48 protein-coding genes, 1 tRNA gene and 1 rRNA gene are annotated in these 47,919 nt (G+C 66.7%); 37 read left to right on the top strand and 13 right to left on the bottom strand.

The annotated features are described in order from the left end of the window. Positions 1-212: 212 nt before the first annotated feature. The 7 genes from rrf to recN all read left to right on the top strand — a co-directional run bounded on the left by rrf (position 213) and on the right by recN (position 6,120). Positions 213-326: ribosomal RNA gene (gene rrf, locus AC4ELS_RS11550) — 5S ribosomal RNA — on the top strand. Between the two features lie 180 nt (positions 327-506). Continuing rightward, complete coding sequence (locus AC4ELS_RS11555) at positions 507-1,361, top strand: tetratricopeptide repeat protein (RefSeq protein ID WP_499047470.1); 855 nt, start codon at positions 507-509, stop codon at positions 1,359-1,361. Position 1,362: 1 nt separating this feature from the next. Then, positions 1,363-2,394: an HAD-IIA family hydrolase gene (locus tag AC4ELS_RS11560; protein ID WP_498887942.1), complete on the top strand. Its 1,032-nt coding sequence runs from the start codon at positions 1,363-1,365 to the stop codon at positions 2,392-2,394. A 13-nt stretch (positions 2,395-2,407) separates the two neighbouring features. Further along, positions 2,408-2,614: a hypothetical protein gene (locus AC4ELS_RS11565; RefSeq protein WP_055114689.1), complete on the top strand. Its 207-nt coding sequence runs from the start codon at positions 2,408-2,410 to the stop codon at positions 2,612-2,614. A gap of 6 nt (positions 2,615-2,620) precedes the next feature. Next, positions 2,621-3,430, top strand: coding sequence for a TlyA family RNA methyltransferase (locus tag AC4ELS_RS11570; RefSeq protein ID WP_498887944.1), 810 nt, complete (start codon positions 2,621-2,623; stop codon positions 3,428-3,430). Next, positions 3,427-4,350, top strand: coding sequence for an NAD kinase (locus AC4ELS_RS11575; RefSeq protein ID WP_064885091.1), 924 nt, complete (start codon positions 3,427-3,429; stop codon positions 4,348-4,350). The genes AC4ELS_RS11570 and AC4ELS_RS11575 overlap by 4 nt, the downstream gene beginning before the upstream one ends. A gap of 6 nt (positions 4,351-4,356) precedes the next feature. After that, positions 4,357-6,120 carry a DNA repair protein RecN gene (recN, locus tag AC4ELS_RS11580; protein ID WP_448446986.1) on the top strand — a complete coding sequence of 588 codons (1,764 nt, stop codon included), beginning with the start codon at positions 4,357-4,359 and terminating at the stop codon, positions 6,118-6,120. Here the strand turns inward: recN and AC4ELS_RS11585 are convergent. Together AC4ELS_RS11585 and AC4ELS_RS11590 are read right to left on the bottom strand one after the other, a co-directional pair. Further along, positions 6,117-7,019 carry a pyridoxamine 5'-phosphate oxidase family protein gene (locus tag AC4ELS_RS11585; protein WP_448447246.1) on the bottom strand — a complete coding sequence of 301 codons (903 nt, stop codon included), beginning with the start codon at positions 7,017-7,019 and terminating at the stop codon, positions 6,117-6,119. The two genes, recN and AC4ELS_RS11585, sit on opposite strands and share 4 nt — an antisense overlap. Positions 7,020-7,034: 15 nt before the next feature. Beyond that, a complete protein-coding gene (locus AC4ELS_RS11590; RefSeq protein WP_448446988.1) occupies positions 7,035-7,496 on the bottom strand; it encodes a VOC family protein in 462 nt (153 codons plus the stop codon). Positions 7,497-7,635: 139 nt separating this feature from the next. Between AC4ELS_RS11590 and AC4ELS_RS11595 the strand changes: the two genes are divergently transcribed. The 6 genes from AC4ELS_RS11595 (at position 7,636) to xerD (ending at position 13,860) form a co-directional block, all read left to right on the top strand. Continuing rightward, entirely contained in the window at positions 7,636-8,157 is a 522-nt protein-coding gene (locus AC4ELS_RS11595) for a CGNR zinc finger domain-containing protein (RefSeq protein ID WP_064957692.1), read from the top strand. 100 nt (positions 8,158-8,257) lie between these two features. After that, positions 8,258-9,442: a putative cytokinetic ring protein SteA gene (gene steA / locus AC4ELS_RS11600; protein ID WP_064957693.1), complete on the top strand. Its 1,185-nt coding sequence runs from the start codon at positions 8,258-8,260 to the stop codon at positions 9,440-9,442. 14 nt (positions 9,443-9,456) lie between these two features. Further along, a complete protein-coding gene (locus AC4ELS_RS11605) occupies positions 9,457-10,398 on the top strand; it encodes a copper transporter (RefSeq protein WP_064885082.1) in 942 nt (313 codons plus the stop codon). A gap of 135 nt (positions 10,399-10,533) precedes the next feature. Beyond that, positions 10,534-12,294 carry a CTP synthase gene (gene pyrG / locus AC4ELS_RS11610; RefSeq protein ID WP_499047471.1) on the top strand — a complete coding sequence of 587 codons (1,761 nt, stop codon included), beginning with the start codon at positions 10,534-10,536 and terminating at the stop codon, positions 12,292-12,294. Then, on the top strand, positions 12,287-12,907 hold the full coding sequence (locus AC4ELS_RS11615; protein WP_064957695.1) for an NUDIX domain-containing protein: 621 nt from the start codon (positions 12,287-12,289) through the stop codon (positions 12,905-12,907). Before pyrG ends, AC4ELS_RS11615 begins: the two co-directional genes overlap by 8 nt. Continuing rightward, a complete protein-coding gene (gene xerD / locus AC4ELS_RS11620) occupies positions 12,904-13,860 on the top strand; it encodes a site-specific tyrosine recombinase XerD (protein WP_064885078.1) in 957 nt (318 codons plus the stop codon). The genes AC4ELS_RS11615 and xerD overlap by 4 nt, the downstream gene beginning before the upstream one ends. On the opposite strand, the gene AC4ELS_RS11625 is transcribed toward xerD, so the two are convergent. Continuing rightward, positions 13,857-14,609 (bottom strand): O-methyltransferase, encoded by a 753-nt coding sequence (locus AC4ELS_RS11625; RefSeq protein WP_499047473.1) that lies wholly within the window; start codon positions 14,607-14,609, stop codon positions 13,857-13,859. The two genes, xerD and AC4ELS_RS11625, sit on opposite strands and share 4 nt — an antisense overlap. A 120-nt stretch (positions 14,610-14,729) precedes the next feature. Here AC4ELS_RS11625 and AC4ELS_RS11630 point away from each other — a divergent pair, with 120 nt between their 5' ends. From AC4ELS_RS11630 to AC4ELS_RS11665, 8 genes are all read left to right on the top strand, one after another. After that, complete coding sequence (locus tag AC4ELS_RS11630) at positions 14,730-15,614, top strand: ParA family protein (RefSeq protein ID WP_499047475.1); 885 nt, start codon at positions 14,730-14,732, stop codon at positions 15,612-15,614. Further along, positions 15,611-16,489, top strand: coding sequence for a segregation/condensation protein A (locus AC4ELS_RS11635; protein ID WP_499047477.1), 879 nt, complete (start codon positions 15,611-15,613; stop codon positions 16,487-16,489). Before AC4ELS_RS11630 ends, AC4ELS_RS11635 begins: the two co-directional genes overlap by 4 nt. An 8-nt stretch (positions 16,490-16,497) precedes the next feature. Continuing rightward, positions 16,498-17,235: an SMC-Scp complex subunit ScpB gene (gene scpB, locus AC4ELS_RS11640; RefSeq protein ID WP_254358656.1), complete on the top strand. Its 738-nt coding sequence runs from the start codon at positions 16,498-16,500 to the stop codon at positions 17,233-17,235. Next, positions 17,219-17,977 carry a pseudouridine synthase gene (locus AC4ELS_RS11645; RefSeq protein WP_498887960.1) on the top strand — a complete coding sequence of 253 codons (759 nt, stop codon included), beginning with the start codon at positions 17,219-17,221 and terminating at the stop codon, positions 17,975-17,977. The genes scpB and AC4ELS_RS11645 overlap by 17 nt, the downstream gene beginning before the upstream one ends. Continuing rightward, positions 17,974-18,660, top strand: a complete 687-nt coding sequence (gene cmk, locus AC4ELS_RS11650; protein ID WP_064957706.1) for a (d)CMP kinase — start codon at positions 17,974-17,976, stop codon at positions 18,658-18,660. Before AC4ELS_RS11645 ends, cmk begins: the two co-directional genes overlap by 4 nt. Beyond that, a complete protein-coding gene (gene der, locus AC4ELS_RS11655; protein WP_064957707.1) occupies positions 18,657-20,078 on the top strand; it encodes a ribosome biogenesis GTPase Der in 1,422 nt (473 codons plus the stop codon). Before cmk ends, der begins: the two co-directional genes overlap by 4 nt. Before the next feature lie 38 nt (positions 20,079-20,116). Then, the gene (locus AC4ELS_RS11660) at positions 20,117-20,884 is read left to right on the top strand and encodes a sulfite exporter TauE/SafE family protein (RefSeq protein WP_082940082.1); all 768 of its coding nucleotides are present in this window, start codon (positions 20,117-20,119) and stop codon (positions 20,882-20,884) included. 243 nt (positions 20,885-21,127) lie between these two features. Beyond that, positions 21,128-22,045 (top strand): sulfite exporter TauE/SafE family protein, encoded by a 918-nt coding sequence (locus tag AC4ELS_RS11665; protein ID WP_064885052.1) that lies wholly within the window; start codon positions 21,128-21,130, stop codon positions 22,043-22,045. Here AC4ELS_RS11665 and AC4ELS_RS11670 read toward each other — a convergent pair. Continuing rightward, complete coding sequence (locus AC4ELS_RS11670) at positions 22,042-22,803, bottom strand: FadR/GntR family transcriptional regulator (protein ID WP_499047479.1); 762 nt, start codon at positions 22,801-22,803, stop codon at positions 22,042-22,044. The genes AC4ELS_RS11665 and AC4ELS_RS11670 overlap by 4 nt on opposite strands. Before the next feature lie 99 nt (positions 22,804-22,902). Between AC4ELS_RS11670 and AC4ELS_RS11675 the strand changes: the two genes are divergently transcribed. From AC4ELS_RS11675 to AC4ELS_RS11685, 3 genes are all read left to right on the top strand, one after another. Continuing rightward, positions 22,903-23,793 carry a carbon-nitrogen hydrolase family protein gene (locus AC4ELS_RS11675; RefSeq protein WP_498887965.1) on the top strand — a complete coding sequence of 297 codons (891 nt, stop codon included), beginning with the start codon at positions 22,903-22,905 and terminating at the stop codon, positions 23,791-23,793. An 11-nt stretch (positions 23,794-23,804) separates the two neighbouring features. Next, positions 23,805-25,235, top strand: coding sequence for an APC family permease (locus tag AC4ELS_RS11680; protein WP_499047481.1), 1,431 nt, complete (start codon positions 23,805-23,807; stop codon positions 25,233-25,235). 36 nt (positions 25,236-25,271) lie between these two features. Continuing rightward, a tRNA-Pro gene (locus AC4ELS_RS11685) sits at positions 25,272-25,345 on the top strand. A gap of 71 nt (positions 25,346-25,416) precedes the next feature. Here AC4ELS_RS11685 and AC4ELS_RS11690 read toward each other — a convergent pair. Next, entirely contained in the window at positions 25,417-25,824 is a 408-nt protein-coding gene (locus AC4ELS_RS11690; protein ID WP_498887968.1) for a hypothetical protein, read from the bottom strand. A gap of 200 nt (positions 25,825-26,024) precedes the next feature. Here AC4ELS_RS11690 and AC4ELS_RS11695 point away from each other — a divergent pair, with 200 nt between their 5' ends. Next, a complete protein-coding gene (locus tag AC4ELS_RS11695; protein WP_499047483.1) occupies positions 26,025-27,116 on the top strand; it encodes a hypothetical protein in 1,092 nt (363 codons plus the stop codon). After that, the gene (locus AC4ELS_RS11700) at positions 27,116-27,568 is read left to right on the top strand and encodes a hypothetical protein (RefSeq protein ID WP_499047485.1); all 453 of its coding nucleotides are present in this window, start codon (positions 27,116-27,118) and stop codon (positions 27,566-27,568) included. The genes AC4ELS_RS11695 and AC4ELS_RS11700 overlap by 1 nt, the downstream gene beginning before the upstream one ends. A gap of 70 nt (positions 27,569-27,638) precedes the next feature. Here the strand turns inward: AC4ELS_RS11700 and AC4ELS_RS11705 are convergent, their stop codons facing one another. Continuing rightward, a complete protein-coding gene (locus tag AC4ELS_RS11705; protein ID WP_499047487.1) occupies positions 27,639-28,556 on the bottom strand; it encodes a tetratricopeptide repeat protein in 918 nt (305 codons plus the stop codon). Between the two features lie 547 nt (positions 28,557-29,103). Between AC4ELS_RS11705 and AC4ELS_RS11710 the strand changes: the two genes are divergently transcribed. Next, positions 29,104-29,616, top strand: a complete 513-nt coding sequence (locus AC4ELS_RS11710) for a UCP032817 domain-containing protein (protein WP_498887976.1) — start codon at positions 29,104-29,106, stop codon at positions 29,614-29,616. Positions 29,617-29,626: 10 nt separating this feature from the next. Here the strand turns inward: AC4ELS_RS11710 and AC4ELS_RS11715 are convergent, their stop codons facing one another. Both AC4ELS_RS11715 and AC4ELS_RS11720 read right to left on the bottom strand, forming a co-directional pair. Continuing rightward, complete coding sequence (locus AC4ELS_RS11715; protein ID WP_498887978.1) at positions 29,627-29,983, bottom strand: hypothetical protein; 357 nt, start codon at positions 29,981-29,983, stop codon at positions 29,627-29,629. Beyond that, the gene (locus AC4ELS_RS11720) at positions 29,980-30,720 is read right to left on the bottom strand and encodes a hypothetical protein (RefSeq protein WP_498887980.1); all 741 of its coding nucleotides are present in this window, start codon (positions 30,718-30,720) and stop codon (positions 29,980-29,982) included. The genes AC4ELS_RS11715 and AC4ELS_RS11720 overlap by 4 nt, the downstream gene beginning before the upstream one ends. Positions 30,721-30,903: 183 nt before the next feature. Between AC4ELS_RS11720 and AC4ELS_RS11725 the strand changes: the two genes are divergently transcribed. After that, positions 30,904-31,203: a hypothetical protein gene (locus AC4ELS_RS11725; protein WP_448447019.1), complete on the top strand. Its 300-nt coding sequence runs from the start codon at positions 30,904-30,906 to the stop codon at positions 31,201-31,203. A gap of 121 nt (positions 31,204-31,324) precedes the next feature. Then, entirely contained in the window at positions 31,325-31,801 is a 477-nt protein-coding gene (locus AC4ELS_RS11730) for a hypothetical protein (RefSeq protein ID WP_448447021.1), read from the top strand. Between the two features lie 6 nt (positions 31,802-31,807). On the opposite strand, the gene AC4ELS_RS11735 is transcribed toward AC4ELS_RS11730, so the two are convergent. From AC4ELS_RS11735 to AC4ELS_RS11745, 3 genes are all read right to left on the bottom strand, one after another. Next, positions 31,808-34,687 (bottom strand): MMPL/RND family transporter, encoded by a 2,880-nt coding sequence (locus tag AC4ELS_RS11735; protein ID WP_499047489.1) that lies wholly within the window; start codon positions 34,685-34,687, stop codon positions 31,808-31,810. Further along, on the bottom strand, positions 34,684-35,130 hold the full coding sequence (locus AC4ELS_RS11740) for an MmpS family transport accessory protein (protein WP_110777536.1): 447 nt from the start codon (positions 35,128-35,130) through the stop codon (positions 34,684-34,686). Before AC4ELS_RS11740 ends, AC4ELS_RS11735 begins: the two co-directional genes overlap by 4 nt. 171 nt (positions 35,131-35,301) lie before the next feature. Then, positions 35,302-35,874, bottom strand: coding sequence for a VldE C-terminal domain-containing protein (locus AC4ELS_RS11745; RefSeq protein ID WP_499047491.1), 573 nt, complete (start codon positions 35,872-35,874; stop codon positions 35,302-35,304). Between the two features lie 428 nt (positions 35,875-36,302). Here AC4ELS_RS11745 and AC4ELS_RS11750 point away from each other — a divergent pair, with 428 nt between their 5' ends. The 5 genes from AC4ELS_RS11750 (at position 36,303) to AC4ELS_RS11770 (ending at position 42,373) form a co-directional block, all read left to right on the top strand. Further along, entirely contained in the window at positions 36,303-37,667 is a 1,365-nt protein-coding gene (locus tag AC4ELS_RS11750; protein ID WP_064957724.1) for a flavin monoamine oxidase family protein, read from the top strand. Positions 37,668-37,736: 69 nt separating this feature from the next. After that, on the top strand, positions 37,737-39,044 hold the full coding sequence (locus AC4ELS_RS11755) for a GlnX family signal transduction membrane protein (RefSeq protein ID WP_499047493.1): 1,308 nt from the start codon (positions 37,737-37,739) through the stop codon (positions 39,042-39,044). Continuing rightward, on the top strand, positions 39,044-39,985 hold the full coding sequence (locus AC4ELS_RS11760) for a glutamate ABC transporter substrate-binding protein (RefSeq protein WP_499047495.1): 942 nt from the start codon (positions 39,044-39,046) through the stop codon (positions 39,983-39,985). Before AC4ELS_RS11755 ends, AC4ELS_RS11760 begins: the two co-directional genes overlap by 1 nt. A 1-nt stretch (position 39,986) precedes the next feature. Then, entirely contained in the window at positions 39,987-41,987 is a 2,001-nt protein-coding gene (locus AC4ELS_RS11765) for a serine/threonine-protein kinase (protein ID WP_498887986.1), read from the top strand. Between the two features lie 65 nt (positions 41,988-42,052). Then, positions 42,053-42,373: a DUF732 domain-containing protein gene (locus tag AC4ELS_RS11770; protein ID WP_448447034.1), complete on the top strand. Its 321-nt coding sequence runs from the start codon at positions 42,053-42,055 to the stop codon at positions 42,371-42,373. A gap of 1 nt (position 42,374) precedes the next feature. Here AC4ELS_RS11770 and AC4ELS_RS11775 read toward each other — a convergent pair whose 3' ends face one another. Further along, positions 42,375-43,013, bottom strand: a complete 639-nt coding sequence (locus tag AC4ELS_RS11775) for a TetR/AcrR family transcriptional regulator (RefSeq protein ID WP_055120257.1) — start codon at positions 43,011-43,013, stop codon at positions 42,375-42,377. Between the two features lie 78 nt (positions 43,014-43,091). Between AC4ELS_RS11775 and AC4ELS_RS11780 the strand changes: the two genes are divergently transcribed. After that, the gene (locus AC4ELS_RS11780) at positions 43,092-44,306 is read left to right on the top strand and encodes an oxygenase MpaB family protein (protein ID WP_498887989.1); all 1,215 of its coding nucleotides are present in this window, start codon (positions 43,092-43,094) and stop codon (positions 44,304-44,306) included. Here AC4ELS_RS11780 and AC4ELS_RS11785 read toward each other — a convergent pair. After that, on the bottom strand, positions 44,303-44,950 hold the full coding sequence (locus tag AC4ELS_RS11785; protein ID WP_498887996.1) for a VldE C-terminal domain-containing protein: 648 nt from the start codon (positions 44,948-44,950) through the stop codon (positions 44,303-44,305). The genes AC4ELS_RS11780 and AC4ELS_RS11785 overlap by 4 nt on opposite strands. A gap of 202 nt (positions 44,951-45,152) precedes the next feature. Here AC4ELS_RS11785 and AC4ELS_RS11790 point away from each other — a divergent pair, with 202 nt between their 5' ends. Beyond that, complete coding sequence (locus tag AC4ELS_RS11790) at positions 45,153-46,397, top strand: hypothetical protein (protein WP_498887991.1); 1,245 nt, start codon at positions 45,153-45,155, stop codon at positions 46,395-46,397. 4 nt (positions 46,398-46,401) lie between these two features. Then, positions 46,402-47,700 carry an acyltransferase family protein gene (locus tag AC4ELS_RS11795; protein WP_499047497.1) on the top strand — a complete coding sequence of 433 codons (1,299 nt, stop codon included), beginning with the start codon at positions 46,402-46,404 and terminating at the stop codon, positions 47,698-47,700. Positions 47,701-47,919 lie beyond the last annotated feature (219 nt).

Here is a 47,919-nt window from a genome sequence, read left to right on the forward strand (position 1 = left end):
GGAAGCCCAGTAATGGGTGAAGGGAACTGGCACTAACCGGCCGAAAACTTACAACAACCAACAAACACCAAATGTTTGATGGGTTTCAGTAAGACGCACAACAAGCCTCGCAACCACAATTCATAAACACCCACACACTTGTGTATGGAGTGCGATACCGCACCCCACCACCAAAACACAAAGGTTTACACCCAGAAACGGGTGAATAAAGTTACGGCGGTCCATAGCGGCAGGGAAACGCCCGGTCCCATCCCGAACCCGGAAGCTAAGCCTGCCAGCGCCGATGATACTACCCTCTCGGGTGGAAAAGTAGGACACCGCCGAACACAAATTAAGAATCGCCCCCCACGTTTCACGTGGGGGGCGATTCGCTTTTAATCACCAATTCTCGATATCGAATTCAGTCGATATTCGAGCGATTACTCGCTGCGTCGGCGCTCACATAATTATGTCGGCCGTGGCTGCTGCCAGTATCCTTTGCGGGAAGGGCGGGTAGAAAGGCACACGTGGTCGGAGACAGACAAGGCGACGCAGAGCGGCGCCCGCGGCGTGCATCCAACGACCGCACATCGAGCAACAATTCGGGTCCTCGGCGGCACTACGACCAGCGGGGGCGGGATCAGCGCTCCGGCGCGCCCCGGACTTCCGGACCGGGTCGGGCGCGGGCGGCGCAGCCGACGGCTGATGGTGAACCCAGGACCGACGGCCCACGACTGCCCGCCGATGTCGAGGCCAGGGAACTGGCACCCGATGTCCGTCGGGAACTGGTCACCCTGGACAAGACGACCGCGGATTTCGTCGCCCGCCACCTCGTGATGGCCGGCAAGCTACTCGACGAGGATCCCGATACGGCCTTGGCTCACGCCCGTGCCGCCCGTAACCGGGCCGGCCGGATCGCGGTGGTGCGTGAGGCGGTCGGCATCGCGGCATATCACAGCGGAGACTGGGCCCAGGCGCTCGCCGAGTTGCGTGCGGCCCGGCGGATGGGCAGCAAATCTGCCCTGCTGGCGATGATCGCGGATTGCGAGCGCGGTGTCGGACGGCCCGAGCGGGCACTGGAACTCGCTCGCAGTGACGAGGCCGCCGCACTCACCGGCGAGGATGCCGACGAACTGCGCATCGTCACGGCCGGCGCCCGGTCCGACCTCGGGCAGTTCGAGCAGGCTTTGGCAATCCTGTCTTCTCCGCCGCTGGATCCGACCAATGTGGGACCGACTGCGGCCCGACTGTTTTACGTATACGCCGACACCCTGCTGTCGCTCGGTCGCAACGACGAGGCACTTCAGTGGTTCGTCCATGCCGAGCAGGCCGACATCGAAGGAATCACCGACGCGGAAGACCGGATCACGGAGCTGTCCTGACGTGACCACGCTTGCACGGCAACATGATTGCCTGCTGCTCGACCTCGATGGCACAGTGTTTCGCGGCCATTCGCCCACTGAGGGTGCGCTGGAGAGTTTGGCCGGTCTGGATGCGCGGCTGCTGTATGTCACCAACAATGCGTCACGAGCGCCTGAACAGGTCGCCGCGCATCTGCGGGAACTCGGCTTCGCCGCTGACTCCGATGATGTGGTCACCAGTGCTGAAAGCGCGGCGCACCTGCTGGCTGCCCGTTTGCCGGCGGGCTCGACGGTTCTCGTCGTCGGTACCGATGCCCTTGTCGATCAGGTCAGCAAGGTCGGCCTGCGGCCGGTTCGGACGTTCGACGAGGGCCCGGTCGCTGTGGTGCAGGGGCACTCGCCTACTACCGCATGGCCGGATCTGGCCGAGGCGGCATTGGCTATTCGGGCCGGCGCGTTGTGGGTGGCGGCGAACGTGGACCTGACGTTGCCGTCCGAACGAGGGCTGTTGCCGGGCAACGGCTCGATGGTGGCGGCACTGCGCGTGGCGACCGGTCAGGATCCGTTGGTGGCCGGGAAGCCCCAACCGACCCTGATGAACGACGCCTTGAGTCGTGGGACGTTCGCGGCGCCGCTGGTGGTGGGTGATCGGCTCGACACTGATATCGCCGGTGCCGTCGCGGCCGGGTTGCCGAGTCTCATGGTGCTCACCGGCGTCAGCACTGCGCATGAGGCGGTCCATGCCGTGCCCGCGGAGCGCCCGGGCTACCTGGCCGCCGATCTGCGGGGCCTGCACGCCGCCGCCGACGCACTGCGCATCGGGCCTGACGCGGCCTGGCGGATCGACGTCGACACCGACACGGTCACGGTGCACGCCGCCGATCAGGAACCTGCCGACGACCTGTCGGTGGTGCGGGCCACGGCTCACGCAGTGTGGGGCTCGGATCTGGACCCGGCTGCCGTCACAGTGGTCGCCGGCGACGACACAGCGCGCCAGGCGCTGCAACGTTGGTCGTTGCTGTCGGTGCCGGTCGATCAGCGCGCCATCGACTAGCGTGAGTATCGCTATGAGTACCGATCCCGACGAACTGCGTGCCCAGGTCGCTGCGGTGCTGGCCGGCGTGCCGGATCCCGCGGTGGATCCGTCCGCACTCGAGGCCATGGACATCGATGTGGTGGCGGCCCGGCTCGAGGAGGCTCACGATCTGCTCGTGCAGGCCCTCGAATCCGTCGACAGGGGGCAACCGGGCGGACCGCAGGCGACCGGAAGGTGAGCGTCGGTGGCGCGGCGCGCTCGCGTTGATGCCGAGCTGGTGCGGCGCGGTCTGGCCCGGTCCCGCCAGCAGGCGGCCGAGATGATCGAGGCCGGACGCGTCCGGATCGACGGTATGCCTGCGGCCAAACCGGCCACTGCGGTCGCCCCGGACACCAACATCACCGTGATCGCCACTGCGGAACGGAGCTGGGTCTCGCGCGGCGCACACAAGCTGATCGGTGCGCTCGACGCGTTCGACGTCGCCGTCGACGGCCGGCGTTGCCTCGATGCCGGGGCCTCGACCGGGGGCTTTACCGAGGTCCTGCTCGACCGCGGTGCCGCCGAGGTGGTGGCCGCCGATGTGGGCTACGGACAATTGGCCTGGCCGCTGCGGTCCGATGAGCGGGTGCACGTGCTGGAGCGCACGAATGTGCGGGAGTTGACTCCCGAGGCGATCGGCGGGCCGGTTCAGCTGGTCGTCGCCGACTTGTCGTTCATCTCGCTGGCCACTGTCCTCCCGGCGCTGACGGCCTGCGCGGGCGCCGACGCCGATATCGTTCCGATGGTGAAACCGCAGTTCGAGGTCGGTAAGGATCGGGTGGGCGCCGGCGGTGTGGTATCCGATCCAGAGCTGCGCATCGATGCCGTGTGCACGGTCGCCCGCAGGGCGGCGGCGTTGCAGTGGCATGCTGTCGATGTGACGGCTAGCCCGCTCCCGGGGCCATCGGGCAATGTCGAGTATTTCCTGCACCTGCGTGCCCAGACCGAGCGTCCGCTGGCCGGTGAGGCGCTCGAACATGCAGTTCGGCAGGCGGTCGAGGAGGGGCCGCAATGACGTCTGAACGCACGATCCTGCTGGTGGTGCACACCGGCCGCGACGAGGCGACCGAAGTCGCCCGCCGGGTGGAAAAGGTGCTCGGCGACAACGGCATTGGTTTGAAGGTGCTCTCGGCGGAGGCCGTGGACCGCGGACCACTGCACCTCGCGCCCGATGACATGCGCGCGCTCGGGGTCGACATCGAGGTGGTCGACGCCGAGGAACGCGCAGCCGAAGGTTGCGAGCTGGTGTTGGTCCTCGGCGGCGACGGTACGTTCCTGCGCGCAGCCGAGCTCGCGCGCAATGTCGAGATCCCGGTGCTGGGAGTCAATCTCGGCCGGATCGGGTTCCTGGCCGAAGCTGAAGCGGAGGCCATCGACCACGTGCTCGAGCGCGTGATCGAGCGCGATTACCGCATCGAGGAACGCATGACGCTCGATATCGCGGTGCGGGTGGGCACCGATGTGGTGAACCGCGGGTGGGCGCTGAACGAGGCCAGCCTGGAGAAGGGGCCCCGGCTCGGGGTGCTCGGAGTGGTGTTGGAGGTGGACGGTCGCCCGGTTTCGTCGTTCGGCTGCGACGGAGTGCTGGTGGCGACCCCGACAGGATCCACCGCTTACGCATTCTCGGCAGGCGGGCCGGTGCTGTGGCCGGACCTGGAGGCGATTCTGGTGGTACCCAACAATGCTCACGCACTGTTCGCCCGTCCGATGGTGACGAGTCCGTTGGCCAGCATCGCGATCGAGATCGAGGCGAGCGGCAACGATGCGCTGGTGTTCTGTGACGGTCGCCGCGAAATGATCGTGCCTGCCGGTGGCCGCTTGGAGGTGACGCGCTGCGGCACTCCGCTGAAGTGGGTGCGGCTGGACTCGGCGCCGTTCACCGATCGCCTGGTGCGCAAGTTCCGGTTGCCGGTCACTGGATGGCGGGGGCAGTAGATACCTGTGCTGTCGGAGATTCGTATCGAGTCGTTGGGCGCGATCAGCGCCGCCACCGCGGAGTTCGACCGCGGGTTGACCGTGCTGACCGGGGAGACCGGTACCGGCAAGACGATGGTGGTGACGAGCCTGCACCTGCTCGGTGGGGCACGGGCTGACGCGACCAGGGTGCGTTCGGGATCTGACCGCGCGGTGGTGGAAGGCCGTTTCAGCACAATCGAACTCGGCGAGGATGTCTCCGGTCGGGTCGAGGAGATCCTGGACTCCTCGGGCGCTGAGCGTGATGACGACGGCAGCGTGATCGCGGCCCGGTCGGTCAGCCGGGCCGGGCCATCCCGGGCGTATCTGGGTGGGCGCAGTGTGCCGGCGAAATCCTTGAGCAGCTTCACCGCTCAGGTGCTGACGTTGCACGGTCAGAACGACCAGTTGCGGTTGATGCGGCCCGATGAGCAACGGGCGGCACTCGACCGGTTCGCGGAGGTGGACAAGCCTCTGACCCGCTATCGACGTATCCGCGACGAGTGGCTGGCGGCGCGTCGTGACCTCACCGACCGTCGGCGGCGGGCCCGGGAACTGGCCCAGGAAGCCGACCGGCTCAGCTTCGGTATCCACGAGATCGACGCGGTCGCACCCCAACCCGGCGAGGACGAGGCGATCATCGCCGACATCCGGCGATTGTCGGAACTCGATGCGCTGCGAGAAGCCGCGCACTCCGCTCGCTTCGCGTTGGCCGGTGAGCTCGACGAGCCCACGCCGGAGTCGACCTCGGCCGCCGACGGGGTGGGCCGCGCGCAGGCGGCGCTGGAGTCCACCGATGACTCGGCGTTGCAGGCACTGGCCGTCCGCTTGGCGGAGGCGATGGCAGTGATCGGCGACGTCTCCGGCGAGCTCGGTGACTATCTGTCCGAATTGCCCAGTGATGCCAGCACTTTGGAGACCAAACTGGCGCGGCAGGCAGAGCTGCGCACGCTCACCCGTAAGTACGCTGCCGATGTCGACGGGGTCCTGGAGTGGTCACGCGACGCCGTCGAGCGGTTGGCGCAGCTCGATGTGTCCGAGGAGAGCCTGGCTGCGCTGGACAGCAAGGTTGCCGAGCTCGAGGGTCAACTGGTCGCGGCGGCAGGCGAACTCACCAAAGCCCGTTCCAAGGCGGCCAAGGGGCTGGCCAAGGCGGTGACCGCGGAACTGGCCGGGCTGGCCATGGCCAACGCAGTGTTCACCATCGGGGTGGCGCCGATGCCGGCCCGGGCCGACGACTCTGCGCCGTTGACCATGCCCGACGGCGAGATGCTGCATGCCGGCCACGACGGCGTGGACGCGGTCGAGTTCGGGTTCACCGCACACCGTGGCGCAGATGTGCTGCCGCTGGCCAAGAGTGCCTCCGGCGGTGAGCTGTCCCGCGTGATGCTGGCTCTCGAGGTCGTCCTTTCGGCGTCGACGGCGGGCACCACGATGGTGTTCGACGAGGTCGACGCCGGGGTCGGTGGCCGTGCCGCAGTGCAGATCGGCCGCCGGCTGGCCCGGCTGGCGCGTACCCACCAGGTCATCGTGGTGACCCACCTGCCTCAGGTCGCGGCTTTCGCCGATGCACACCTCCTGGTTGACAGTGGTAACGGTCGGGCCAAGTCCAGCGGTGTGCGCCGCATCGACGACGATGACCGGGTCGCCGAATTGGCCCGGATGCTGGCCGGACTGGGGGAGTCCGACAGCGGGCGGGCCCATGCCAGGGAACTGCTCGAGGCTGCGCAGCAGGAGCGCAGCGCACCCTAGTCCTGATCGACGATCGGGCCAGGATTGGCCGGCGACAGCTCAGCCGAGCTCCACCGCAGGGGACTGACGTGTGTCAGCTCCACCACCTCGTCGATCGTGAAGTCGACCGCGCACTGTGCGCCGGCATCGGGATCGGCTTCATCCCAGTTGATTTCGGCGGTTCCGGTGAGCTGGAGCGTGGATCCGGAGAACCAGTCGATCACCAATATCCCGCACAGCGGGTTCGCGTCGATGTTGCCCAGTGTCATGAACATCGAGTTCCCGCGGTAGTCCGGCCAACGTAGACGGTGGGGCGAGAGCACCTGTAGGAATCCGGGATTGCCGCCGCGGTGTGACGCGTCGGCATTGCCCGCGGCATCCGCCGACCCGATGAAGAAGGCGTCGGCGTGGGTGATGACCGCTTGCTGTGAGGAGGTCAGTGCCCGCCCACGGTGCACGTCGGGCAGTCTCGTCGAGGACCGCACCTCGACGACGTCCCGGCGCGAAATGTACTTCGGGCAGTTCGAATACACCTGATCGGCGTGGATCCGCAGTCCCGTGCCGGTGGGCTCGGCGGAGCCGTTGACTCGCATCCGCCGCCGGGTCTGCGGTTCGATGGCGATCATCCCGATCTGCCGTCCGCCGCGCAGCACATCGCGGATCGGATCGCCCGGCGCGGGCAGCGCTTCGACCAGGACCGTGCGCGGATCGTCGGAGTGGACGAAGCCGGGCGGACCAGCGATCAAGCTGGTCCACACCCGGCCACCGTCGTCGGCCGCGGCGATCACGATCATCGGCTGTTCGGCGAGGAACGCAGCGGCGGTCGCAGGAACTTCGGTGCGGATCATGCGGCCGACGCGGGTGGCGATCGCCTCCTGTCCCATCCGGCGTTGCACCGCCAACTCACCCGAGTGATACATGTTCACCGTCTCGGCTCAGAAGAATCCGCAGGTGGGCGCCGCACCACTGGGTGCGGGAGCGCTCTGCGCCCCGTTGGGTGCGTACACCTCAAGCCGGGTTCCGTCGGGGTCGGTGAAGAAGATGCCGCCGGAAGACGTTCCCTCGCCGTGCGCGACGACGCCGTCGTGCGCGAACTCGGTGCCCAGCGCCTTCAGTGCCGCCTCGACGGTCCGCACTTCGTCGATGCTGGCTGCCTCGAACGAAAGATGGTGCAGGCCTGGTGTTTCCGTGGAGAACCGACCGTTGCTTTGCTGCCAGAGGGTCAGCCGCAGTGTCCCGCCGGTGCCGAGGAAGGCGTACCGGTGCTCGCCCTCGCTGTTGACGGCGAGCGGCTCGAAACCCAACGCGTGTCGGTAGAACGCGACGGAGCGGTCCAAGTCGGTGACGTTGATGCCGACGTGTCCGGCGGCGAGCTGTGGCGGGGTGGTTCCGGGCATGCAGTCCTCCTGGGTAACTAGTGAAAAGACTTACGTAGGTTAGGACTGGAGAAGCCCCGCCGTCAACCATCTAATTTTATTTCGATGGTTAGTTCGGCGGGTGACTCCTGCTGTCGTGGGCGCGTGGTTACCCTCAGGTATGCGTGATCCGCGCCCGCATGTCGGCGAACCCCTTGCGCTGGATCTGCTGAACACCCGATGGATGTCAGCGGATGGGCCGCAGGACCTCCTCGCGGACGTCGACGGGCTCCGTACCTGGTTGCTGGCCAATGGGCTGGACGACCGTTGCGAGGCTGACGAGAAGTCGCGGGTCGCCTTGATTGCGGCCCGGGAGGCGATCCTGCGGGCAGTGCAGGCGGGTTCCGTCGACGAGATCAATGACGTGCTGGAACGGGGCCGGATCCGCCGCACGCTCACGGCGTCGGGCCCCGCCGAGACGGCCGAGGTGCTGCAACCGGAGTGGCTGGCCGGCTGGCTGGCCGCGGCGGACCTGCTGCGGTTGCTGGGTGAGGCCCCCGACCGGATCAAGCAGTGTGCACACCCGCACTGCATTCTCTGGTTCCACGACAGCTCCAAGAACGGCGCACGACGATGGCACTCGATGGCCACGTGCGGGAACCGCGCGAAGGCGGCGCGGCACTATGCGGCGAAGCGGGATTGAGACCGGAGTGCTGTTACTGATGTGACAAAAGCCAACTTGTGGGGCTGGTGTTACGGCGCGCCTCCGCCCCCTGGCCGGCGAAGCCCGACAGAATCGGCGCATGAAGATGTCCACGCTGCTCACTCGCAATGCCAGTACGCGTCCGGGAGTGACCGGCACTGCCCGTGTGGACCGCGACATCGATCGGCTGCTGCGCCGCGTCGGCCCTGGCGACATCGTCGTCCTCGACGCTCAGGATCTGGACCGGATCACCGCCGATGCGCTTGTCGAGGCCCAGATCGCCGGTGTCGTCAACGCCTCGCCGTCCATCTCGGGGCGTTACCCCAACCTCGGGCCGGAGGTGCTCGTCGCCAACGGTGTGGTGCTGATCGACGAGGCGGGGTCGGACGTCTTCAAGAAGATCAAGGACGGGGCGCGGATCCGCCTGAACAACGGCGGCGTCTACTCGGGTGACCGACGGATCGCGGTGGGCACCGAGCGCAACGATCAAGAGATCCACGAGCTCATGCACGACGCCAAGAGCGGTCTCGTGGCGCATCTGGAAGCCTTCGCGGGCAACACCATCGAGTTCATCCGCAGTGAGAGTCCGCTGCTCATCGACGGCATCGGGATCCCGAACATCGACGTCGATCTGCACCGCCGCCACGTGGTGATCGTCGCCGAGGAGCCCGACGCGGCCGAAGACCTCAAGGCGCTCAAGCCCTTCATCAAGGAGTACCAGCCGGTGCTGGTCGGTGTCGGGGCCGGAGCGGACGTGCTGCGCAAGGCCGGCTACCGCCCGGCGCTGATCGTCGGCGACCCGGACAAGATGAGTGTCGAGGTGCTGCGCTGCGGCGCCCAGGTGGTGCTGCCCGCCGACGCCGACGGCCACGCCGCCGGGCTGGAACGCATCCAGGACCTCGGCGTCGGCGCGATGACCTTCCCCGCCGCCGGATCGGCGGCCGACCTCGCGCTGCTGCTGTGCGACCACCACGGTGCGTCGCTCATCGTCACCGCCGGTCACACCGCATCGATCGAGGAGTTCTTCGACCGCTCGCGCCAGCGCAGCAACCCGTCGACGTTCCTGACCCGGCTGAAGGTCGGGGAGAAGCTCGTCGACGCCAAGGCGGTGGCGACCCTCTACCGCAGCCGGGTGTCCGGCGGGGCTATCGCGCTTCTGGTGCTGGCGATGCTGGTGGCCGTGGTGGTCGCTCTGTGGGTGTCGCGCGCCGACGGGGCCGTGCTCGACTGGGTCGTCGACTACTGGAACCGCTTCACCCTCTGGGTGCAGGGTCTGGTCAGCTAGCGGGGCGGTGAGTTGTGATCACGCTACGCGCACACGCCATTTCGCTGGCGGCAGTTTTCCTGGCGTTGGCAATCGGCGTGGCCCTGGGTTCGGGGCTGCTGTCCAACACGGTGCTGTCGGGCCTTCGTGACGACAAGAAGGACCTGCAGCACCAGATCGAGGCTCTCAATGACGGCAAGAATGCGCTGAACGAAAAGCTCAATGCCGCAGGAGAATTCGATGCGCAGATGGCACCCCGAATCGTGCGTGACGCGTTGAAGGACAAGTCGGTGGTGGTGTTCCGTACGCCGGACGCCGCCGACGGTGATGTCGACGCGGTGTCGCGGTTCGTCCGCGACGCCGGCGGCACGGTCACCGGGAAAATCTCACTCACGAGCGAGTTCGTCGAAGCGAACTCGGCCGACAAACTGCTATCGGTGGTCAATTCACCGATCGTGCCGGCCGGCAAGCAGTTGAGCACCGCGGCGGTGGACCAGGGGTCCCAGGCCGGCGACCTGTTGGGCATCACACTGCTGATCGACCGGAACCCGGCCGCGGCGCCCGTCGATGACATGCAGCGCCAGACCGTGCTCACTGCGCTGCGCGACACCGGGTTCCTGACCTATGACGATCCACACATCGGCGCGGCCAATACCGCGCTGATCGTGACCGGAGGAGGGTTGGGGGAGGACGGCGGCAACCGCGGCGCAACCATGGCACGCTTCGCCGCCGGGTTGGCCCCGCACGGCACCGGAACGGTGCTCGCCGGCCGCTCAGGATCGGCATCTGGAACCGGTCCGGTGGCTGTGACCAGGTCCGACGCCGGCCTGGCTGCCACCGTCAGCACCGTGGACGACGCTGATTCCAGTGCCGGTCAGATCACGGCCGTCCTCGCATTGAGCGACCTCGCGGGCGGGGGGAAGCCGGGCCGGTACGGCACCGGGCAGGGCGCGACGTCGGTGACCGTCCCGCAGTAGGCGCGCCCCGGGCGCCGATTTGCCGAGGCGCATCCGGCGCGTCAGCGACGGCTTGTCGGCGTCGGTGTTAAGGTGAGATTCCGTGGGTCGGCAGGCCACAGCAGTTTCTCGATTCCCTGCCAGTCGTCACGGAGGATGCTTTTGCCCGCCTTACGCAAGCACCCGCACACCGCCACCAAACACCTCTTCGTCACCGGTGGTGTGGCGTCATCGCTCGGTAAGGGGTTGACCGCATCGAGCCTCGGTCAGCTGCTGACCGCGCGAGGGTTGCAGGTCACCATGCAGAAGCTCGACCCCTATCTGAACGTCGATCCGGGCACCATGAACCCGTTCCAACACGGTGAGGTGTTCGTCACCGAGGACGGCGCCGAGACCGACCTCGACGTCGGCCATTACGAGCGGTTCCTGGATCGCAACCTTTCCCAGTCGGCCAACGTGACCACCGGTCAGGTGTACTCCACGGTGATCGCCAAGGAACGGCGCGGCGAGTACCTGGGCGACACCGTCCAGGTGATTCCCCACATCACCGACGAGATCAAGAGCCGGATCCTGGCCATGGCCGAGCCCGATTCGTCCGGACAGCGCCCCGACGTGGTGATCACCGAAATCGGCGGCACGGTGGGTGATATCGAGTCGTTGCCGTTCCTGGAGGCCGCCCGCCAGGTGCGCCATGAGGTCGGCAGGGACAACTGCTTCTTCCTCCACGTGTCGCTGGTGCCCTATCTCGCCCCGTCCGGCGAGCTCAAGACCAAGCCGACGCAGCACTCCGTGGCCGCGTTGCGCAGCATCGGTATCACCCCCGATGCCCTGATCCTGCGGTGTGACCGTGACGTCCCCGAACCGCTCAAGAACAAGATCGCGCTCATGTGCGACGTCGACATCGACGGGGTGATCTCCACTCCGGACGCGCCGTCCATCTACGACATCCCCAAGGTGCTGCACCGCGAGGAACTCGACGCGTACGTGGTGCGCCGGCTCAACCTGCCGTTCCGCGATGTGGACTGGTCGGAGTGGGACGACCTGCTGCGGCGGGTGCACGAGCCGCAGGAGACGGTTCGGATCGCCTTGGTGGGCAAGTACATCGACCTGTCCGATGCCTACCTGTCGGTGGCCGAGGCGCTGCGCGCCGGCGGCTTCAAACACCGCGCCAAGGTGGAGATCCGGTGGGTGGCCTCCGATGACTGCGAGACCGACCTCGGCGCGGCGTCCGCGCTGTCCGATGTCGACGGGGTGCTCATCCCGGGCGGTTTCGGCATCCGCGGCATCGAGGGCAAGCTCGGGGCCATCGGGTTCGCCCGCAAGCGCGGCCTGCCGGTGCTGGGACTGTGTCTGGGGCTGCAGTGCATCGTGATCGAGGCGGCGCGGTCGGTCGGTATCACCGGTGCCAACTCCGCCGAGTTCGATCCGAAGACGGCGGACCCGGTGATCTCTACGATGGCCGATCAGGAGGACGCCGTCGCCGGCGAGGCAGACCTGGGCGGCACCATGCGGCTTGGTGCCTATCCCGCCGTTTTGGAAGCGGGATCAATTGTGGCGCAGGCTTATCAGGCCACTGAGGTATCAGAACGGCATCGGCACCGCTACGAGGTCAACAACGCCTACCGGGACCGCATCTCCGAGAGCGGGCTGCGGTTCAGCGGCACCTCGCCCGACGGGCACCTGGTGGAGTTCGTGGAATACGACTCGAAGATCCATCCGTTCCTGGTCGGGACGCAGGCCCACCCCGAGCTCAAGAGCCGGCCGACGCGGCCACACCCGCTGTTCGCGGCATTCATCGGCGCGGCGCTGGATTACAAGGCGGCGGAGCGGTTGCCCGGGATGGACCTTCCCGAACATTTCGCCGAGGACGTCGAGGACGGCGCGAGTCCGGTGGACGAAGCCGCTTCTCTTGGCTGAACACGACTTCGAGACGCTGGCCAGCGAAACCGTCTACGTCGGAAATATTTTCGCGCTGCGCGCGGACGAGGTCAGCATGCCCGGCGGCGGGTCGGCCCGGCGTGAGGTCGTCGAGCACTACGGTGCGGTCGCGGTCGTGGCCCTGGACGAGGACGGCAACGTGGTACTGGTGTACCAGTACCGTCACCCGCTGGGACGTCGGCTCTGGGAACTACCCGCGGGCCTCCTCGACCTCGGTGGGGAGCCTCCCGAGGTGACCGCCGCGCGCGAACTCGAAGAAGAGGTCGGGCTGGCCGCCGCGCACTGGCGGGTGCTGGTGGATCTCGATTCGACGCCGGGGTTCTCCGACGAGAGTGTGCGGATCTATCTGGCCACCGGATTGACCGACGTCGCGCGTCCCGAGGCCGAACACGAGGAAGCCGACATGGTGGTGGAGCGGGTGCCTCTGGCAGAAGCCGTGCGGCGGGTGTTCTCCGGCGACATCGTGAACGGCATCGCGGTGGCAGGCATCCTGGCCGCACACGCGATGCCCGACGCGGAGGCGTTACGGCCGGTCGACGCGGTGTGGACCGACCGGCCGACAGCGTTCAGGCGGCGCAAAGGTCTGTTATGACCACACCGTCGCCCCTCCGATCGGCCCTCGACGACCAGCTGCAGGGCTACCTCGATCACCTGACGATCGAGCGGGGCGTGGCGGCCAACACCTTGAGCTCCTACCGGCGCGACCTGCGTCGCTATGCCGAACACCTGACCCAGCGGGGAATCGCGGATCTTGCGGACGTGGCCGAGGCCGACGTCAGCGACTTCCTGATCGCGCTGCGTCGGGGAGATCCGGAGTCGGGAGTGACCGCGCTGTCGGCGGTTTCGGCTGCGCGGGCAGTGGTCGCGGTTCGCGGACTGCACCGGTTCGCCACGGCCGAAGGCATCACCGCACTCGATGTCGCCCGCGGGGTCAAACCGCCCACGCCGAGTCGTCGGCTGCCCAAGAGCCTCGGCCTCGACGAGGTACTCGCGCTGCTCGAGGCTGCCGGCGGCGAGAGCGAGGCCGACGGACCGCTGACGCTGCGAAACCGGGCGCTGCTGGAACTGCTGTACTCCACCGGCGCCCGCATCTCCGAGGCCGTCGGACTCGACATCGACGACATCGACACGCACGCGCGTTCGGTGCTGTTGCGCGGCAAGGGTGGTAAGCAGCGGCTCGTGCCCATCGGACGCCCGGCTGTCACCGCGCTCGACGCGTACCTGGTGCGGGGGCGTCCGGACCTGGCCCGTCGGGGCCGGGGCACCCCCGGAATCTTCCTCAACGCACGAGGCGGCCGGCTGTCCCGTCAGAGTGCCTGGCAGGTCTTGCAGGATGCCGCGGCGCGCGCCGGCATCGCGTCGGCGGTCTCACCGCACACCCTGCGGCACTCGTTCGCGACGCACTTGCTCGACGGCGGCGCCGACGTACGCGTGGTCCAGGAACTGCTGGGCCACGCCTCGGTGACCACCACGCAGATCTACACGATGGTGACGGTGCATACGCTGCGCGAGGTCTGGGCGGGAGCGCACCCGCGGGCACGTTAGCCGCCCAGGTACTCCGACTCCAGCACCAGATCGGGCAGCAGGGTCTGGTACTCCGCGTGCGTCTTGTGATGTTTCGTGTCCCAGCGGGAACCTTGTTGCTCCTGCATGTAGGCCAGGTACTTCGGGGCGCCGGGCAGCTTCACGTTGTCGGCCACCACGATCGAGCCCCGGTGCAGCCAACCGCGCTCCAGCAGACTCTGCAGATCGGTCAGGTAGGCGTTCTTGTCGTGGTCGAGGAACACGAAATCCAGTCCGCCCGCGTCGAACCCGGCGGCCGCCAACGCATCGAGCGTGCGCCCACCGTCGGCGATGGTCCCGACCACGCACGTGATCCGGTCGGCCACCCCCGCATGTGCCCAGATACGCCGCGCGATGTCGGCGTTGGTGGGGGAGAACTCCACGGAGAACACCTGGGCGGCCGGCGCGGCGCGCGCGATCCGCATCGCCCCGTAGCCGCAATAGGTGCCCAGCTCGAGCGCCAGACGCGGGTCGGCCCGCACGACTGCGGCGTCGAGCAGCGCACCCTTCTCGTCGCCGACGTTGATCAGGAACGACTTCTCGTAGGCGAACTTGTCGATGGTGGCGATGACGTCGTCGAGGTCGCCGGCGCGGGCGTTGGTCACCACGTAATCGGCGGCCGCGGCCTCGCGTCCGTCGCCCCACTGCCCGGTTTTCGAGAAGTGCCTGGCGCCGATTCCCATCCGGATGAACGACCACCGCAACAGCGGCAGCCGCTGTTTGAGACTCATGACGCACACCATATGCGCCTGTTTGCCCGCGGGTCTGCCCGTTCTGGCTGCATGACGACGTTAAACTTGCCGGGATATGTGCGCCGAGACTGCGGGAAACCTGACCAGTAGTGGTGGGGTATGAACGACGACAGCGCACACGACGGCCTCTTCGAGCACAGCTCACCCGAGCTCGGTCTGACCGGGCGGCCACCGCGTGACATTCCCGAACCGCGGCCGCGTTCGACACATGGTCCGGCCAAGGTGATCGCTATGTGCAATCAGAAGGGCGGGGTCGGCAAGACCACCTCGACGATCAACCTGGGTGCCAGCCTGGCCGAGTACGGCCGCCGGGTGCTGCTGGTGGACTTGGACCCGCAGGGCGCATTGTCGGCGGGCCTCGGCGTGCCGCACTACGAACTTGCGAACACGGTGCACAACCTGCTGGTCGAACCACGGGTGTCGATCGACGACGTGGTGATCAAGACCCGGGTCAGCGGCATGGACCTGGTCCCCAGCAATATCGACCTCTCGGCCGCCGAGATCCAGCTGGTCAACGAGGTGGGCCGCGAACAGTCGCTGGCCCGGGCCCTGTATCCGGTGCTGGACCGCTACGACTACGTGCTGATCGACTGCCAGCCCTCGCTGGGCCTGCTCACGGTCAACGGACTGGCGTGCGCCGACGGTGTGATCATCCCCACCGAATGTGAGTACTTCTCGCTGCGCGGGTTGGCGCTGCTGACCGACACCGTGGACAAGGTGCACGACCGGCTCAACCCCAAGCTGTCCATCAGCGGCATCTTGGTCACCCGGTACGACCCGCGCACGGTCAACGCGCGTGAGGTCATGGCCCGCGTGGTGGAGCGGTTCGGCGATCTGGTGTTCGACACCGTGATCACCCGGACCGTGCGCTTCCCGGAGACCAGCGTGGCGGGCGAGCCGATCACCACCTGGGCGCCCAAGTCGGGCGGTGCCGTCGCTTACCGCTCGCTGGCCCGCGAAGTCATCGACCGGTTCGGCGCGTGAACGATGTCCTGAACACCCCGGCCACTCCGACGCCCGATCGCGCCGAACCAGCTGCCGCCGTCGGGGATGAGTCGACGACCGGTGATCAGCAGAACCGTTTCCAGGTTCGGCTCACCAACTTCGAGGGGCCGTTCGACCTCCTGCTGCAGCTGATCTTCGCGCACCGCCTCGATGTCACCGAGGTGGCATTGCACCAGGTCACCGACGATTTCATCGCCTACACCAAAGAGATCGGCGCCCGGCTCGAACTCGACGAGACCACGACGTTCCTGGTGATCGCGGCGACGCTGCTGGATTTGAAGGCGGCCCGGTTGCTGCCGTCGGGCGAGGTGCACGACGAGGAGGATCTCGCCCTGCTGGAGGTCCGCGACCTGTTGTTCGCGCGGCTGCTGCAGTACCGGGCGTTCAAGCACGTCGCGTTGATGTTCGCCGAACTGGAGGCCGCGGCGCTGCGCAGCTACCCGCGCGTGGTGTCGCTGGAGGATCGCTTCTCGGACCTGCTGCCCGAGGTGATGCTCGGCGTCGACGCCGGCAAATTCGCCGAGATCGCGGCCGCCGCCTTCACCCCGCGCCCGGTGCCCACCGTGGGCATCGACCACATCCACGCGCCCAAGGTGTCGGTGCCCGAGCAGGCGCACCGGATCATCGCCCTGCTTGAGCAGCGCGGGAACGGCGAATGGGCAACTTTCTCCGAACTCGTGGCAGAGTGCACCGACGGACTCCAGATCGTCGGCCGCTTCCTGGCGCTGCTCGAACTGTTCCGAGCCAAGGCGGTAGCATTCGAGCAACCAGAACCGCTTGGAGTGCTCCAGGTTTCGTGGACCGGAGATCGGCCGACCAGCGAACATCTGGCAACCGCGGATGCGGAAGAATAGCGAGAACAATGACTGACGAGATCTCCGATTCCGGAGAGCGGTCCGACGATGCCCCGGGTGAAGCGATCCCGGTCGGAGATGACCTGGGCATCGACGTGGCGACGGTTCCCGAGCTCGAAGACGGTGAACTGGGTGCTGTCCTGGAAGCGTTGTTGCTGGTGGTGGACACGCCGGTGACGGTGGATGCGTTGGCCTCGGCGACCGAACAGCCCGCCTACCGGGTGATGGCCAAGCTGCGTCTGATGGCCGAGGAGCTTGCTGCCCGTGACAGCGGCATCGACCTGCGAGAGGCAGCCGGTGGCTGGCGGATGTACACCCGGGCGCGCTACGCCCCGTATGTCGAGCGGCTCCTGCTCGACGGCGCGCGGTCCAAGCTGACCCGTGCCGCCCTCGAGACCCTGGCCGTGGTGGCCTACCGGCAGCCGGTGACCCGCGCGCGGGTGAGCGCGGTGCGCGGCGTGAACGTGGACGCGGTGATGAGGACTCTGGTGGCGCGCGGTCTGATCACCGAGGCGGGCACCGATCCGGATTCGGGTGCGGCCGCGTTCGCCACCACCGAGTTGTTCCTGGAACGGCTCGGCCTGACATCCCTATCCGATCTGCCCGACATCGCGCCGCTGCTGCCCGATGTCGACGTGATCGACGATCTGAGCGAATCTCTCGGTGACGAGCCGCGTTTCGCCAAACTCAACGGCGGCGCGCCTGGCGGCAACCAGCCGATGGCCTTCGATGTGGACAAGGACTGACATGGCTGAAGAAGGCGTACGGCTGCAGAAAGTGTTGTCCCAGGCGGGAATTGCCTCCCGGCGGGTGGCCGAGCGGATGATCACCGACGGCCGCGTCGAGGTCGACGGACGGCTGGTGACCGAGCTCGGTACCCGGGTCGACCCGGATACGGCCGAGATCCGGGTGGACGGCTCCCGGGTGGTCATCGATGACACGCTGGTCTACCTCGCGATCAACAAGCCGATCGGCATGCTGTCCACGATGTCCGACGAGCGGGGCCGCCCGTGCGTGGGAGATCTGGTGGAGCACCGGGTTCGGGGCAACAAGAAGCTGTTCCACGTCGGCCGGCTCGACGCCGACACCGAGGGGCTGCTGCTGCTGACCAACGACGGGGAGCTCGCCCACCGGCTGATGCACCCGTCGTATGAGATTCCCAAGACCTATGTGGCGACGGTGATCGGCACGGTGCCGCGCGGCCTCGGCAAGAAGCTGCGCGCCGGTGTCGAACTGGATGACGGTCCGGCGCATGTAGATGACTTCGCGGTGGTGGACACGGTTCCGGGCAAGACCTTGGTGAGGGTCACCCTGCACGAGGGCCGTAACCGCATCGTGCGGCGGATGCTGGCCGCGGTGGATTTCCCGGTGCAGGAGTTGGTCCGCACCGACATCGGTTCGGTGGCGCTGGGGGACCAGCGGCCGGGCAGTATCAGGGCGCTCAGCCGCAAGGAAATCGGCGAGCTTTATCAGGCGGTGGGAATGTGAGCGGGTCTCTGGTGGTGGCGGTCGATGGGCCCGCCGGAACCGGGAAGTCTTCGGTTTCAAGAGGTTTGGCGCAAGCCCTTGGCGCGAGCTATCTGGACACCGGCGCGATGTACCGCATCGTCACGTTGGCGGTGTTGCGCGCCGGGGCCGATCTGGACGATGCCGAGGCCATCGACGCGGTGGCCTCGGGCGCGGTGATCGGGGTGGGTTCGGATCCCGGTGAGGATCGCGCGTTCCTGGCCGGTGAAGACGTCTCGGACGAGATCCGTGGGGACGAGGTGACCCGCGCGGTGTCGGCGGTGTCGGCGGTGCCCGGAGTGCGTGCCCGGCTCGTCGATCTGCAGCGCGAGCTGGCTGCTGCGGGTGGACGCGTGGTGGTCGAGGGGCGCGACATCGGCACGGTGGTGCTGCCCAAGGCCGACGTCAAGATCTTTCTCACCGCCTCCGCCGAGGAGCGCGCCCGGCGCCGCAACGCCCAGAACATCGCGAGCGGTCTGCCCGACGACTATGCGACAGTGCTCGCCGACGTGCAGCGGCGCGATCACCTGGATTCCACGCGGGCCGTGTCCCCGTTGCGGGCAGCCGAGGATGCACTGGTGGTCGACACCAGTGACATGGACCAAACACAGGTCGTGACACACCTTCTCGACCTGGTGACCCAGCATGCGGGGGTGCGCCGATGAGCGACTCTGATGGTGACGGCACCTGGTCGGACGAGAGCGACTGGGAATTCAGCGACGAGGTTGCCGAGGTTCTCGAGGAGGCCGCCGCGCCGCCTCCGGTGGTGGCCGTCGTCGGCCGGCCCAATGTCGGGAAATCGACTCTCGTGAACCGGATCTTGGGGCGGCGCGAAGCCGTCGTTCAGGACATTCCCGGGGTCACCCGCGACCGGGTGTCCTATGACGCGAACTGGCTCAACCGCCGTTTCATGGTGCAGGACACCGGGGGCTGGGAACCCGACGCCAAGGGTCTGCAGCAGCTGGTCGCCGATCAGGCACTGGTGGCGATGCGCACCGCTGACGCGATCATCCTCGTCGTCGATGCCGTCGTCGGGGCCACGTCGGCCGACGAGGCCGCGGCCCGGATGCTGCGCAAGTCGGGCAAGCCGGTTTTCCTGGCGGCCAACAAGGTTGACACGCAGCGCGGTGAGTCCGACGCCGCGGCGCTGTGGTCGCTGGGCATCGGTGAGCCGCACCCGATCAGCGCCATGCACGGACGCGGCGTGGCCGATCTGCTCGACACGGTGATGGAGAAGCTGCCCGAGGTCTCCGAGGTGGGCGGCAGCGGTGCGGGCGGCCCACGCCGCGTGGCGCTGGTGGGCAAGCCGAACGTCGGCAAGAGCTCACTGCTGAACCGCCTGGCCGGTGACGAGCGTTCGGTGGTTCACGACGTCGCAGGCACGACCGTCGACCCCGTCGACTCACTGATCGAATTGGGCGGCAAGACTTGGCGATTCGTCGACACCGCGGGTCTGCGCCGTAAGGTCGGACAGGCCAGCGGACACGAGTTCTACGCCTCGGTGCGCACCCACGGCGCGATCGATGCGGCCGAAGTCGCGATCATGCTGATCGATGCCTCTCAGCCGCTGACCGAGCAGGATCTGCGGGTGCTGTCGATGGTGATCGAGGCCGGGCGTGCCCTGGTCATCGCGTTCAACAAGTGGGACCTGGTCGACGAGGACCGGCGGTACCTGTTGGACAAAGAGATCGATCGGGAACTGGTGCAGGTCCAGTGGGCGCCGCGGGTCAACATCTCGGCCATGACCGGCCGGGCGGTGCAGAAGTTGGTGCCGGCCCTGGAGACGTCACTCGCGTCCTGGGACAAGCGGATCTCGACGGGGCAGCTCAACAATTTCCTCAAGGAGATCGTGGCCGCGACACCGCCGCCGGTGCGTGGCGGCAAGCAGCCCAAGATCCTGTTCGCCACTCAGGCGGCGACCCGGCCCCCGACGTTCGTGTTGTTCACGTCCGGGTTCCTGGAGGCCGGTTACCGCCGGTTCCTGGAGCGCCGCCTGCGTGAGCAGTTCGGTTTCGAGGGCAGCCCGGTGAAGATCAACGTCCGGGTCCGCGAGAAGCGTGGAGCGCCCAAGAAGAAGCGCTGAACCGGGCCGATAGGCTGGCCCGAGTGTCCGTCACCCACATGATCCTGATCGCGCTGGCCGGTGTCGGTGCGGGCGCGATCAACGCCGTCGTCGGGTCTGGCACCCTGATCACCTTCCCCACGCTCGTGGCGCTGGGGATTCCGCCGGTCACCTCGACGATGTCCAATGCCGTCGGTCTGGTCGCCGGCGGTGTCTCCGGCACCTGGGGTTATCGCCGGGAGCTGCGTGGCCAGTGGAAGCGGCTGCGCTGGCAGATCCCAGGATCGCTCATCGGAGCCGGCCTGGGTTCCTGGCTGCTGCTGCACCTGCCGGAAAAGGTGTTCGTCGCGGTCGTACCGGTGTTGCTGATCCTGGCGCTGATATTGGTCGTCGTCGGCCCTCGGATCCAGGCGTGGGTGAGGAACCGCGCCGAGGAGTCCGGGCAGTCCGCCGACCACGTCAGCCCGCGTCGCATGGCGGTGCTGGTGATCGGCACGTTCGCCGTCGGCGTCTACGGCGGCTACTTCACGGCAGCCCAGGGGATCCTGCTGATCGCCGTGATGGGCGCGCTGCTGCCGGAGTCGATCCAACGGATGAACGCCGCCAAGAACCTGCTGTCGCTCTTGGTCAACATCGTCGCGGCGCTGGCGTACACGATCGTCGCGTTCGACCGGATCAGCTGGGTGGCGGCCGGCCTGATCGCGGTCGGTTCGCTGATCGGTGGATTCCTCGGCGCTCACTACGGACGTCGGCTGTCGCCGAATGCGCTGCGTGCCGTGATCGTGGTGGTGGGACTGATCGGGCTCTACCGGTTGTTGAGCCTGTAGGGCAAAGACTTGCTTGTGCGAAGCCTCAGGTAAAGTCACGTCGACTGTCGAGCAGAAAGGGGTGACCGGTGGCTGAACGTGCCTACCGCACCGCACCGTCTGCTCTGGCTGCCCTCGAGCCCTTCTGGCCGTCGCGCCGGTTGATGGCTTTCGACGAGTGGTGTCGCGCGGGTCGGTAGACACGCGCCCAACCTTCCGTCGGGTCACCCGGGGCGGTGACCACAATCGAAAGCAGCCGAACCCATGCGTTCGCTTCTGATCTTCACGCTCGTCGGCCTCGGGGCCCAGTTGGTCGACGGTGCGCTCGGGATGGCCTTCGGTGTGACCGCCTCGACCCTGCTGGTGCTCAGCGGGGTGGCGTCGGCACAGGCCAGCGCCGCGGTGCACCTGGCTGAGGTCGGGACGACGCTGGCGTCGGCGGTGTCGCACTGGCGCTTCAAGAACATCGACTGGCCGATGGTCGCCAAGCTCGGCATCCCCGGGGCCGCGGGTGCATTCGCAGGTGCGACGGTGCTGTCGGCGCTGTCGACGGAATCGGCCGCGCCGCTCATGGCGGCGATCCTGCTCGGCATCGGGCTTTACGTGCTGTTGCGTTTCTCGCTGGGTACGCCGCTGAGTCTCGGCGAACACGGCACCAGTCACAGTGCCAAGTTCTTGGCACCGCTCGGCTTGTTCGGCGGGTTCATCGATGCGTCGGGTGGCGGCGGCTGGGGTCCGGTGACCACCAGCACCCTGCTGTCGCAGGGCAAGACGGCACCGCGGACCGTGATCGGTTCGGTCAGTGCCTCGGAGTTCTTGGTGTCGGTGTCGGCGTCGATCGGCTTTCTGGTCGGGCTGCGCCAGGAGTTCCTGGAGAACTGGCCTGTGGTGCTCGGGCTGATGGTCGGCGGGGTGATCGCTGCGCCGGTCGCCGCGTGGCTGGTCAGCCGCATCAACCCGGCCTTGCTCGGTACCGCTGTCGGCGGGGTCATCCTGCTGACCAACAGCCAGAAACTGGTGCACTACTTCGGCGTGCACTGGCCGTGGTCGACGCTGATCTACACGCTCATCGTGGCGGGGTGGGCAGCCATGGTGGTCCGCGCCTGGAAGACGTCGCGGGCGCCGCGCGATGTGGATGATTCGGTTGTCACCGCGGTCGAAGAGCGGGCGGCACGCGGTTAGCCGGACTCCTTCGAGGGGCGTGACAGGCCCACGTACATGGTCTGATGCAACGACAGCACGTGATTGCGGGCAATCTCGGAGGCCGCCCGGCAGTCGCGTCGACGCAGCGCTTCCACCAATTGGGCATGTTCTCGGTTGGACTCGTGCAGGTAGCTGATCGGGTAGGGAATGAAGTAGCGGTACAGCCCGTGCAGCACGGCGCAGTAGCTGTGCATCGCCCAGTCGAGACCGCTTGCCGCCGCGACCGATTCGTGGAAACGCTGATCGGCGGTGTGGAAGCCCGTCCAGTCGGTGGTCCTGGCAGCCTCGTCGACGATCGCCGCGAGCGCGTCGAGCTGCGCATCGGTGGCGGCCTGCGCCGCAGCCGCACTGAGGGCATCCTCGGCCAACGCGCGTAGGTCGATGAGGCGGCGCACCTCGGCGGCATCGGCACGGAACGTGGCCGAGGGGTGATCTGATCCGGCGTCCACCCGGGCGCCGCTACGGGCGACAAAGGTGCCGCCGACCCGGCCACGGCGACGGACCACCACGCCCTCGTCGGCCATCGACTGCAAGGCCCGGCGGACCGTGGCGACGCTGACGTCGAGCGCGGCGGCGATGTCGGGTTCGGCGGGCAGCCGTTCCCCCCTGGTCATGAGGCCCAGTTCAATGGCCAGTCCGAGGCGGGCCCGCACCGTGTCGGCGGCGCTGAGCCGGGTGATGCCCGCGACGGCGGGGGCGTTGAGCGCCGGATGCGCCTCACCGACCTGCAACGTCATGCGCCTCAGCGTACGTCAGCTATTGCTCTATTTGTTCATGCTGAACTAATATCTGGACTAAATTCGCTCATTCTGGGTTATTAATGCTTCGGAGGTCCTGTGTCCGGATCGATCACGGTGGCTGGAGTCCAGGCGGCCCCGCTCGACATCGAGGGCCTGCCGGTGTTCGGTCGGCAGGACACCGTCACCCAGTTCACGGCCGACGTGCTGCGAGTGCGGTCAGCGGTGACCGGTCCGGCACTGATCGTCTATCCCGAGATCCACCTGTTCGGTACCGAAGACACCGGCATGCTGGCCACTGCGGCAGAACCACTGGACGGTCCATTGATCGCCGCCCTCGGCGAGGTGGCCCGCGCCGCCGATGCCTGGCTGGTTCCCGGCTCGGTGTGCGAGCTGGGGGAGAACGGTGAATTATTCAACACCGCACCGGTTTTCGCCCCCGACGGCCGGCTCGTGGCGTCCTACCGCAAGATCTTCCCCTGGCGACCGTTCGAGAAGTACACGCCGGGCGACCAGTTCGTCACCGTAGACATCCCTCAGGTCGGCCGACTCGGGCTGTCCATCTGCTATGACGCCTGGTTCCCGGAGGTGAGCCGCCATCTGGCCTGGATGGGCGCCGACGTGATCGTCAATGTCGTCAAGACCACCACCGAGGACCGGAGTCAGGAACTGGTGCTGGCTCGCGCCAATTCGATTGTGAACCAAGTCTTCACGGTGAGCGTCAACTGCGCTGGACCGGTGGGCAAGGGGCGCAGCCTCATCGTCGACCCCGAAGGCGCTGTGCTCCAGGAGACCCCGGGCGCAGCCCCGGATGTGCTCTGCCAGCACATCGACTTCGGGGCCGTCGCCGCGGTACGCGAGCGAGGAACCGCCGGTACCAACCGGATGTGGGACCAGTTCGGACCGTCGGACCGTCCGATCGGATTACCGCTGTACCAGGGTCGAATCGACCCGCAGCGTTGGTCACCGTCGAACCGCCACGCCGACTGAAAGGCACCACCATGACACCGCCATCTGCCGGGCAACCGACCCTGGTGCGCGCCCTCGGGTTGCGCTCGCTGGTGCTGTTCGGGCTGGCCTACATGACGCCGCTGATCGTGCTCGGCATCTTCGGCGTGATCGCGTCCACCACCGCCGGAGCGTCGGCGTCGGCCTACCTTATCGCGCTGGCGGCCATGCTGTTCACCGCGTCAAGTTACGGCAGGATGGCGGCCGCGTATCCGGTGTCGGGGTCGGCCTACACCTACGTGCGCCGCACCATCGACCCACGCGTCGGATTCCTCACCGGCTGGGCGGTATTGCTGGACTATCTGTTCCTGCCCATGGTCATCTGGCTGATCGGGGCCGCATATCTGGACGCTCAATTCCCGGGCATACCCGGCTGGGTGTGGGTGCTGGGATTCATCCTCATCACCACCGTGCTCAACGTAATCGGCATCAAGGTCGCCGATAAGGCCAACTATCTGCTGATGGCATTCCAGCTGTTGGTCATCGGGTTGTTCGTGGCGCTGTCGGTCGCCTCCGTCGTCCGCAACAGCGGCGCCGGCGGGCTGCTCAGTGCGAGTCCGTTCACCGGGATCGGCGCCGGCATCGGGGGTGTCACGGCCGGCGCGGCCATCGCGGCCTACTCCTTCCTCGGATTCGACGCCGTCACCACCTTCACCGAGGAAGCCATCGAACCGCGCAAGAACATGCCCCGAGCCATCCTGCTGATCGCACTGATCGGCGGCGCCATCTTCCTGGTCATCGCGTACACCACCCAATTGGTGCACCCTGGTGGGGAATTCGCTGATTCCTCGTCGGCGGCCCTGGAAATCGCCGAGCAGATCGGCGGCAATTTGTTCGGGGCAGTGTTCCTCGCCGGTCTGATCCTCGCCCAGTTCGCGTCCGGCATCGCCGCACAGGCCTCCGCATCGCGACTGCTGTTCGCCATGGGCCGCGACGGCACCCTGCCCCGGTCGGTGTTCGGCACACTGAGCGCCAAATTCCGTACTCCGGCGGCCAACCTGGTGATGGTCGGCGCGGTGGGCCTGCTGGCGATGTTCCTCGACGTGGCGACCTCGACGTCATTCATCAACTTCGGGGCGTTCGTTGCGTTCACCCTCGTGAATGTGTCGGTCATCGTCTACTACTTCCGCCACCGGGCCTCCGGCGAATCGCGCAGCCCGCTGCTCTACGTTGTGGCGCCGGCGATCGGTGCGATCATCACGTCGTATCTGCTGCTGCAGCTCGACTCCCGGGCGATCGTCCTTGGGCTCTGTTGGCTCGGCCTCGGCATCGTCGTGCTGGGCGTGACGAGTCGGGGTTTCAGGACGCTGCCACCTGAGATCGCCGTCGACGAAGCCGAGGCGACGACCGTCGAAACCACAGCCAGTGAGGGGTGGCCTGTGACGGGTGGGGCGGATTACGAGAACGGCGGGCGGCTACGGTAAGCTTTCGACTCGCTGCCGGTGCAAGCCGGAAGCACGCGGGCTGTGGCGCAGCTTGGTAGCGCACTTGACTGGGGGTCAAGTGGTCGCAGGTTCAAATCCTGTCAGCCCGACAAAGAACAGAAACTCGCCGGCGTAAGCCGAGCGAGTTTTTTTCTTTGTCGAGGAATTGGGGCGGGTCCTGTCAGCTCGACGATGAAAACCCCTTCTGAACTCGGCCGGAAGGGGCAGGAGGCGATTCCCCGGTCTGCGCCATGTCGCGTAGCACCTCCGCGACGAGCTCCTTGATGCCGTCCAGCGCCTCATGCGGCGTCGGTGCCAGGAACGACAGCGACGGGAACTCCGCGGCGAGCCCGACGAACTCGCGGTCCTCTTCCGACCAGTCGGCCCGGTACCGGTAGTGCTGCGGCCGACGTCCCTCGGGGCCGTGCACGTCCGGGCAGTCTGCGAGGCAGCAGCCGCACACTGGTGTGTCGTCGCCGCCGACGAGGAGGTCGGTGACGCTGGTGCACTCGCAGTCCGGGCATCGGCATGGCCGCATCGGCTCGCCCTCGTCGAGCACCTTCATGGCGTCGAGGGTATGGCCAGCCACCGACACGTCGCTGGTGCTCGACTGCGGCGATCCAGAAGGCGGGCTCATGACCGAGGGGCGGCCTCGGATTGGCGTCGCCGTCTGGTGTACTTCTGCGGTAGCGGTCGGGGGACCGCGGTGGAGGGGGAACCGTGGCGAAGCGATCACCGATTCTTCAGGCATGGAACGATGCGCTGCGACCCGCGTGCAAGAGCCGCGGCATGCGGTTTGTCAGCGCGACGGGGTTCGTCCTCGACGACGTCTACGTGACCGAACTCTTCTACCCGCAGGTGTTCCACCCGGACCGGGACCCGGACCGGGTGCGGATCACCTGGACGGTGGAGATCAAGCCGCTTGCCGTCGACGAGATCCTTTGGGCCGCTTTCATGCCCGACGAGGTGATGGGGCGGCAGATGCGGATCAACCGCCGAGTCAACGGCGCCTTCAAGGTGCAGCCGTTGCGGATCGGCACCGGCCACCGGGACATTCCGGCGACCGGCGAGCCGGAGTGGGATCCGGTGCTCGACGAGTTCGACCGCGTACGTGGTGAGTTCATCACCGCGCACCCCACCGCCGCCGACTACGCGGCCGTCGTGGAGCAGTCCCCCGACGGCATCGCCCCCAACCGGGCCTTGACCCGCACCGTCACCGCGCTGATCGCCGCCGGGCGTAATGCTGCCGCCGCGGGGTTGGCGGATGAGGCGATCGCCCGCGGTGAGCGGGGCGGGATGTCCTCGACGGTCGACGTGCTCAAGTACCTGGCCGCCTACGCGAAAGGCCCTGCGGCGTATGCCGCGTTCACCGACAGCCTCACCCCGACCCACGACTACCAGGTGCTGTGCGAGACCGACCGCACCATCTCCAGCGATCTGATCCGTGAGCACCACCGGGGCATCATCGGCCACCACCTGCGCAGCATGGACGGCGCCGACCCGTGGGCAATCGTGCTCAGCGCCCGCCCACCGCGCGGCGTACCGGCCGACTTCTCGACGTCGCTGTACCTGCAGGCCGCCGGCACCGCCGAGGCCATGGCGATCGAGTTCTGCCGGCCCGGCGGAGCCGACATCGGTGCCGTGTCGGTGCGGTCGGTAGTCGGCCACCCGCACAGCGGCCCCGTCGAGCTCGACGTCGACGTCGTGTTGCCACGCAGCGTTCAGACGATCAGCCGCCACGAGGTGTTCACCGCGGACGAGGCCGCGGACATGTTCGAGCGGTTCTACCGGACCGACACGATCGGTGACAGTTACACGCTCCGCCCAGTGGAGGGCTACACAGCCGAGGGAGGGTGCATCGACATGCGAGGAGCCATCTGATGGACGTACTTCTGTCCCACAAGCTCTTTGGTGACTGGACCGACGGCCACCGGCACCGTGCTGTGTTGGTCGACGCCGATTTCGCACCGGACAGCGAGGCGTGGGTGGAGGAGCTGCTCACGGGCGCTCTCGCCGCGATGGCGAACGCCGGCGTTGAGGTGACCCGCACGCCGCTGCGTAACGCCGACGGCAGGATCTACCTCACTCTCGACGGGCAGGAGATCATGGCGCTCGACGTCGACAACGGTTCGCTCCACGACGGAGTGCACGGCATCCTCGGCCGGTTCGACGCGATCGCCGCCGTCCGTGGTCGTCGCGAGCGCTGGAACGTCTGCGGAGACCCGGTCGGGGTCGGATACTTCGTCACTCCCGAGGAACTCGTGACCCCGGCGGGAGTCGACGTGCGTGAACTCGACATCGGCGAGCCCTGGTACCGAGCCCGTCCCGACTGACGTGCCGATAGCCGTAGGCACTGTCTTTTCCAGATTCATCAGGGGCGCTACATGACTCGCTGTTCGACGTTCAGTCGTGCGGCCTGAGTCCCATCTGGGTCAGACGTTCATCTACGACATCTCGGCCGAGGAGTCGAGTTGCACGTGTCAGTAGCTCAGCGGCCTGTTCGGGGTCCACGGTCAGGCCACCGTCGCCGGTGAGAAGCATCAGCGCGGCGACGAGTGCCGCCTGTCCGTGGTCGGCCTCGGCAGCCTTGAGATACCACTGCAGGGACATCTCGGCGTCGCGCGTCAGCCCGTTCGTGCCAGCGCCGTAGAAGGCACCGAGGTTGTACTGCGCGCGGGTACTGCCCAGATCGGCGGCCCAGAAGAACCATCCCAACCCGGCGCCTTCGTCGCGAGGTAGGCCGATGCCGGCCTGGCGCATCAGACCCAGCTCGAATGCAGCATCAGCGTTGCCGAGGTTCGCCGCGGCATGGAACTTGTGCACCGCCGCAACCGGGTCTGCGGGGACGCCGAAGCCGGCGTTCAGCAGGTAACCGATGAACACGAGGATGTCGGCTCGCTCGGGTACGGAGTTACCTAACATCTCCGCGCGCTGCCAGACCTCATCGGCGAGATCGGTGCGCCTGGCGAAGTACGCAGTCTGTGCGAGCTGCAGCGAAGCTTCGGGGTGTCCGAGCAGTTCGGCCAAGCGATACAGCTCGATCGCGCGGTTGTCATTCTTGGGGAGGAGAGGCGCGCGCCACGTCCCGCCGTTCCGGTACAGCGCAGCCAGCTCCATGTAGGACTCTGCCAGGCCCGCGTCGCCCGCACGCTCGAAGCCCAACACCATCACATCCGCGGCGTCGGGCGGCAACAACCCGGCGCGGTGTTCGTTGCGCACGAAGGCCGCCGACAACTCCCGGGCGTCCTCGAACAAACCCTGCGAGTCCGAACCCGGATCGGACAGCGTCTGCATCAACTTCGTGTACGCGACCGACACCACCGCGTCACGATAGCGGTTCCTGCGGCACGCTGGGCTACTGGTATTCGTCGTCGCCAACAGCCGGACGGGCTTTACTGGAACTTCTGGTGGAACTGAGGGTTTCGAGCGAAAGCGCGACCGCGATTTTGTGGCGGCCGCGTGCTCAGGTCCACCCTCGTCGTGAACCGAGTGATGCCCGTAGCGCGCAGCCCGCGCGGCAGGTACGAGACGGGAGTTGGGATCGGTAGCGATGCACCGCGTGGTCCGCTTGTCCGGTAAGGAAGTCGACGAGGAGGACGGACATCGTGTGGTGGATTATTCCGCTGGTGGTGATCGTGTTCGACGTAGCGATCTTGGCGATCTTCGTCATCGCCAAACGGAGGCATCGCGGGGATGGCTCGCGCCGCCGAAGCGGGCTGGGGTCTGTCGCCGGTGCCGGCGGTGCCGCAGCGTTCTGGGCGGCCGGCGCGGACTCCGGTTTCAGCGACGGAGGGCATGGGGGGCACGGGGGATGCGGTGGTGGAAGTAGTTGTGGTGGCGGCGGAGGTTGCGGGGGCGGCGGTTGCTGATGATCACGCTGCGAAAGGGTGGCGCCCGACGTGCCGCCGGGCAGGTGATCGCCGATCTGGAATTGCCGGAGGCCGTGTTCAGGACCTGCCCGTGGCAGCCGCGTGAGCGCATCGAAACCGGTCTGCGTCAGTGGTTTCGATGCTGCGCCGTAGCGCTGCGCGACGGTCAGGTCATTGGGATGCCCTCACGCGCGGTCGATGAAGCCTGGCACGGCCTGATCCTGTGCACCGCGCGCTATGCGGCATTCTGTGACGCCGCCTATGGGCAATTTCTGCACCACCACCCCGACGGCGGTGCGCCGCCCGGAGCTACGGCGACCGGCGAGTGCATGGATGGACAGCTGCGCCGCACCGTCATCGCTTGGTCCATGATCGCCGGGCCGGGTGAGCGGTGCGTCCTGTGGGATCTGGACTCTCGTCTCGGGCTTGATGAGCCGTGGGGTGTGAGTCCGCGACGGGTCGCGGAAATCGAAGCGGCACTGAGCAGTCGGCGCGGCGCCGAGTCGGGATGACGACCCCGAACTACCCCGACGCCGCCCGACGCACCTCGGCCTCGCCAGAGACCGATTCCAAGCTGTCACCGACATAGACCGTCACCACGGCCGTGGCCTGGAACAGCCCGTAGAAGTCGTCGGTCCGGGCGAATGTGTGTGCGCGGGAGAACAAGGGCTGCACGTCGAACACCTTCACCCGAAGCTTCTCGCGGGTGAGTCTGCCCAACTCCCGGCCGGATTCGGGATCGGTGATCACCTGATCCGACTCGGACTGCACGGCGAAGATCATGCCGGGCGTCACACCCGCCTCGGCCCCACGGTTGATCACCAACGTGTAGTCGTCCTCGATGAGGGCGACCTGACCGGAGAGGGTGTGCTCGGTCATGAGACGGCCAGGGAAGTGTTTTCCCGCAGGGTCTTTGCCGCCGAGCCGGCCCGGATGCGCGGCCGCGAGTCATGGTCGTCCACAGCCAGCAACGCGTCGACGTGGCTCGCTGTGTCCTGTTCCGTGCCGAGCGTGAGCTCGACGGCGGTCTTGGCCTGGAAGAGGGCGATCATTGCATGTTGTTGACGCTCGGCACCGAAGGCGTTGAGCGCGAGTGTCAGCTTCTTGTCGACGTATTCGATCGAACGCTGTAGGTCTGAGACCGGTGCGGCAACGGCGGGGACCGCCGCACTCGGCGCGGACTGAGTGCCGAGTCCGCTGTACCAGCGGTGTCCGAGCACGCCGAGGGTGACCGAGCACAACGGAACCACGACGACGATGCACACCAGGGCGACAGCGCCGTCCAGCGCGATCGCGCCGACGATGCCGAGAAGCGTGAAAATGCCCATCAGGGTCAGCACGCGAACGGCTGGAGGCACCGCATCGATCGCCAGTGCCAGCTGTCGAACGGTGCGGGCGACATACCGGGCAACGCCGGCAATGAACCCCATGATGGCGGTGACGGCGTTGCGCGCGATCCGGCCCACCTCATCGGCTTGCTCACGCGTGACGGGGGATTTGGGCATCGTCCAGACGCGCTGCTGCGGAGTCGGCGCACTGGCGACCGTTTCGGGTTCAGTGCGCACCTCGCCGGCCTCCGGGGTGGATGTCGGGGGCACCGGGACAGCGTTGGTCACATTCGCATCATCAACCACATCTGCATCATCGCGCCGTTTGCTCTCGATGCTGGTTCCGGCGCGCCGACGATCCGCAATTTCACCGTCGGCAAAGGTGAACCTGGTGGGGACGGCGAGTAACAAGTTCCGCTGGTGCGGGGCGAATCACTTTTCAGCCGGGCTGGCGCGGGATATGAATCAAGGGTGAGCAACCATCATGTGAACCTGACTCCGCAGGAAGATTCGTTGATCGCCGAGAGTCATCCAGACGCTCTGGCCCGCATGGATGAGAAGGCGCTGAAGGATCTGCAGAGTCGGCTGAGGCAAGCGCGTGAGAAGAACTTCAGCTTGTTGCGCCGCCAGGGGGCGGCCCGCGTCGAGGCCGAAGGTGCCCGTGGCGCTGCACAGCCGGCCAACGAGAAGCGCGGTGAAAAGGTCGATGTCTTCGACGAGGCGCTGGCCCGGGTCGGTCAGCGGTTGGAGGACGTCAGCGACACCGAATAGGAGTCGACCGACTTTCCTGCGAAAGTCCTGTTGGTAGTGCTTTGACGGGTCGAGCCTGCGGTAGCGTCGTTAGCGGTTCTAGGTAATCCGGCGATGTCCGATGGCAAGTAGGGAGCGGCGAGTGGATCTCGGAATCTGGGGCGACCTGACGATCCTTGCCGGCGTGATGGCCGTGACGTTCGGTGCTTGTGTGTTCGTGTACATCGGCCGGCTGGAGAAGAGAACCCCCGCGTCGTTGGGCGAGAAGGTCGGCGCCCACAAGGCGGTGCTCGCCAAGCTGCGCAAGCGTGAACCGATGTCGCGGGATGAGTTCGACTACGCGACCGAGCTGGTGAACGACGCTCGCTCGCCGCTTGCCTACGCGATGCCGGCCGTCCTGTTCACCATGGGCTTCTTCTATGTCGTCGGCTGCATGTACATGCTGCATCGCGATGGCGGCAATCCGTCATTCCGGACGTTCATCGGCGGCATCCCCATGTTGACCTCGATGAACATCGCCGCTCAGCTTCGCCGGGTCGCGGGGCTGAAAGGGAAGCTGCGGGATGTCGAGGTGACGGACGAGCCGTCTGACGAGCTCAGTTCTGCTGCGAGAGGCTGACTTCCGTCACTTCGGGGACGGAGCCGCCGCGTCGTCGTCCTCCCACAGTAGAAGCTGGCGAACCGAGGCGCGTGATCCGTACGGCTGCAGCATCTGGCTCGCCGGCCGCGGCCGGATCCGCAGTGGCCACCAGAACCACCGGCCGAGCAGTGTGGCAATGGACGGCGTCATGAACGACCGCACGATCAGCGTGTCGAACAGCAGACCGAGGGCGATCGTGGTGCCGATCTGACCGAGGACCCGAAGGTCGGCGAAGATGAACGACGCCATGGTCGCGGCGAAGACCAGACCGGCCGAGGTGACCACCGCGCCGGAGCCGGCCATCGATCGGATGATGCCGGTGTTCAACCCGGCATGTATCTCCTCCTTGAAGCGCGAGACCAGGAGGAGGTTGTAGTCCGAGCCGACCGCCAACAGCAGGATCACGGCCAGCGCCAGCACGATCCAGAACAGGTCGATGCCGAACAGGTCCTGCCAGATCAGTACCGAGAGCCCGAACGAGGCGCCCAGCGACAGTGCCACGGTCCCCACGATGACGAGTGCGGCGACGATGCTGCGGGTGATGAACATCATCACCAGCAGGATCAGGCTGAGCGCGGCGATGGCGGCGATCATGAGGTCGTATTTGGCGCCGTCCTGAATGTCCTTGTAGGTCGCCGCGGTGCCGGCGAGGTAGATCCTTGATCCGGCCAGGGGCGTGCCTTTGACGGCTCCCTGGGCGGCGTGCCGGATGGCATCGATGTGCGAAATGCCCTCCGGTGTAGCGGGATCGCCGTCGTGAGTGATGATCATGCGGGCGGCCTTGCCGTCCGGAGACATGAACAGCTTCATACCGCGCTGGAATTCGGGGTTGGTGAATGCCTCCGGCGGTAGGTAGAACGAGTCATCGGTTTTCGAGGCGTCGTAGGCCTGGCCCAGCGCGGTGGCATTCTCCAGCGCGGCCTCCGTCTGCGCGTTGATGCCCGAGTTCGTGGCGAAGTTGGTCATGGTCAGGTCGCGGTTGGTCTGCTGGCTGGCGATCTGAGGCGGGATGAGAGCGAGCAATTTCGGTTGCAGCGCATCCAATTTCGAAATGCTCCCCGAGACGTTGGCCAGCTGGTCGGTCAGTTCGTCGATACCGTCGAGCGCATCGAAGACCGACCGCAACGCGGCGCACATGGGAATGTCGAAACAGTGCGGCTCCCAGTAGAAGTAGTTGCGCAACGGGCGGAACTGATCGTCGAAGTCGGCGATTTTGTCGCGCAGGCTCTGCGCCGTGGCGACGGTCTGCTGGAAGGCCTTGGCCTGCTCGTCGGTGACGGCGGCCGACTGTTGCTGCAGGGCGTACTGCTGACGCAGGATGTCGATCGAATTGTTGATCACACCAACCTGTTTGAGCAGATCAGCGGTGCGGGCCTGCTGAAAGGGCAGGTTGTTGATCTGCTGTGCGCTGCCCGCGCTGATCTGGAACGGGATCGACGTATGGTCCAGTGGGGTACCGAGCGGGCGGGTGATGGACTGCACCTGGGCGATGCCGTCGGTGTGGAAGACGGCTTTGGCGACGCGTTCCAGCAGGATCATGTCGGTCGAATTGCGCAGATCGTGATCCGCTTCGATCATCAGCAGTTCGGGATTGAGCCGGGCCTGTGAGAAGTGGCGTTCGGCGGCGGCGTAGCCGACGTTGGCCGGAGCGCTGGCAGGCATGTATGGCCGCGCGTCGTAACTCGTCTGATAACGCGGCAGGGCGAGCAGGCCGATGAGGGCCACCGCGATCGTCACCGCCAGGATGGGTCCGGGCCAGCGGACGATCGCCGTCCCGATGCGTCGCCAACCCCGGGTGCGCATCGCGCGGGCAGGCTCGAACAGACCGAAATGGCGGCCGATGACCAGCAATGCCGGCGCCAGGGTCAACGCCGCCACCACTGCGACCAGTACGCCGGTGCCGGCGGGAATACCGAGGCTCTGGAAGTACGGGAGGCGGGTGAACGTCAGGCACAGCACCGCCCCGGCGATCGTCAGACCTGAACCCAGGATGATGTGTGCGGTTCCGTGGTACATCGTGTTGAACGCGGCGATGCGGTCCTGCCCGGCATGACGCGCTTCGTGGAACCGGCCGAGGATGAAGATCGCGTAGTCGGTGCCGGCGGCGATGACCAGCAGCGTCAGCAGATTGGTCGAATACGTTGACAGCTCGATGATCCCGGCGTTGGCGAGCACCGCGACGACACCACGGGATGCGGTCAGCTCGATCATCACCGTGAAGATCACAAAGAACACCGTGGTGAGCCGGCGGTAGAGCGAGAACAACATCACCGCGATGACCCCGATGGTGATCAGCGTGGTTTTCAGGGTTCCGTGGCGGCCCACCTCGAACTGGTCGGTGACCAGGGGAGCGGCGCCGGTGACATAGGCCTTGACGCCCGGTGGCGGCGTCGTCTGGTTGACGATGTTGCGCACCGAGTCGACGGACTCATTTGCAAGTGACTCACCCTGGTTGCCGGCGAGGTATACCTGCACCAGTGCGGCCTTGCCGTCAGTGCTCTGCGAGCCCGCCGCCGTCAGCGGATCTCCCCAGAAATCCTGGATGTGCTGGACGTGCTTGGTGTCCTCGCGGAGCTTCTGGACCAAGCCGTCGTAGTAGTGGTGTGCATCGGCACCGAGCGGTTGATCGCCCTCCAGGACGATCATCGCCGAACTGTCGGAATCGAATTCGTCGAACACCTTGCCGATCCGCTTGGCGGCCTGCAGCGATGGCGCGTCCTGGGGACTCAGCGACACGTTGTGCGACTCGGCGACGGTCTCGAGCTGTGGCACGAAGACGTTCGTCACCACCGCCAGGCCCAGCCAGAACAGTGCGATGACTACTGAGAACCGCCGGATGAGGTCCGGAACCCGGTGGGTGCTCATCCGGACTTGTCCAGGCACGAGGTGTAGGCGTTCAAGGTGTTCACTGTTCTCTCGTCCTTGATCACGTCGTCGATCTTGATCCGGCACCCGATCGAACTGCTGTCGCCTTGGGCTTGGACATTGACGAACACCGCGGGTTGGGTGGTGGTCGTGTCATAGGCCCACGGCAGGGTGACCGCGTCGGCGCGCTGAGGTTGGGCGTTGACGTCCAGGTAGGTGATGGTGGCTACCGTGCCTGGCGGACCGAAGACTTCGATGACCACATGTTTGGGGTTGAACGGGACGATGTCGTTCACCGAACCGCTGGGGGTGGAGGTGACGTCGTGCGACGCGAAGATGCCGTGCAGCCGATTCACCACGAATCCAGCCACCAGCAGCACGACTATCGCCACCAGCACCATCCAGCGTTGGCCGAGTCGACGAATGAACGAAACCCGTTGCATCCGTGACCCTTTCGTAGCGTCGACCAGGCGCGGACGGTAAGGGACAGCTCCTCTAGGACGGCTAATCAACTAGGTTGACGTTATGGCACGCAGCCGGACACCACAACCTTGCGGCGGCGGATTTTTCCTGTGTGAAAGCTGGGAATTCGGATGGCGGGCGAGCCGCGGGAGTTACGTCAGGTACGTTTCGTGCCCGGTGGGGAATCCACCGCCGTTGGTGGCGATGTGAACGTGGTCGAAGTGGTTGGCGGTGACGCCGCCGCGGTCCGACATCATTCTGGGAGCCCTGCCGCGGGAGTAGATCTGTTGCCGGAAGATCACGTGGTTCACACCGAACCGATCGGCGTTGTCGAGGACGTATCCGACGATCTTGTCTCCGAGCGCTTTACCTTCCGGGGTGGCGTAGTTCGGGATCATCACGTCGATCGCCTGCCCGTTCGGGTGCCACTTCATCGAATCGGCCCGGACCCCGCCGATGTCCAGAATCTGGGGGAACCTCGCGCTGACCGCGCGGGCGGCCAAGATGGTCTCGACCTGCAGGCCCTTTTCGGAGGCCCGGCCGGCGGGTAGCGGAAACCTCATGTTCCGGCGAACGGCCCGCTCGGCCGGGACTGCCGGGGCGGCAGGGGTGACGACGGGCTGGACGGCCGCTGCCGGCACGACCTCGGTGTCGCCCTGGGTGGCCGGCGCGGTGTCTGCGCCGACGACGATGAGTGCGGCGGCAGGCACGACGACCGCAGCCATGGCTGCAGACCGGCGACGCCGATCCTTTTTCAACTGGTGTCTACCCACGAGGACCGGACCCTACCGGCGGGGCCGATGATCACCGGAATCGCGAAGTTCTCTGGTGCTGTCGATGGCAACCAGTTCGGCGGTCAGGCGTCAACCATTGCTTGACGAGCCCGGGAGTCGGGAGAGTCGGAGGCGAGCAATGGGCCGGCTCCGGTAAAATGGCAGGTCAAGCATCATTGCACAGCCGTCCTACCGGCTAAATTTCAGGGTGCCGGTTCGATGTTCGCGGTGGCGGTGGCCCATCTCGATCGGAGTGACCTGTGCCCAGGTGGGCAAAATTTATGGCATTTACCACACCTGTCGGTCAACAGTGCCTCCGGAGCAGCTGACGACGGCGTAATTTGAGCGAATCTGGCCCGTCGAAAACGGGGAGGCGACCCATGACAGATGTCGACTGTTGCGTAGTGGGTGCGGGGTTCGCGGGCTTGACCGCGGCCCTGCGGCTGAAGCAGTCCGGCCGCTCCGTGGCGCTGCTTGAGGCACGTGACCGGGTCGGTGGCCGCACCTTCACCGAGGTGCTGCCGGACGGCACCTGGATCGACCGAGGAGGGGCCTGGATCGGACCGGGACAGGACCGCATCAAAGCGCTGATGGACGAGTTCGGCGTCGAGGAATACAAGGAGTACGTCGACGGCAACGCGATGATGGTCATGGACGGTAAGCAACACCGCTATTCCGGCACGATTCCGTGGGCGATGAGTCCGTGGGCGATCGCCAACCTCGGCGCCGGACTGCTCGAAGTGGAGCTGATGTGCAAGACGATTCCCTTCGATGCCCCGTGGGAGGCGAAGAAGGCGGTCGAGTGGGACCGGATCAGCCTGGGCGAGTGGATCAACCGTCATATGCGCTCCAAGCAGGCGCGCGAGATGCTCGACATGGCGCTGGCGGGCGTCTACACCTCGGCGGGATCCGAGGTGTCGTTGTTGTGGGCGCTGCACCAGATGGGGTCGGGCGGCGGGCCTGGATTTGTCATCTCCAATCGGGGCGGGGCCCAGGATGCACGGGTGCGTGGTGGCATGGGGGCCGTCTACGGGCCGATGGCCACCGAACTGGGTGAGGCGCTGCATCTTTCGCAACCGGTTCACCTCATCGCCCAGGAGGACGACGGCGTGACGGTCCATGCCGACGGCATGACAGTGCGGGCCAGGCAGGCGATCGTCGCTGTCCCGTTGGCCGTGGCGAGTCAGATCACCTATGAGCCAATGCTTCCCGTCGACCGGATGTTTCTCCATCAACGGATGCCGAGCGGTGCGGTCTTCAAGATCTCGGTCGTCTACGACACGGCGTTCTGGCGGGCCGACGGGCTGTGCGGGCAGTCGGCGGCACCCGGCAGTCCAGCGACACTGACCATCGACGCGTGCACCGACACCGGCACCCCGGGGATCATGTGCGTCATCACCGAAGGCCCTGCCGCCCGGCGGCTCGGTCTGCTCGATGCTGCGGAACGCAAATCCGTGGTCATCGGCGAGTTGATCGACCGCTTCGGTCCGAAGGCCGCCTCTCCGATCAGTTACCACGAGCAGAACTGGACAGTGGAGCGTTACTCGGGCGGCGGGATGATCAGCCACGCACCGCCGGGTGTACTGACCGAATTCGGCCATGCCCTCCGGGAGCCGTGCGGGCGCATTCACTGGGCCGGCACGGAGAGTTCGGCCGTCATGTGTGGGTGGATCGACGGCGCGGTTCGCTCGGGCGAGCGCGCGGCCGCGGAGGTGTTGGCCGCCGAGAGCGTGGCGGCCGCGTAATAAGCCCGCGTAGCGCGTTGACGGGGGTTACCGTGCAATTCGGACCAGCCTGCGGCGAGGTGATGTCGAGTGCACAGCGGTGAGTCGGAGAGTCGGCAGACGCTCACACTCGACGAGTCCGTGCTTGCCGACGCCGAGGAACAAGATCGGCCGATCGTCGATTTCCTGCGGGCCACACCCGGCCGGATAGCGGTGCTGGCCGTCGTACTGGTGGCGGCAATTCTGGTTGTGGGCGTGGCGGCGTCGGCGATGGAGTCGAGCCGGCAACGCCAACTGGAGTCTCTGCGGTCGCACACCGAGCCGCTGGCCGACGCGGCGCAACGGATCTACAGTGCGCTGTCATCGGCCAACACCACCGCGGCCACCGCGTTCCTGGCCGGTGGCGTCGAACCGCGCGAGGTCCGTGAGCGTTACGACGCGTCCGTAGGGGAGGCGTCGGCCGGTCTGGTCACCGCATCGAATGGGGTGTCGCCCAACGACATCCGATCGCTGACGCTGCTCACCGACCTGTCCAACCAACTGGCGGTGTACACCGGCATGATGGCGACTGCCCGGGCGACGAACCGCGGGGGCCGCCCGATCGGCGTGGGGTACCTCAGCGAATCGTCCACGCTGCTTCAGGAGTCCATCCTGCCCGATGCCGAGCAGCTGTACCGGACGCAGGCCGAGGCTGTCACGGCGTCGGGACGGTCGGCTGCCACACCCTGGGTGTTGATCGCGGCAGCTGCGCTCGTGGTGGGGTTGTTGGTGGTGGCGCAGGTGTTCCTCGCCAGGCGCAGTCATCGGCGCCTCAATCCGGGTCTGGTGGTGGCATCGGTGTTGATGATGGTGCTCGCGGTGTGGTTGGCAGTGGCCGGGCTGGTGGTGACGAAGGCGGTCGACAGCGCCCGCACCGAAGGCGGCGAGCCATTGGAATCAGCGGTGGCTGCTCGGATTCTGGTCCAGCAGGCCCGCGCCGATGAGATCCTCGGGCTGCTCAAACGCGGGTCCGACCCACTCTCCGAAGTCCGATTCGAACAGCGCACCACCGATGTCAGCCGGCTACTCGACAAGCACCCCGTGGACGGGGCACAAGAAGCACTACGGCGCTGGAAGGCATCGCACGCCGAGGCCCGAAGACTGTTGAGCCGAGGCGATTACACCGGAGCGGTGGTGATCGCGAGGGACGGCGGGCCGCAGCACTCCACGGCCCAGTTCGGCAGGCTCGACACGGCTTTGGGAACCGACATCGGCCGCCTGCGCGATCGGCAGCGCGACGGGATCACCCGCGCCTACGCGGCGCTGAGTGCGCTTCCCGCCGGTGCCGCAGCCATCAGTGTGCTGGCCGCACTTGCGGTTGCCGCCGGTGTCGCGCCGAGACTGAGCGAGTACCACTGATGCGCGCCGTCGCCGGAATTGTCCTGCTCGCCGCGACCGTGGTGGCCGGATGCGCCACGGCGCAGCCACTTGTCCAGGTGTCCGCCTCGCTCACCACGGTACCGCTGCCCAGCGGCGCCGCCGTTGCGTCACGGGTGTCAGGCGTGCCGGTCGAGAGTTGCGATGCTACAGCGAGTTTGCGTTCGTCGACGGTGTCCGGCCCCGCCGTTCAGGCGATCCGGCGGCGGGGCCGACTGGTGGTCGGCATCGACCAGAGCACCAACCTGATGAGTTTTCGCGATCCGGTTTCGGGTGAGCTGCAGGGCTTCGACGTCGACATCGCACGTGAGGTGGCCCGCGATCTGCTCGGTGATCCAGGCAAGGTGGAGTTCCGCCTGCTGACCTCACCCGAGCGCATCAGTGCGGTGCAAGACGGGGCCGTCGACATCGTCGTGAAGGCGATGACGATCACGTGTGCTCGCGCGGAGCAGATCGCCTTCTCGACGGTGTATCTCGATGCGCAGCAGCGGTTGCTGGTGCCGAAGGATTCGCCGGTCGAGGGGCCGGGAGATCTGGCCGGGAAACGCGTTTGTTCACAGGTGGACACCACCTCGCTGGCCACGGTCGCCCGGGTGGCGCCCGAAGCGACCCTGCTCGCGGTTCAGAATTGGGACGACTGCTTGGTGGCGCTGCAGCAGGGGCAGACCGACGCGGTCAGTACCGACGACTCGATACTGGCCGGCATGGCGGTCCAGGATCCCAACCTGCACCTGGTCGGCCCAAGCCTCGAGGGCGAGCCCTACGGCATCGGGATGAACAAGTCCCGCGATGATCTGGTCCGCGCGGTCAACGGGACCCTGGAACGGATAAGGCGGGACGGGACCTGGCTGTCGCTGTATCGCAGGTGGCTCAACGTTCTGGGCGCTGCGCCGCGTCCGCCGGAGCCGAGGTACCGGGACTGACATGGCAGGGGAAGAGGGCACACGAGCCGTCCTGGTGACCGAATCGACACCGGTCAAGGCCGAGGGGACGACAACCCGTCCGCGGCTGCGTACCGGCCGGCGGCGGGTCGGCGACGGCCTGGTCGAGGTCCCGATTCGGGAGGATATCGAACCCGCCAGTGCCATCCTCACCAATCCGGTTGTTGCCGAGGCGAAACGGGAGTGCCCGGACTGTGGGCGTCCGGTGGGACGGGGGAGTGCCGGACACCCCGGCCCCTGCGACGGGGTGTGTCCGGATTGCGGCGCGGTGTTCTCGTTCTCACCGCAGCTGGAGGCCGGGGAGTTGGTGGCAGGTCAGTACGACGTCCAGGGCTGCATCGCGCACGGCGGTGTCGGCTGGATCTATCTGGCGATCGACCGCAATGTCAGCGACCGGTGGGTGGTGCTGAAGGGATTGCTCCAACCCAGCGGGCAGCAGGCGCAGGAGATCGCTGTCGCCGAACGGCAATTCCTCGCGATGGTCAATCACCCCGGCATCGTCAAGATCTACAACTTCGTCGAGCACCCGGGATTCGATGGTCGTCCCGTCGGTTACATCGTGATGGAGTACATCGGCGGAACGACTTTGGAAGCCATCCTTGCGAAGAAGCAGCCCGCGTCGGGCGGAGAAGCCAGACAGATGATGCCGGTGGAGGAGGCGCTCGCCTATCTGCTCGACGTCATGCCGTCACTGGCGTACCTGCACTCCCTCGGCCTGGTCTACAACGACCTCAAGCCGGACAACATCATGCTCACCGAGGACAATGTCGAGCTGATCGACATGGGTGCCGTGTCGGGCATCGAGGAATTCGGATACATATACGGCACCAAAGGATTCCAGGCACCTGAGATCGTCCGGACCGGACCCACTGTCGCCACCGACGTCTACACGGTCGGCCGAACGCTGGCCAAGCTGACCGTCGACCTGTCCAACGACCGCTACGCCGAGACATTGCCCAGCCGTGACGAGGTGCCGCTGTTCGAAAGGTACGAGTCGTTCTACCGACTACTCGTCCGTGCCACCAACCCCCGTCCAATGCAAAGGTTCTCGTCAGTGGACGAGATGGCCGACCAGTGCCGGGGAGTGCTGCACGAAATCCTCGCCGAGCAGACAGGGGCGCCGTGTCCCCGGACGTCGACGCTGTTCAGCCCGCCACGTTCCACCTTCGGCGCCGATCTGGCGTTGCAGGGCACCGACGTGTTCGTCGACGGCCGGCAGCGCACCGCTGCGCTGGACGCTCGTGCCGTCGCAGCCGCCCTGCCGGAACCCATGCCGGTCGAGGAGCCCGACGAGGACTGGCGAGTCGAATGGGACGACGGGATCGACGGCCTGCAGACCGGTGATCTGGAGGCAGCCCTGGCATGTTTCGAGCGGGTCGTCGCACTGCTTCCCGGCGAAGCAGCACCCAAGTTGGCAGCCGCCGCGACGGCCGAACTGCTGCTCGACACAGACGACGTACGGGATGCGAAACGCTTGTGGCAGTTGGCCGAACGGGCCTACCGAACCTTGTGGCGTACCGACCATGCGATGGTGAGTGCGGCGTTCGGCCTGGCCCGGGTGCTCGCCGGCCACGGTGACCGCGCCGGCGCAATCGAAGTGCTCGACCAGGTGCCGGTGACCTCACGGCATTACGGTGAAGCCCAACTGACGTCGGTGATCCTGCGGCTCGACGGGCGCCCAGGCGCGGAGATCACCGAGGCGGACCTGCGCGATGCTGCGCGGCGGGTGGGCGGACTGCCCGAGACCGAGGCACGCGTGCTGCAGATCCGCGCGTTCGTCCTCGGTATCGCCCTCGACTGGCTCCGCTCCGGCGGTGTGAAAGCCTCCGACGAACCGCTTCTCGACCACCCCTTCGACAACCACGGTCTACGCGTCGGTGTCGAGGAGGTGCTGAGAGAACTCGCACGGCACTCACCGCGGCGCCGTCACCGCTACCGCCTTGTGGACGTGGCGAATTCGATCCGGCCGCCGAGCTGGATGTGAGAGCACGGCACTGTTGGCGGCGCGCGTCCCCTGAATCCCGAACCGGATCTGCCACAGTGACGGGCATGAAGACGCTGATGATCGCCGTGGTGGCAGTTGCTGTCGCCCTCGTCTCGGCTCCGGTAGCAGTCGCCGATGATCAGAGCTTTCTCGCCGAGGTCTCCGCCGTCGGGCTGCCGGTCTCCGATGCCAACCGTGACGTCCTGCTCCAGCTCGGACAGCAGGCATGTCTGACGGCACACGAAGATCCGTCGACGCGTCCCGATGATCTGGCGATGCAGATCGCCGAGGCGCGGTCGGCCTATCCGTTCGACAAGGCCCGGCTCGTGGTATCCGCGGCACTGCACAACTTCTGCCCGGATGTCGCGGTGCCGCCGGGCGCCTGAGTCAGTCGTCCGACCGCGTGACCCCGTGCACCACGGCAACGCAGAGGTCGGCACATTCGGCCGCGAGTTTCTCCGGCGTTTCGGTGGGATTCTCCAGCCAGGCTTCGATGATCTGGTTCACGCCGCCGACCATGAACTGTGCCCCGCGGCGTAGCGCGGCCGGATCCGGAGCGGCCGTGGTCAGTACATCCGGGGCGAGTTGGACGATCAGGCCGGTGATCATCTCCAGGATGTGCGTGCGATGCTCGGTCAGCCCGGCGACGCTGCTGACATCGCCGGTGGCGATGCGGTGGATGTGCGGATCGGCCGCGATGATGTTCAGGAACGCGGTGAGGGCCGAGCGCAGTTTGTCGGTCAGTGTGCCCGGATCGCCGACACCGGCGTTCACCAGCGCAGTCAGCAGCTGATCCCGCACATCGTCGGAAATGGCGTACAGCAACGCGTCTCGGGTTTCGAACTGCTCGTAGAAGTAGCGTGATGTCAGCCCGGCAGCACTGCAGACCGCCCGTACGGTCACCTCGGTGATCCCCGATTCGCCCCAGATCTGCCGTCCGGCGGCGAGCAGCTTGCCCCGTCGTTCCGTGCGGCGGTCGGCCGCACTGACGCCGCCGTAGCCGCGCACCACCTGTACGCGCTTCATTGACATCACCCTACCTGGGGCCTAGATTCTGACTACGTACGTAGTCACTCGCGTGGGGTCTGTACCAGGAGGTCGCCGATGAACGTCCCGGCTCGTCATCCCGACCGGCCCCGTGCCGTTCCCGGCGCCATGCGATCGTTCGCGATGATGCTGGGCATCCGTAACCCCGACGCGCAGCAGTGGCGCAGGCTCGGCGAGCGGCTGACCGTCGGCGACGAGCCGATGGACCGTCTCGTCGAATGGATGTCGTCGGCGGGAATGGCGCAGATGCGTCCCCTGTTCGAAAAGGCGCTCGCCGAAGGCGTCGGCAATGTTCCGGACGCTCCGGAACCGTTGCGCGAGTTCTTCCTCCGCGTGGAGACCGTCCCGGAATGGGTGGACCCGGACAAGCTGCGCAAGGGCCGGCGCGCCCTGCTGCGCGGTGGCTCGGACGGCATGTCGATCGCGCGGGATGTCTCACTGCTCGGCGGTTACCAGTTCTCCGGATTCAACAAGACGCTGCTCCGTACGGGCGCCCTGGAAAAGGGTTCGAACAAGCGGTTCGCCGAAACGATGCAGTGGGCGATGGACGTCATCTCCGACGGAGGTCTCGAGCCGTTGGGCGTCGGTTACCGGTCGACCTTGCACGTCCGGTTGATCCACGCTTTCGTGCGGCGACACGTGGCGGCGATGCCGGACTGGCGCGCCGAAGAGTGGGGCTTACCGGTCAACCAGACCGATATGGCCGCGACGTTGGTCGGCGCACTCGTCGCGCCTCCGGTGGCTTCACTCGCGATGGGAATCGTCCCTGCACCAGGCGAACTCGACGCCATCGCCCACCTGACCCGCTACGTCGGCTGGTTGATCGGCGTCGAGGACGAATGGCTGCCCCGCAGCTTCCGGGACAGCATCCGCGTGCTCTATCACACCTCGACCGCACTGGCAGTTCCTGACGAGACCACGCAGCAGCTGTCGGTTCCGATGGCGCAGGACCCCCTGTCATGGCACTACAGCGGGGTCCGGAGCCTGCGCCGCCGCCTGGCGTGGGCCCAGCATCTGTCGATCACCAGCGCGTTCCTCGGCCCGAGCGCCATGCGCATGTTGGGCCTTCCGACTTACATGCCGCCGTGGTATCCGTTGTTGAGGCTTCCGGTCAACCTGATCCGCAGCGCCTCGGCGATGGCGTCGCCGGGCGGCATGGAACGCGCGGTCTCCAGGGGACAACGCGAGCAACAAGCCCTGCTACGCACGATCATCGGCGACGGCGCAGCCAACATCGGTGAGTCGGCAGTTCACGTGAGCAGCGCAGCCTAGCGGCTCATCGAGCCTATGAAGTAAGACTCGTGCCCGGTGGGATATCCACCGCCGTCGGTGGCGATGTGGACGTGGTCGAAGTGGTTGAGGGTCTCGTTGCCGTAGTCGGCGGTCCAATGGGGCGCGCCGATCCCCGGATAGAGGCCCTGGCGCCAGATCACGTGAAGCACACCCCAGCGCTTGGCGTTGGCCAATGCGAAACCGGCGATCTGATTGCCGAGGGCGATGCCCTCTTTGGAGTGATAGTTCGGGATCATCACGTCGATCGCGAGACCGTTGGGGTGCCACTTCAGCGCATCTTGGCGATACCCGCCGATCGTGGTGATCTCGGGGAACATCACGGCGATGGCGCGGGCCACCCAGATCGTCTTGACCTGGAGCCCACCCTCCGGGGCCGGGCCCTTCGGTAGGGAGAACTGGAAATCGCGGGCCACGACGGGCGCACTGGCCGCCACCAACTCGGCTTGCGCGGCGACCGGAGCCGGTTGCTGGCTGGTGGGCGGTGCTGCGGCCGGGACCTCTGCGCAACACTTCGGCGCGGTGTTCTGCGCGTACACCATGCCCGCAGCGAGGGTGACGGAGGCGGCAAGCGCCAGCAAGCGTCCCCGGCCGCCGGCCAACAGTCGTTTCCCCACGGCAGCAATCTACTGCTGTCAGCGCCGCGGCGGGCGTTCTTCGCGATCCGTGCGCCTATTGTTCGTTAGCTGTCAGCCCACGCCCTCGGTCGGGTAGGGGTACCGGGCGGGTCGGGAAATGTGTTGTCGACGTAGCTGCGCAGAGCCGCATCGGCGGCCGCGAGGGGCTGCATCATCCGCCGACGATGATCCGGCCTCCTACACTGCCAAGATGCTCACACGGGCGCGGATGGCGGCCGCGACGCTAGTGGTGGTGCTCGGACTGGTCTCCCTGGTTCATGTGCTCTACATCGGGTTCGGACCCCTGCCTGACCGGGCAGAACGTCAACTCGGATTCCTTGACTCAGCCCTGGGATCAGGTCGTGACACCGAAATGCAGGCCCTGTTCCCGGAGGGCGAGTACTTCACCAGGGTGCTGACCGGTCTGGCCGAGGCTCAGGTCGCCGCGCAGCTCGGCGCAGACCCGCGATCCGCCGGTTATCTGGCCCGGGCCAGGACTCGGCTCGCCGCCGTCGAAACCCCGGAATCTGTGGCGGTTTTCGGCCGTGGAATGGCCCCGGAGCACGGGATTTTCGCAGCGGGCTGGTCACTGGCGCTGGCTGTCGCCATCGCACGGGCATCGGACTCTGACTCCGACCGTGCAGCAGTGCGGGATCGGGCCGACGTCGTGCATTCGGCTTTGGCGCAGCCGGATTCGCCGTTCCCGGCCAGTTATCCAGGGCAATTCTGGCCGTGTGATTCGGTCGTGGCAGCGGGAGCCCTCGCCCAGGCGATCTCGCTACTCGATCTGCCATGGCGCCAGGATCTGGCCGACTGGCGCGAGCGGGCGTTGGCCGCGGCCGATCCGGACACGGGCCTGCTGCCGCACCAGGTCGATGCCCGCGCTCACGCGCTCACCGGACCACGGGGGTCTTCACAAGCCATCGTCCAGACCTTCTGGCCTTCGGTCGATGACGTGGTCGGAATCAAAGACGATCAGTGGCAGCGCTTTTCAGACAGGTTCGTCACGAGCAAGGCTGGTCTGGCCGGAATTCTGGAGTACCCGTCCGGCACCGGCGGCGACGCGGACGTCGACAGTGGCCCATTGATCTTCGGGGTGAGCCTGAGTGCCTCGGCGGTCGGGTTGGCGGCGGCGCGAGCCAACGGCGATCGCGACCTGGCCGGCCGGCTGACTCGGCAGGTCGAGCTGCTCGGGGCACCAGTGGGTATTCGCACCACGCGGTATCTGTTCGGAGGTCTCCCCGTGGCTGATGCGTTCATCGCGTGGGCGCGCACGGTACCCGCGAATGAGGTGGCGCTGAATGCGGGCTCGGGGCGGCCGGCGTGGTTTGCGGCGTGGGCGGTGCCCCCGGCGTTGTTGCTCGCGGCGGGCCTGATGCTGTGGCCACGAAGGCGGCGGCCGGGAAAACAAGGTAGGACTACGCATCCCTCACCGGCCCCGTGCCCGGCAGACTGAACCCATGGCAAGTCCTGATGTGGTGCCGTCGGTAGACGCCGCGAGCCACGACACCAAACCAGAACGCGACCGTGCCGTCGATGTGGCACGCCTGGGCGCCCTGCTCGTGGTGATGTTCGGGCACTGCGCACTGCTGCTGGCGACCATCGACTCAAGCGGTGTGCGGGTCGGCAACATCCTCGGCGCCTTGCCCGCGCTGGCCCCGGTCACCTGGGTGCTGCAGGTGATGCCGTTGTTCTTCATGGCTGGTGGGGCCGCAGGTGCCTACAGCTGGCGCGACGGACGGCCCTGGGGTGAATGGCTGCTCGCCCGCGCCCAGCGGCTGTGCCGCCCGGTGTTCTGGTACCTGGCGATGTGGACGGTGGTCCTGCTGGTGGTGCGCGCGACCATGGGTGCCGCATCCGCATCAGCCCTCGGGCGCGAATGTGTGGCGCTGCTGTGGTTTCTGGGCGTCTATCTGGTGGCGCTCGCGTTCGTTCCAGCGCTGATGCGCTTGACTACCGGCCGGGCGCTGGCGTGGGTGATCACCGGACTGCTCGCCGCGTCCGGGGTGGTGGATGCCATCCGGTTCGCAGTCGGTACGCCAGAGGCCGGCACCGCCAACCTGATCATCGTCTGGCTGATTCCCGTCGTGATCGGGGTGGCCTACGCGCGGCACCTGATCTGTGCGCTGCGGGCGCTGGTAATCGCGGTCGTTGCCTTCATTGTGCAGGTAATCGTCGCTCTCACCGGCATTTACGACGTTTCCCTGGTGGTCACCGGAACCGAGCGGGTGTCCAACGTGTCACCCCCGACTCTGCTGCTGGCGCTGCACTGCATCTGGATGCCGTGCCTGTTCATTGCCGCCGCAGCCCCGATCCGGCGCTGGGCGGCCAGGCCCCGGGTCTGGCGCGTGGTGGCGACGGGCAACGGGGGAGCGATGACGCTGTACCTGTGGCACATCCCGGTGATCGCGATCGCCGCGTTCAGCCTGCACGCCGTCGGTCTCGATGCTTTCAACCCGCATGCTCCGGGCTTCTGGGCCCACCTCGCCCTGCGCGCAGTGGTTTTCGCCGTTCTCATGGCGATCGCTTTCCGGCTGCTGTCACCGCTGGAGCATCGGCCGTTGCCGTGGTGGGACAGCCGAGTTCAGGTTCGGGGCGCGCGGTCGGTGTTGACCGGTGTGCTGCTGTGCGTGGCCGGCGCCGCGTTGACGCTGATGGCCAAGAACGGGCTCGACGGTGCGCTGGGCTGGTCGGCGCTCGGCGGATTCGCCTTCGCATGCGTCGCTGCGCGGGCCACCGCGGGGCGGGCGGCTTCGTAACGTCGTGCAACGGAATATGTCGTGTAACGGAATTGTCGTGCAACGAAATTGACTCACCCTGTGGATGAATCGTGCGCTGTGGATAACCCCTCGGCGTGTCAGTGGATCGGCGTAAGATAGAACACATGTGCTACTCCTCATGTTCTTGTGGGTAGTTGAGGGTTCAGGCCGCCGAGGCAGAGGTAGATCATTGAGGTCAGTGCTTTGGCGGAGTGGTGT

The sequence above is a fragment of the Mycobacterium shunyiense genome, from assembly GCF_058270035.1.

What these genes read in the sequence shown, in the direction of transcription:
- AC4ELS_RS11565 (WP_055114689.1), top strand. Translation starts at nt 2,408, where the DNA reads ATGAGTACCGATCCCGACGAACTGCGTGCCCAGGTCGCTGCGGTGCTG.
- AC4ELS_RS11575 (WP_064885091.1), top strand. Translation starts at nt 3,427, where the DNA reads ATGACGTCTGAACGCACGATCCTGCTGGTGGTGCACACCGGCCGCGAC.
- AC4ELS_RS11585 (WP_448447246.1), bottom strand. Translation starts at nt 7,019, where the DNA reads ATGTATCACTCGGGTGAGTTGGCGGTGCAACGCCGGATGGGACAGGAG.
- AC4ELS_RS11590 (WP_448446988.1), bottom strand. Translation starts at nt 7,496, where the DNA reads ATGCCCGGAACCACCCCGCCACAGCTCGCCGCCGGACACGTCGGCATC.
- AC4ELS_RS11595 (WP_064957692.1), top strand. Translation starts at nt 7,636, where the DNA reads ATGCGTGATCCGCGCCCGCATGTCGGCGAACCCCTTGCGCTGGATCTG.
- steA (WP_064957693.1), top strand. Translation starts at nt 8,258, where the DNA reads ATGAAGATGTCCACGCTGCTCACTCGCAATGCCAGTACGCGTCCGGGA.
- pyrG (WP_499047471.1), top strand. Translation starts at nt 10,534, where the DNA reads ATGCTTTTGCCCGCCTTACGCAAGCACCCGCACACCGCCACCAAACAC.
- xerD (WP_064885078.1), top strand. Translation starts at nt 12,904, where the DNA reads ATGACCACACCGTCGCCCCTCCGATCGGCCCTCGACGACCAGCTGCAG.
- AC4ELS_RS11625 (WP_499047473.1), bottom strand. Translation starts at nt 14,609, where the DNA reads ATGAGTCTCAAACAGCGGCTGCCGCTGTTGCGGTGGTCGTTCATCCGG.
- AC4ELS_RS11630 (WP_499047475.1), top strand. Translation starts at nt 14,730, where the DNA reads ATGAACGACGACAGCGCACACGACGGCCTCTTCGAGCACAGCTCACCC.
- scpB (WP_254358656.1), top strand. Translation starts at nt 16,498, where the DNA reads ATGACTGACGAGATCTCCGATTCCGGAGAGCGGTCCGACGATGCCCCG.
- AC4ELS_RS11645 (WP_498887960.1), top strand. Translation starts at nt 17,219, where the DNA reads ATGTGGACAAGGACTGACATGGCTGAAGAAGGCGTACGGCTGCAGAAA.
- der (WP_064957707.1), top strand. Translation starts at nt 18,657, where the DNA reads ATGAGCGACTCTGATGGTGACGGCACCTGGTCGGACGAGAGCGACTGG.
- AC4ELS_RS11660 (WP_082940082.1), top strand. Translation starts at nt 20,117, where the DNA reads ATGATCCTGATCGCGCTGGCCGGTGTCGGTGCGGGCGCGATCAACGCC.
- AC4ELS_RS11665 (WP_064885052.1), top strand. Translation starts at nt 21,128, where the DNA reads ATGCGTTCGCTTCTGATCTTCACGCTCGTCGGCCTCGGGGCCCAGTTG.
- AC4ELS_RS11670 (WP_499047479.1), bottom strand. Translation starts at nt 22,803, where the DNA reads ATGACGTTGCAGGTCGGTGAGGCGCATCCGGCGCTCAACGCCCCCGCC.
- AC4ELS_RS11680 (WP_499047481.1), top strand. Translation starts at nt 23,805, where the DNA reads ATGACACCGCCATCTGCCGGGCAACCGACCCTGGTGCGCGCCCTCGGG.
- AC4ELS_RS11695 (WP_499047483.1), top strand. Translation starts at nt 26,025, where the DNA reads ATGCGGTTTGTCAGCGCGACGGGGTTCGTCCTCGACGACGTCTACGTG.
- AC4ELS_RS11700 (WP_499047485.1), top strand. Translation starts at nt 27,116, where the DNA reads ATGGACGTACTTCTGTCCCACAAGCTCTTTGGTGACTGGACCGACGGC.
- AC4ELS_RS11710 (WP_498887976.1), top strand. Translation starts at nt 29,104, where the DNA reads ATGATCACGCTGCGAAAGGGTGGCGCCCGACGTGCCGCCGGGCAGGTG.
- AC4ELS_RS11715 (WP_498887978.1), bottom strand. Translation starts at nt 29,983, where the DNA reads ATGACCGAGCACACCCTCTCCGGTCAGGTCGCCCTCATCGAGGACGAC.
- AC4ELS_RS11735 (WP_499047489.1), bottom strand. Translation starts at nt 34,687, where the DNA reads ATGAGCACCCACCGGGTTCCGGACCTCATCCGGCGGTTCTCAGTAGTC.
- AC4ELS_RS11740 (WP_110777536.1), bottom strand. Translation starts at nt 35,130, where the DNA reads ATGCAACGGGTTTCGTTCATTCGTCGACTCGGCCAACGCTGGATGGTG.
- AC4ELS_RS11745 (WP_499047491.1), bottom strand. Translation starts at nt 35,874, where the DNA reads ATGGCTGCGGTCGTCGTGCCTGCCGCCGCACTCATCGTCGTCGGCGCA.
- AC4ELS_RS11750 (WP_064957724.1), top strand. Translation starts at nt 36,303, where the DNA reads ATGACAGATGTCGACTGTTGCGTAGTGGGTGCGGGGTTCGCGGGCTTG.
- AC4ELS_RS11760 (WP_499047495.1), top strand. Translation starts at nt 39,044, where the DNA reads ATGCGCGCCGTCGCCGGAATTGTCCTGCTCGCCGCGACCGTGGTGGCC.
- AC4ELS_RS11765 (WP_498887986.1), top strand. Translation starts at nt 39,987, where the DNA reads ATGGCAGGGGAAGAGGGCACACGAGCCGTCCTGGTGACCGAATCGACA.
- AC4ELS_RS11770 (WP_448447034.1), top strand. Translation starts at nt 42,053, where the DNA reads ATGAAGACGCTGATGATCGCCGTGGTGGCAGTTGCTGTCGCCCTCGTC.
- AC4ELS_RS11775 (WP_055120257.1), bottom strand. Translation starts at nt 43,013, where the DNA reads ATGAAGCGCGTACAGGTGGTGCGCGGCTACGGCGGCGTCAGTGCGGCC.
- AC4ELS_RS11780 (WP_498887989.1), top strand. Translation starts at nt 43,092, where the DNA reads ATGAACGTCCCGGCTCGTCATCCCGACCGGCCCCGTGCCGTTCCCGGC.
- AC4ELS_RS11790 (WP_498887991.1), top strand. Translation starts at nt 45,153, where the DNA reads ATGCTCACACGGGCGCGGATGGCGGCCGCGACGCTAGTGGTGGTGCTC.
- AC4ELS_RS11795 (WP_499047497.1), top strand. Translation starts at nt 46,402, where the DNA reads ATGGCAAGTCCTGATGTGGTGCCGTCGGTAGACGCCGCGAGCCACGAC.